General features: G+C 59.7%; 42 protein-coding genes and 1 pseudogene. 23 read left to right on the forward strand and 20 right to left on the reverse strand.

Translation table 11 applies throughout. The features are described 5' to 3' along the window. Positions 1 to 222 precede the first annotated feature (222 nt). The 5 genes from D8U60_RS04740 to D8U60_RS04760 all read right to left on the reverse strand — a co-directional run bounded on the left by D8U60_RS04740 (position 223) and on the right by D8U60_RS04760 (position 2745). A complete protein-coding gene (locus D8U60_RS04740; RefSeq protein ID WP_110646373.1) occupies positions 223 to 561 on the reverse strand; it encodes a HopJ type III effector protein in 339 nt (112 codons plus the stop codon). Further along, complete coding sequence (locus D8U60_RS04745) at positions 554 to 850, reverse strand: DUF1244 domain-containing protein (protein ID WP_056782977.1); 297 nt, start codon at positions 848 to 850, stop codon at positions 554 to 556. Before D8U60_RS04745 ends, D8U60_RS04740 begins: the two co-directional genes overlap by 8 nt. Positions 851 to 962: 112 nt before the next feature. Then, positions 963 to 1334, reverse strand: coding sequence for a dihydroneopterin triphosphate 2'-epimerase (folX, locus tag D8U60_RS04750; RefSeq protein WP_016771653.1), 372 nt, complete (start codon positions 1332 to 1334; stop codon positions 963 to 965). A 72-nt stretch (positions 1335 to 1406) separates the two neighbouring features. Beyond that, the gene (gene folM, locus D8U60_RS04755) at positions 1407 to 2117 is read right to left on the reverse strand and encodes a dihydromonapterin reductase (protein WP_130899588.1); all 711 of its coding nucleotides are present in this window, start codon (positions 2115 to 2117) and stop codon (positions 1407 to 1409) included. A 58-nt stretch (positions 2118 to 2175) separates the two neighbouring features. Next, the gene (locus D8U60_RS04760; RefSeq protein ID WP_122610816.1) at positions 2176 to 2745 is read right to left on the reverse strand and encodes an antibiotic biosynthesis monooxygenase; all 570 of its coding nucleotides are present in this window, start codon (positions 2743 to 2745) and stop codon (positions 2176 to 2178) included. Positions 2746 to 2956: 211 nt separating this feature from the next. On the opposite strand from D8U60_RS04760, the gene D8U60_RS04765 reads away from it, so the two are divergent. After that, entirely contained in the window at positions 2957 to 3916 is a 960-nt protein-coding gene (locus D8U60_RS04765) for a MerR family transcriptional regulator (RefSeq protein WP_122610867.1), read from the forward strand. 3 nt (positions 3917 to 3919) lie between these two features. Here the strand turns inward: D8U60_RS04765 and D8U60_RS04770 are convergent, their stop codons facing one another. Together D8U60_RS04770 and D8U60_RS04775 are read right to left on the reverse strand one after the other, a co-directional pair. Then, positions 3920 to 4525, reverse strand: coding sequence for a hypothetical protein (locus D8U60_RS04770; protein ID WP_024011639.1), 606 nt, complete (start codon positions 4523 to 4525; stop codon positions 3920 to 3922). 54 nt (positions 4526 to 4579) lie between these two features. Further along, positions 4580 to 5056: a PAS domain-containing protein gene (locus D8U60_RS04775; RefSeq protein WP_024011640.1), complete on the reverse strand. Its 477-nt coding sequence runs from the start codon at positions 5054 to 5056 to the stop codon at positions 4580 to 4582. Positions 5057 to 5210: 154 nt separating this feature from the next. Between D8U60_RS04775 and D8U60_RS04780 the strand changes: the two genes are divergently transcribed. The 4 genes from D8U60_RS04780 to D8U60_RS04795 all read left to right on the forward strand — a co-directional run bounded on the left by D8U60_RS04780 (position 5211) and on the right by D8U60_RS04795 (position 8591). Then, positions 5211 to 5666: a flavodoxin gene (locus D8U60_RS04780; protein WP_130899589.1), complete on the forward strand. Its 456-nt coding sequence runs from the start codon at positions 5211 to 5213 to the stop codon at positions 5664 to 5666. Between the two features lie 175 nt (positions 5667 to 5841). Beyond that, on the forward strand, positions 5842 to 6624 hold the full coding sequence (locus D8U60_RS04785) for a class II aldolase/adducin family protein (RefSeq protein ID WP_130899590.1): 783 nt from the start codon (positions 5842 to 5844) through the stop codon (positions 6622 to 6624). Continuing rightward, a complete protein-coding gene (locus D8U60_RS04790) occupies positions 6624 to 7526 on the forward strand; it encodes an alpha/beta hydrolase (protein ID WP_130899591.1) in 903 nt (300 codons plus the stop codon). The genes D8U60_RS04785 and D8U60_RS04790 overlap by 1 nt, the downstream gene beginning before the upstream one ends. Positions 7527 to 7679: 153 nt before the next feature. Beyond that, positions 7680 to 8591 (forward strand): SDR family oxidoreductase, encoded by a 912-nt coding sequence (locus D8U60_RS04795; protein ID WP_122610812.1) that lies wholly within the window; start codon positions 7680 to 7682, stop codon positions 8589 to 8591. A 43-nt stretch (positions 8592 to 8634) separates the two neighbouring features. Here D8U60_RS04795 and D8U60_RS04800 read toward each other — a convergent pair whose 3' ends face one another. Beyond that, entirely contained in the window at positions 8635 to 8895 is a 261-nt protein-coding gene (locus D8U60_RS04800; protein WP_122699983.1) for a hypothetical protein, read from the reverse strand. Next, positions 8895 to 10976 carry an S-type pyocin domain-containing protein gene (locus D8U60_RS04805; protein WP_130899592.1) on the reverse strand — a complete coding sequence of 694 codons (2082 nt, stop codon included), beginning with the start codon at positions 10974 to 10976 and terminating at the stop codon, positions 8895 to 8897. The genes D8U60_RS04800 and D8U60_RS04805 overlap by 1 nt, the downstream gene beginning before the upstream one ends. 710 nt (positions 10977 to 11686) lie before the next feature. Here D8U60_RS04805 and D8U60_RS04810 point away from each other — a divergent pair. The 4 genes from D8U60_RS04810 (at position 11687) to D8U60_RS04825 (ending at position 21181) form a co-directional block, all read left to right on the forward strand. Further along, entirely contained in the window at positions 11687 to 13480 is a 1794-nt protein-coding gene (locus tag D8U60_RS04810; protein WP_038860649.1) for a DUF1302 domain-containing protein, read from the forward strand. A gap of 23 nt (positions 13481 to 13503) precedes the next feature. Beyond that, positions 13504 to 14871, forward strand: a complete 1368-nt coding sequence (locus tag D8U60_RS04815) for a DUF1329 domain-containing protein (RefSeq protein WP_016771641.1) — start codon at positions 13504 to 13506, stop codon at positions 14869 to 14871. 138 nt (positions 14872 to 15009) lie between these two features. Further along, entirely contained in the window at positions 15010 to 17565 is a 2556-nt protein-coding gene (locus D8U60_RS04820; RefSeq protein ID WP_130899593.1) for a LuxR C-terminal-related transcriptional regulator, read from the forward strand. A 151-nt stretch (positions 17566 to 17716) separates the two neighbouring features. After that, on the forward strand, positions 17717 to 21181 hold the full coding sequence (locus D8U60_RS04825) for a DUF6543 domain-containing protein (RefSeq protein WP_130899594.1): 3465 nt from the start codon (positions 17717 to 17719) through the stop codon (positions 21179 to 21181). Between the two features lie 27 nt (positions 21182 to 21208). On the opposite strand, the gene D8U60_RS04830 is transcribed toward D8U60_RS04825, so the two are convergent. Further along, the gene (locus tag D8U60_RS04830) at positions 21209 to 21988 is read right to left on the reverse strand and encodes an IclR family transcriptional regulator (RefSeq protein WP_024011648.1); all 780 of its coding nucleotides are present in this window, start codon (positions 21986 to 21988) and stop codon (positions 21209 to 21211) included. 163 nt (positions 21989 to 22151) lie between these two features. Here D8U60_RS04830 and hmgA point away from each other — a divergent pair, with 163 nt between their 5' ends. The 3 genes from hmgA to maiA are packed head-to-tail and all read left to right on the forward strand — an operon-like array spanning position 22152 to position 25415. Further along, complete coding sequence (gene hmgA, locus D8U60_RS04835; protein ID WP_130899595.1) at positions 22152 to 23456, forward strand: homogentisate 1,2-dioxygenase; 1305 nt, start codon at positions 22152 to 22154, stop codon at positions 23454 to 23456. A 3-nt stretch (positions 23457 to 23459) separates the two neighbouring features. Continuing rightward, on the forward strand, positions 23460 to 24764 hold the full coding sequence (gene fahA, locus D8U60_RS04840; protein ID WP_130899596.1) for a fumarylacetoacetase: 1305 nt from the start codon (positions 23460 to 23462) through the stop codon (positions 24762 to 24764). Positions 24765 to 24776: 12 nt separating this feature from the next. Beyond that, complete coding sequence (gene maiA, locus D8U60_RS04845) at positions 24777 to 25415, forward strand: maleylacetoacetate isomerase (protein WP_130899597.1); 639 nt, start codon at positions 24777 to 24779, stop codon at positions 25413 to 25415. A 153-nt stretch (positions 25416 to 25568) separates the two neighbouring features. Here the strand turns inward: maiA and D8U60_RS04855 are convergent, their stop codons facing one another. Continuing rightward, positions 25569 to 26372, reverse strand: coding sequence for a transglutaminase family protein (locus tag D8U60_RS04855; protein ID WP_024011653.1), 804 nt, complete (start codon positions 26370 to 26372; stop codon positions 25569 to 25571). A 184-nt stretch (positions 26373 to 26556) separates the two neighbouring features. On the opposite strand from D8U60_RS04855, the gene D8U60_RS04860 reads away from it, so the two are divergent. Further along, complete coding sequence (locus tag D8U60_RS04860) at positions 26557 to 27576, forward strand: Glu/Leu/Phe/Val dehydrogenase dimerization domain-containing protein (protein ID WP_016771635.1); 1020 nt, start codon at positions 26557 to 26559, stop codon at positions 27574 to 27576. 184 nt (positions 27577 to 27760) lie between these two features. Here the strand turns inward: D8U60_RS04860 and D8U60_RS04865 are convergent. Then, positions 27761 to 28000, reverse strand: a pseudogene (locus D8U60_RS04865) (YebG family protein); the annotation flags it as partial. 346 nt (positions 28001 to 28346) lie between these two features. Between D8U60_RS04865 and D8U60_RS04870 the strand changes: the two are divergent. Continuing rightward, positions 28347 to 28847 carry a phosphate-starvation-inducible PsiE family protein gene (locus D8U60_RS04870; RefSeq protein WP_016771633.1) on the forward strand — a complete coding sequence of 167 codons (501 nt, stop codon included), beginning with the start codon at positions 28347 to 28349 and terminating at the stop codon, positions 28845 to 28847. On the opposite strand, the gene D8U60_RS04875 is transcribed toward D8U60_RS04870, so the two are convergent. Both D8U60_RS04875 and D8U60_RS04880 read right to left on the reverse strand, forming a co-directional pair. Continuing rightward, positions 28844 to 29161 (reverse strand): DUF3509 domain-containing protein, encoded by a 318-nt coding sequence (locus D8U60_RS04875; RefSeq protein ID WP_016771632.1) that lies wholly within the window; start codon positions 29159 to 29161, stop codon positions 28844 to 28846. The two genes, D8U60_RS04870 and D8U60_RS04875, sit on opposite strands and share 4 nt — an antisense overlap. Before the next feature lie 263 nt (positions 29162 to 29424). Continuing rightward, the gene (locus D8U60_RS04880) at positions 29425 to 30801 is read right to left on the reverse strand and encodes an L-serine ammonia-lyase (RefSeq protein ID WP_130899600.1); all 1377 of its coding nucleotides are present in this window, start codon (positions 30799 to 30801) and stop codon (positions 29425 to 29427) included. A 135-nt stretch (positions 30802 to 30936) separates the two neighbouring features. Here D8U60_RS04880 and D8U60_RS04885 point away from each other — a divergent pair, with 135 nt between their 5' ends. Both D8U60_RS04885 and D8U60_RS04890 read left to right on the forward strand, forming a co-directional pair. Continuing rightward, positions 30937 to 31884, forward strand: a complete 948-nt coding sequence (locus tag D8U60_RS04885; protein ID WP_016771630.1) for a LysR substrate-binding domain-containing protein — start codon at positions 30937 to 30939, stop codon at positions 31882 to 31884. A 200-nt stretch (positions 31885 to 32084) separates the two neighbouring features. Then, a complete protein-coding gene (locus D8U60_RS04890; RefSeq protein WP_016771629.1) occupies positions 32085 to 32492 on the forward strand; it encodes an HPF/RaiA family ribosome-associated protein in 408 nt (135 codons plus the stop codon). 280 nt (positions 32493 to 32772) lie between these two features. Here D8U60_RS04890 and fecA read toward each other — a convergent pair whose 3' ends face one another. The 3 genes from fecA to D8U60_RS04905 all read right to left on the reverse strand — a co-directional run bounded on the left by fecA (position 32773) and on the right by D8U60_RS04905 (position 36744). Continuing rightward, positions 32773 to 35106: a TonB-dependent Fe(3+) dicitrate receptor FecA gene (gene fecA / locus D8U60_RS04895; protein ID WP_130899601.1), complete on the reverse strand. Its 2334-nt coding sequence runs from the start codon at positions 35104 to 35106 to the stop codon at positions 32773 to 32775. Between the two features lie 178 nt (positions 35107 to 35284). Continuing rightward, positions 35285 to 36217, reverse strand: coding sequence for a DUF4880 domain-containing protein (locus D8U60_RS04900; RefSeq protein WP_130899602.1), 933 nt, complete (start codon positions 36215 to 36217; stop codon positions 35285 to 35287). After that, a complete protein-coding gene (locus D8U60_RS04905; RefSeq protein WP_130899603.1) occupies positions 36214 to 36744 on the reverse strand; it encodes a sigma-70 family RNA polymerase sigma factor in 531 nt (176 codons plus the stop codon). The genes D8U60_RS04900 and D8U60_RS04905 overlap by 4 nt, the downstream gene beginning before the upstream one ends. Before the next feature lie 146 nt (positions 36745 to 36890). Here D8U60_RS04905 and D8U60_RS04910 point away from each other — a divergent pair, with 146 nt between their 5' ends. The 6 genes from D8U60_RS04910 to D8U60_RS04935 all read left to right on the forward strand — a co-directional run bounded on the left by D8U60_RS04910 (position 36891) and on the right by D8U60_RS04935 (position 43281). Continuing rightward, complete coding sequence (locus D8U60_RS04910) at positions 36891 to 37196, forward strand: DUF3649 domain-containing protein (protein ID WP_130899604.1); 306 nt, start codon at positions 36891 to 36893, stop codon at positions 37194 to 37196. Then, positions 37193 to 38776, forward strand: coding sequence for a PepSY-associated TM helix domain-containing protein (locus D8U60_RS04915; protein WP_130899605.1), 1584 nt, complete (start codon positions 37193 to 37195; stop codon positions 38774 to 38776). Before D8U60_RS04910 ends, D8U60_RS04915 begins: the two co-directional genes overlap by 4 nt. Further along, the gene (locus D8U60_RS04920) at positions 38776 to 39102 is read left to right on the forward strand and encodes a DUF3325 domain-containing protein (protein ID WP_130899606.1); all 327 of its coding nucleotides are present in this window, start codon (positions 38776 to 38778) and stop codon (positions 39100 to 39102) included. Before D8U60_RS04915 ends, D8U60_RS04920 begins: the two co-directional genes overlap by 1 nt. A gap of 1 nt (position 39103) precedes the next feature. Continuing rightward, a complete protein-coding gene (locus D8U60_RS04925; RefSeq protein WP_122610799.1) occupies positions 39104 to 39670 on the forward strand; it encodes an RNA polymerase sigma factor in 567 nt (188 codons plus the stop codon). Continuing rightward, on the forward strand, positions 39667 to 40656 hold the full coding sequence (locus tag D8U60_RS04930) for a FecR family protein (RefSeq protein ID WP_130899607.1): 990 nt from the start codon (positions 39667 to 39669) through the stop codon (positions 40654 to 40656). The genes D8U60_RS04925 and D8U60_RS04930 overlap by 4 nt, the downstream gene beginning before the upstream one ends. 195 nt (positions 40657 to 40851) lie before the next feature. Then, entirely contained in the window at positions 40852 to 43281 is a 2430-nt protein-coding gene (locus tag D8U60_RS04935; RefSeq protein ID WP_130899608.1) for a TonB-dependent receptor, read from the forward strand. 93 nt (positions 43282 to 43374) lie between these two features. Here D8U60_RS04935 and D8U60_RS04940 read toward each other — a convergent pair whose 3' ends face one another. Then, complete coding sequence (locus D8U60_RS04940) at positions 43375 to 44250, reverse strand: AraC family transcriptional regulator (protein WP_130899609.1); 876 nt, start codon at positions 44248 to 44250, stop codon at positions 43375 to 43377. Between the two features lie 140 nt (positions 44251 to 44390). Between D8U60_RS04940 and D8U60_RS04945 the strand changes: the two genes are divergently transcribed. Next, positions 44391 to 45293, forward strand: a complete 903-nt coding sequence (locus tag D8U60_RS04945) for a DMT family transporter (protein WP_122700000.1) — start codon at positions 44391 to 44393, stop codon at positions 45291 to 45293. Positions 45294 to 45311: 18 nt separating this feature from the next. On the opposite strand, the gene D8U60_RS04950 is transcribed toward D8U60_RS04945, so the two are convergent. Both D8U60_RS04950 and D8U60_RS04955 read right to left on the reverse strand, forming a co-directional pair. After that, the gene (locus D8U60_RS04950; RefSeq protein WP_123443463.1) at positions 45312 to 45821 is read right to left on the reverse strand and encodes a DUF2165 domain-containing protein; all 510 of its coding nucleotides are present in this window, start codon (positions 45819 to 45821) and stop codon (positions 45312 to 45314) included. 140 nt (positions 45822 to 45961) lie between these two features. Continuing rightward, positions 45962 to 46936: a D-glycerate dehydrogenase gene (locus D8U60_RS04955; RefSeq protein WP_130899610.1), complete on the reverse strand. Its 975-nt coding sequence runs from the start codon at positions 46934 to 46936 to the stop codon at positions 45962 to 45964. Positions 46937 to 47192: the final 256 nt, after the last annotated feature.

The raw sequence follows: 47192 nt of genomic DNA on the forward strand, positions 1-47192 counted from the left end.
GAACAAGTCGGGGCGTTTGCTGGAACCACCATCAGTGCGTTTTCACACAGTCTGAGAGACTGGCCGGTTTTTTTGTGCACGCTCTTCCTGCTCCAACGCAATTCGATCGTTCCCACGCTCTGCGTGGGAATGCAGCCCGAGACGCTCTGCGTCCCAAAGCGGACGCAGAGCGTCCAATGAGGCATTCCCACGCGGAGCGTGGGAACGATCCGAATCCCGTTGTTAGCGGCGGGTCAGTGGTTGTGCGGTGAATTTCACCCCGGCCAGGCCGTGCTTGATCAACGCGCGGATATTGCCGTGATCGCTGCCCTCAGGCGTCGCCAGCACCGAACGGTAATGCTCGCCGAACGCCAGCAGCGCTTCTTCATCGCTCAGACCTTCCAGCAGTGCCAGACCCAGGGTCTTGCAGGAGCCTTCGTTCTGCCCTTCAGCGTTTTCCACGCCGCCGTTGTTGAATGCTTGCGGCTGGTAGTCGTAACCGGCGGCGATGAACGCCAGGGTGTCGGCGAAAGCATGCTCGCCACTCTTGAGGCTGGCGCGCAGGGTGTTCAAATCAGTCATTGGGTTTTCCTTTGGCAAACGCTGCTTGCTGCTCGGCGCTGGCTTCTTGCTGGTATTGGGCTTTCCACTCGGCGTAGGGCATGCCGTACACCACTTCGCGGGCGTCATCGAGGCTGACCTCGATCTGGCGTTGGTCGGCTTCGGCCTTGTACCACTTCGACAGGCAGTTGCGGCAGAACCCGGCGAGGTTCATCAGGTCGATGTTCTGCACGTCCTTGCGGCTGTCGAGGTGGGCGACCAGTCGGCGAAAGGCGGCGGCTTCGAGTTCCAGGCGTTGTTGATCAGTCATGGGGGTCTCTTCGAGACAGCTTCAAGCGGCAAGCTGCAAGCTGCAAGATGGATCGGGGTCGGCTGTTAGCTTACCGTTTGAAGCTTGAAGCTTGAAGCTTGAAGCTTGAAGCTCAGCGGCTCGCCGCGAGCGTAATCGATACCGACTCGGCGAAGCGCAGGGCGTGCGGTTTGTCGACTTCGACTTCGGCGTACAGCACCGATGCATTGGTCATCACCAGGTCGAGCAATTCCTGGGTCAGGCGTTCGAGCAGCGCGAAGCGGTTACCTTCGACGTGGGCGATGATCGCTTTGGTGATGGTGCGGTAATTCAGCGCGTGGTCGATGTCGTTGTCACGCACCGCCTCCTGCGCTGCGTACAGGATGGTCAGGTTGATCAGCACATCCTGCTTGTTGAGGATTTCGTCCTCGTTGATGCCGATAAAGGTGCGCAGACGCAGATCCTTGACCCGGATGCGCGCCATTCCCGGTTGAAGTTGTGGCATTGATTTGCTCCGTCCAGTCTATTGCAGGCGTTCTGGTGGATCTTACTCGACTCGCGGCCGAAGCGGGACGGCCTATTTGACGTGCCGTCCACCGTTGACGGTGAGGGTCGTGCCGGTGACATAGGGATTGTCGAGCAGATAGCGCAGGCTCTGATAGATCACCTCGCTGCCCGGCTCGATACCCAGCGCGGACTTGGCCAACGCCTTGGTGCGGTACGCCGCGTCATCGTCGGGGTTGAACAATAACAGCGCCGGGGCGATGCCGTTGACCTTGATGGCCGGCGCAAAGCGCGCGGCAAACGACAGGGTCAGACTGTCGAGCCCGGCCTTGCTGGCGCAATAACCGATGTGCTTGCTGCTGCCTTTGCGGGTGACATCGTCGCTGATGTGGATGATGTCGGCAGGTGTCGAGCGCTGCAGCAACTCGGTGCAGTGCAGGTTGATCAGGTAAGGCGCGAGCATGTGAATGTTGAACATGCGATTGAAGGCCTGTGCTTCGCTGCCCTGGGTTTCCGCCAGCCATTCGGAGGCGTTGTGCACGACGGCGCGCAAGCTGTCGGTGTGGGCTTTCAGCGCGTCGATGAAGGCAAGAATCCCGGCCTCGCTGGAAAAGTCCGCGAACAGCGCTGTCGCGCCAAGATCGCGAAGGGCCTGCACGCCCGGTCGCTCGGTGCGGTAAGTGAAAATCAGCGGGTGGCCGTCCTCGATCAAGCGCTGCGCGCAGTGCAAGCCGACACGCTGGCCGGCGCCGGTGATGAGGATCGGGGCTGCGGAATCTGGCATGGGCGGCTCGCATCGCGGTTGAAGCGAAAACTATAACAGGCTCGCCGCCCGCTGCAGATCAGCGATTCTGCGCCGACGCTGCGCCAGCCAATGGCCGCGTCGGCGTGCTGTTCAACCAGTTCGCCAGCAGGCGCGTCGACAACGGGATGAAGAAATACACCATCAGCGGCGTCAGGCACGCCGTGCCGATCAATATCCGCGGCAACAGGCTCAACTCAGCCAGCAGCGGGCCGAGGATAAAGTTGAAAATCAGCGACACCGGGAAAAACGCCAGCCAGATCGCCACGGCCTGTTTCCAGCGCGGTGGGCGTTGCCCGGCAGCACCAAACCAGCCTTCAATGCCGCTGACCCGGTGCTCTTTAGGATGTTCGAACAAATCGCTGCCGCGGTTCAGCCAGGCGGTACGCGACGCCGAATATTCCCAAGCATGCAGCGTCTGCTCATCGACAAAGCGAAAGATGATCTGGAATTCGTTGTCACCGGGCGGTGGCGCAAGGACGCCGGAGCCCAAGTAGCCGGGGAAGTCGGTGGCCAGTTGCTCGCCTTCGCGCAACCATGCAATGAGGTCGTGATAGCGGCCATCAGCGACGCGACGCGCTACCATGAGCGTGACGGGGGAAGTAGACATTTTGTATCTCCGTATTTCGAGTGCGTCGTTCCGGGTAAGAGCTTCGCCTGACGCAGGCCGGGGTAGAGGCCTGCGCTTTACTACAAGCAAGGATTATTCCTGATTTTGTCGATTAAACCAGCCTCAATCGTCGTAGATCACTACTTGAAGGTTTCCAGTCCATCATGTTTAAAATGGGATCCAATAAACCGACATGGAAGTTGAACGCCAGATGCCTGTAATCACGGACACTCGCCCGGCCTCAACAGCACCCGGCACGCTCGAGCGCGAAGAGCTTTTCCCTATCCGCGAAGTGGCGCGCCTGACGGGCGTCAACCCGGTGACCCTGCGGGCTTGGGAGCGTCGCTACGGATTGATCCAGCCGACGCGCACCGAAAGCGGGCATCGTTTGTATTCCATGAACGATATCGAGCGCGTGCGCAGCATCGTCGACTGGATCGATCGCGGCGTGGCCGTGAGCAAGGTCGGCAAGATCCTGGCGAAAACAGAGCCTTTGAAGGTGCTGGCAAACTTTATCCCCGATGACCATGTGCAGGCCGATTACAAGCAATGGCAGGAGCAGGTTCAGCAGGCGGTCAGTGCGTTCGACGATCAGCAGCTGGATCGCGTCTACGGGCAGATTTTCTCGTCGTACGCGCTGCCGGTGGTGTTTGAAGCCATTCTGATGCCGTTGTGGCGTCAACTGCTGCAGCGCCAGGACGCTTTCGGGCAAACCAGCGAATGGTTGTTTCTCGACGGATTTCTCAGGGCGCGCGTGCTGCAGCGCATCGTCATGCTGCGGGGGGCTCAACCGCGCCGGGTGGTCGTCAGTGCGCTTGCGGGGCAATGCAGAGAGCTTGAGTTGCTGGTCGCGGCGCTGTTTCTCAGTGGCAACGATTCTGGCGTGCGGGTGCTCACCACGGGCCAGCCTTTCGATGAATTGACGCTGGTCTGCGAAAAGGTCAAGCCTGACGCACTTGTGCTGTTTTCCAATCATGCCCCCGGTCCAGAGCTGCCCCGGCGCCTGAATCGTCTGGCACTGAGTCTGGATTGCCAATTGATGTTGGCCGGCGATGCCTCGGAACTGGCCGAAGAGAGTCTGGCCGGTTCATCGGTGGCATGCCTGGGAAATGAGGGCGCGACAATGCGTCAACGCATGAAGCAATTCATGGCAGGCAAACTGGATACCTGAAACTCAGGCGTGCAGGGCGGGGTGAGTCAAACGATGCTGTTGCAGAATGAACTGGCGCAAGCGCTCGGTTTCGTCGGCATCGGTCTGGCTCAGTTCGTAAGCGAAGAAACCTTGCTCGGTTTCACGCTCGAAATGGCCGCGCAACGAGATGCGCTCATAACCGGAAGGGCTGAACCACAGGGCGAAATGTTTCGGTGGTTTGGTCTTGTTGCGCACTTCCAGCAACACACCTTTGTGCGACACCTCGTGCACCCACAGCGTGCCGGGCTGGCCTTTGGCGTTTTCCAATGCCACCGGCTCTTCCAATACCAGGCGCCACGGCCGCACCATCGGGCCGTCTTCATAGATGCTCGGCACACCGAGACGCAGATGCAGCGCGTGGAACTCGTCTTCCACCAGATGCAGCGGAAAAGTCATCTGTTGATTTTCGAAGTTGGCCTGGATCGTCACCTGCTCGTGAGCAGCCAGACGTGTCAGCAGGTCACGGATCTGCGAACCACCATTAACCAGCAGACTCGACGTTGCATCCCGCACGTTAAGTTGCGGGTTGTGCTGCATGGTCTGGATGAAATCCAGCTCGTCCTGGGTGAGGAGGGCGTCGCGCTGCATGGCTAACTCGAAGTGAATAGTTACAAAGTCATTGGTGATTGTAGTTAATGACCATCAGTTCGCGGTTTTGTTTGCGCCGTTCGTCGCTTTGAGTGCCGCCAGCTCGCTTTGCAGCGCCGCCACTTGAGCTTCCAGCTGCGCAACCCGCTGCTGCGCCTTGACCTGAACCGTCACATCTTTCTGCACACCGATGAAATAGGTCTGCCCGTCATCGGCATTTTTTATCGTCGACAATGACAATTCGTTCCAGAACGGCGTGCCATCCTTGCGATAGTTGCGCAGGATTTCCCGGCAGGAACCGCCTTCACGCAATGTCTCGCGAATCAGTTGCAGACTTGGTTGATCACGGTCTCCAGCCTGCAAAAAACGACAGTCCTGGTAGAGGATTTCCTCACTGCTATAACCGGTCATGCGCTCGAAGGCAGGGTTGACGTAAATAAGGATGTTGTCCTGCTCGCCTTCCTTTTCAGCGACCACGATTCCGTCATTCGACGCATTGATCACCATTTGCAGCAGGCTGGCGTTGATCATCCGAGAATCCCTTCCGTTATGTCAGTGGCAGGCATTCTAGAAGAAAGCCGCGGACTGTCTATAGGCCATCCGCTTGCATTGAGAGCCAATCGCAACTTCGCGGCATGGGCTGTTACTATCGCGGCTCTTTTTTTTCAGTTCCAGGATCAGATTGATGAAAGTCGCCATCCTCTCCGGTTCGGTCTACGGCACCGCCGAAGAAGTCGCCCGCCACGCCCAGAACCTGCTGAAAGCCGCCGGCTTTGAAACCTTCTACAACTCGCGCGTCGCGTTGGCCGATATCCAGGCGTTCGGTCCCGAGGCCCTTCTCGCTGTGACTTCGACCACTGGCATGGGCGAGCTGCCGGACAACCTGCAACCGTTGTATTCGACCCTGCGCGATCAGTTGCCTGCTTCGTTGCGCGGCCTGCCCGGCGCGGTGATCGCCCTCGGTGATGCCAGCTACGGCGACACCTTCTGCGGCGGTGGCGAGCATATGCGCGAACTGTTTGCCGAACTGGGAGTAAACGAGGTTCAGGAAATGCTGCGCATCGACGCCAGCGAAAGCGTCACGCCGGAAACCGATGCCGAGCCGTGGCTGGCGCAGTTGATTGAAGCGCTCAAGGGCTGATTGCGGGCAGTAATCGCTGCACCTTTTAAGCGTTGTTGCGTTGAAACGGGTCAAGGCTGTTTACCCGGCTGACTCGTTCAGTCATCAAGCTGGCTGCCAATGCAACTACGCGATGCCCTGCGCCTGACTAGACTGCTGACACGAGCAGAACAAGAAGAACGCAGAGGTGCATACAGTGAGCGTAGCCCCCGTCCAATCGTCGCCGAACGTCAAAGATCAGGTCAGCGCTGCCGAGTGGCAGACCCGTGTCGATCTTGCCGCCTGTTATCGCTTGGTCGCGCTGCACGGCTGGGACGATCTGATCTTCACGCATATCTCGGCCAAGGTGCCCGGCACCGAAGATTTCCTGATCAATCCGTTTGGCCTGATGTTCCACGAGATTACCGCTTCGAGCCTGGTGAAAGTCGATCAGGCCGGCAACAAACTCATGGACAGCCCCTACGAAATCAACCCCGCCGGCTACACCATTCACAGCGCCGTCCACGAAGTTCGCCACGATGTGGTTTGCGTGCTGCATACGCACACTGCGTCAGGCGTTGCAGTGTCGGCGCAAAGGCAGGGGGTGCTGCCGATCAGTCAACAGTCACTGTTTGTGTTGTCGAGCCTGGCCTATCACGCCTACGAGGGCGTGGCCCTGAACCATGAAGAAAAGGCGCGCCTGCAAGCCGACCTCGGCGACAACAATTTCCTCATGCTGCACAACCACGGTCTGCTCACCTGTGGTAGCACCATTGCCGATACGTTTCTGATGATGTTCACCTTCCAGCGAGCCTGCGACATTCAGGTCATGGCGCAGACTGGAGGTGCCGAACTGATCGCCATCGAACCGCAGATTCTCGCCGGCGCAAAGGCAATGATTGCCGGCGTCACCAAGAGCACGCAGGGCATGGGCGGCGCGCTGGCGTGGCCGGCGCTGCTGCGCAAACTCGACCTGCAGGATCCGGGGTATAAATTCTAATGCCGCTCGCCGAGATTCCTCTGAGTGTCTGGCGCAAGCGCAGCCGGACTTTTGTCTTTCGTGGCCAGTCGATCCGCTACTGGACAGTCGGGCAGGGTGAACCGTTGCTGTTGATTCACGGTTTCCCCACTGCCAGTTGGGATTGGCATTACCTGTGGCAGCCACTGGCGCAGCGTTATCAGGTGATCGCCTGCGACATGCTCGGTTTCGGCGATTCGGCAAAACCGCGTAATCACACCTACAGCCTGCTGGAACAGGCCGATCTGCAACAGGCACTGCTCGCCCATCTGCAGGTTGAACAAGCGGTGCACATCCTCGCTCACGACTACGGCGACAGCGTCGCTCAGGAACTGCTCGCACGGCACTATGAACAGCGCATCGAAGTTGCCAGTTGCGTATTCCTTAATGGCGGTCTGTTTCCGGAAACCCATCGTCCGCTGCTGATGCAGAAACTGCTGCTCAGCCCGATTGGCTGGCTGCTCGGCCGCGCCTTCAGCCGTGAGGCGTTGGTCAAAGGTTTCCGGCAGATCTTCGGCCCGCAGACCCAGCCATCTGAAAGCGAACTGGATGATTACTGGAGTCTGGTCGAAAGCAACCATGGCCCGCGCATCCTGCACAAATTGATCACTTACATTCCTGAGCGCCGGGTGCAGCGCGAGCGCTGGGTGGCGGCCATGCAGCAGGGTGACATTCCCCTGCGGGTGATCGACGGCGCATTTGACCCGATCTCCGGCATGCACATGGTCGAGCGATATCGTGAACTGATCCCTGATGCAGACACCGTGCTCTTACCTGGCATCGGCCACTATCCGCAAACCGAGGCGCCGGCGCTGGTGCTCAAGCACTATCTGGCGTTTCGCGATCGTCTGGTATTGCCACCACGCAAAGTGGCGTACTCCTGATTCTCGCCGAGAGCACAGGCTCTCGGCGACCGGACACTCGATCATCCCTCAGCCTTATCGCGCACCATTCAGCCGCAGCCGTGTTCGTTGTGACCCAAAGCGTCGTGCCTGACACTCGGGTTCATTACCTCTTGGCCTGCTGGAGTTGCCGCGATGAATGAACCTGTGCGTTTTGAAGATAAAGTCGTGATAGTGACCGGCGCCGGTGGCGGCCTCGGGCGTGCCCATGCGCTGTTGTTCGCCAGACAGGGCGCCAGGGTGCTGGTCAACGATCTCGGTGGCTCGACACAGGGCGAGGGCGCCAACGCTTCGGCTGCCGACCGCGTAGTGGCGGAAATCCGCGAGGCCGGCGGTATTGCCGAAGCCAACCACGACTCGGTGACTGACGGCGACAAACTGGTACAGAACGCCCTCGATGCCTTCGGCCGCGTCGACGTCGTGGTGAACAACGCCGGGATCCTGCGCGACAAGTCATTTCACAAGATGGACGACGCCGACTGGGATCTGGTCTATCGCGTCCACGTCGAAGGCGCCTACAAGGTTACCCGTGCTGCCTGGCCGCATCTGCGCGAGCAAAACTACGGTCGCGTGATTTTCACTGCGTCGACTTCTGGCATTTACGGCAATTTCGGTCAGTCCAACTACGGCATGGCCAAACTCGGGCTGTACGGGTTGACCCGAACGCTGGCGATCGAAGGGCGCAAGAACAACATTCTGGTCAACGCCATCGCCCCGACCGGCGGCACGCGCATGACCGAAGGCCTGATCCCGCCGCAAGTATTCGAGCAACTGAAGCCGGAACTGGTCAGCCCGCTGGTGGTGTATCTGGCCAGCGAGCAATGCCAGGAAACGTCCGGCCTGTTCGAGGTCGGCGGCGGCTGGATGGGCAAGGTGCGCTGGGAACGCAGCCTCGGTGCCGGCTTCGATCCGCGCGAGGGGTTCTCGCCGGAAGACGTCGCGGCGCACTGGCAGCAGATTTGTGATTTCGAAGGGGCGGCGCATCCGAAGGACAATATTGAAGCGTTGAAGGAAATGATGGCGAATTTGCAGAAGTATTCGATTTGAAGTTAACGGAGCCACCAACCCTCGCGGCGGGTGGCTCCAGTTTTCAAATGTATCTTTTTTCTGTCATGAACTTGGGCGGCTTCCAGTTAGGTCCTTTGATAGCTAGGCCCTTTTCTCCCTCCAGCAAAACTCCTGCAGCGAAGAGCCGAGCGTACGATGCTTCCAGGGTCCCATACTCGTCGATCAGGTCTCGATTGTGGCGTCTGATCATCATGTCCAGATGTGGCGTTGCCTGAAGTAACGCGAACACCGTAACTATGTCATCCAGAGGTTCATTTTTAACAATCATCTCGACGGTACTCATTACCACATCTCCTTCAGCAATTTCTGGTAATCACGTTCTTCCTGCTCCATTGCTGCAGCCAGTGCTTCGGGCGTGTAGAGAAGTGCGGGATCGTCTTTCAACTGGAAATCTTCCAACGTTGCCGTATGCACGTTATTCCAGATCGGTGACCCGATCTCTGGCATCTCGGTATCACCAAAGCCTAAAGCTCTGAATCTTTCGAACTCCCTTATCTCGTGAGCGTAGAAACGTTTGTCAGTGTCGGAAGCTTCGAGTTCTCCACGAGCGATTCGCTCCAGGCGATCAAGCATCACGTCATTGGCAGCTGATTGCGGAAACTTTGAAATGTGTAACTTCACGATGTCCGTTCCTTCCGATGAAACAGCGGCTGTTGCCCACTGCAAATCTGATATTTCATCTCCAATCTCGTCAGGGTTGAAACTACGCCCGCTGTGCTTCCCCTCTTCGGTCGCCCCTTCATAAGGACTACTGAACACCACATAAAGCGGCTCAATCCCCGAATCATCCGGAAACACGATGATGAATCGATCCCAGCCTTCAATCAGGATCGGGTTCAGATCCAGCCGCCCTTCAACCGCAACAACGGAAGCGCCGGAATAGGCGGGCGAACCGGTATCCACTATTGGCAAAGCGGTCGATTGGTCGCCCGGCGAGATTGCCGGCGTCCAGGTCAGGAAGTCGGTAGGCGAGTCCGATAGTGCGACCTCGTATACGTCGTTGAGCAAATCGTATGCGGCATTGAGGACCAGCACACTTGAGCGAATATGGAAGTCATCACTCGTAGCGATGAACACTTGCGTGCCAGCCCCGAGTCGCCTGACGCCTAGCCCGACCTGCATCTCCAAAGTGCCCTGCCGGTCTGCGATTTCACGCAGCGTCTCGGCCGGCTCGGACGACAACTCGGCCAGTGGAACGCTCATGGCGAAGCGTTCGCCGTTGCCCAGAGGTGACGGCATCAATAGCGCTGCGAACCCCATCAGTACTGGACTGCCGAACAGCGCCGTGCCCGTCGCTGTCAGGGTCGCTTTTGCCGTACGTAGTGCATTGAGTATTCCCGCCGAGATAGCCGGGCTGAGCGGGACGGCTGTCGAAACGAAAGAAACGGCCGGGCCGTTGCTGGCCATTGCTCCAGAGGACGGAAAGACATGCTTCCTGTCCTCCTGTAACCGAGCCTGTTCTGCCGCATGGGCCAGCGCCGTTGCTTCAGCTTTGGCTTGTGCCTCGGCCTGGGCGATTTTCAACGCAGCCAGCCGCTCTTTCTCCCGAGCTTCAACCTCAGCATTCAGGCGCGCGGTCTCAGCCGCCAATCGAGCCTGTTCGGCATCCCGACGCTGTTGCTCCGCCAACGCGGCCAGACGCGCCTGTTCGCGTGCGCGAATTTCTTCCTGCTCCCGGCGCACCGCTTCGGCAATGTCACGCTGGCGCTGTTGCTCAGCGGCAATGTGGGCACGTTCTGCAGCTTGGCGTTGCGCCTCTGCCGCTGCCGCCTGGGCCTGATCCTGGGCTTGTACGGTGGCCAGCCAATTGAGTACGCCAGCCTGTTGCTGGTTGAGCAGCGCCAATGTCTGGCCCAGCAGCCGCGCTTCGTGGGCGGCCCGAAAGGACTCGCTCCACAACGCTCTGCTGCGGACCGCTGCGCCATGCGCGCGCCGATTGGCCGATGCCTGATTCAGGTAATCCTTGAAGGTTTTTCCCAGTGGATCGCTGCCATAAAAGCGGTTGGCGATGGCGGTCTGCCGTTGAAACTCGGCGCTCTTGCGTTGAATTAACGTGTTCCTGACGCCCACTTCGCGGGCCAGTGCTGCGGCAGGTGGCAGAGGATTGGTCGGTCCTTCCAGCCTGGTCGCCGCCAGTTCGACCTCAATGGTTTGGGTAATCGAGGCGGTTCTTGCGTTGAATTTCTGTTCCACGGCGACTTGCGTTTCATGCATCAATTCACGCGTCTGCGCATTGGCGCCGGCAGGGCCGAACATGCCACTGTAGGAGTAATTCATGTCGCGTTCTTTGAACGGTTCGAAGCCATCAGCACCGAACTCCCTGATATGTACTGGATCCAGTTCCAACGGTGGAGGCTTTGGCATATTCATGTCCTTTTGAATGTGCGTTTTCACTCGCTCGAAAAGTGCGCACGGGTGGCGATGACATCCGTGTCACCAGCGAATGGTTGAGGTGTTTCAAGTTACCTCAGAGTGGCGGTAATCAAATCCGAGAAGCCCGTCAGTAACAGGGCGTTATGTCGAAAGGGTTTTCGCTGGTTTATATCGATGCAGAGGGTATTCGTCCGAGCTTCGAAGAAATGTCTGACACGCCGATCGCAAGCTTTGCCGAACCGCTATCCAGCCTTTTTAAACGCCCATAAAAAAGGCCGCTGCAAACGCAGCGGCCAAGGTAAGACGTTGGATCAAGGAGCTACAAATCAACGTCAGTGAACAGCGGGGCGGTAAACCGAAAACATCGATTTATCCAGAATCTGTAGCCAGTCGCTCGCGATTCAGCGTAGCGGGCTTCGCGCTTTGCGGCGTGTGCCGGGAAAGCGCGCTCAGAATAAGGTCTCAAGCCTGTAGGAAAAATACCGATTCCAGACATGCACTGTTACGGGGCGCGCAACAGTGGGGTGCCCATGAATGGCGCTGATGATGCGCCATCCAGCCAGCCCATGAACCTCTCAAGGCCCCACCGCGCAAGGCCATTCATCCTTTCGAGCGACAACGCAAATACCTCCTTGGTGCGCTTATCGACCGCAGCGACCGGCAGTAGGGTGGGGCCTTCTGTCACTCACCGGGGAAGACGCATGACAAAAACAACAATGCGCGCCATCTTCACACCGCAGGCGCTGGCCGCTGCGGTGGCTCTGGGTTGCGGCGCCCAGGCGCACGCGGTCGCCTTCAACATCGGCGAAATCGAAGGCACCTTCGACTCGTCACTTTCGGTCGGCGCAAGCTGGGGCCTGCGCGATGCCGACAGTTCGCTGGTCGGCACGGTCAATGGCGGCAGCGGACAATCGTCCACCGGTGATGACGGGCGGCTGAATTTCAAGAAGGGCGAAACCTTCTCGAAAATCTTCAAGGGTATCCACGACCTCGAACTGAAGTACGGCGATACCGGCGTGTTCGTGCGGGGCAAATACTGGTACGACTTCGAACTCAAGGACGAAGACCGCGAGTTCAAACAGATCAGCGACAGCGGCCGCAAGGAAGGCGCCAAGTCTTCCGGCGCGCAGATCCTCGATGCCTTCGTCTATCACAACTATGCCATCGCCGATCTGCCGGGCACCGTGCGGGCCGGCAAGCAGGTGGTGAGCTGGGGCGAAAGTACCTTCATCGGCAACTCGATCAACAGCATCAACCCGGTCGACGTCTCGGCATTCCGCCGTCCCGGTGCCGAGATCAAGGAAGGCCTGATTCCGGTGAACATGCTGTTCGGTTCGCAGAGCCTGACCGACAAACTTTCGGTCGAAGGCTTCTACCAACTGGAGTGGGACCAGACCGTTCTCGACAACTGCGGCACCTTCTTTGGCGTCGACGTCGCGGCGGACGGTTGCAACAACGGCTACACCGTCGGCAGCCCAGCGGTGGCGCCACTGGTGCCGCTGACCACCGCGTTCGGCCAAGGCATTCAGGTCACCCGCGAGGGCGTGGTGATCCCCCGTGGCGGTGATCGCGATGCGCGCGATTCCGGGCAGTGGGGCACGGCGCTGCGCTGGCTCGGCGAAGACACCGAGTACGGCCTCTACTTCATGAACTACCACAGCCGTACGCCGACGGTCGGCACCACCACGGCGGGGCTGTCGACACTGGCGGCATTGCCAGGCATGGTCGGCATTGCCAACGGCCTCGCGCCTGGCAGCGGTGCGGGGCTGGCGCAAAGCGTGATGCTCGGGCGCGGTCAGTACTACCTCGAATACCCGGAAGACATTCGCCTGTACGGCGCGAGTTTTTCCACCACGCTGCCCACCGGCACCGCGTGGACCGGTGAGGTCAGCTATCGGCCGAACGCGCCGGTGCAGGTCAACACCAACGACCTGACCCTGGCGCTGGTCAACCCGATTGCCGGCGGCACCGCATCGCCACTCGCTACTTCGCCGGGTGCGGACAACAAAGGCTACCGGCGCAAGGAAGTCACGCAGATCCAGAGCACCCTCACGCACTTCTTCGATCAGGTGCTCGGCGCCGAACGCCTGACCGTAGTCGGTGAAGCGGCGGTGGTGCATGTCGGTGGTCTGGAGTCCCGCAGTGAGCTGCGTTACGGCCGTGATTCGGTGTACGGCCAGTATGGTTTCGGCGGCGATACCGACGGCTTCGTCACCTCGACTTCGTGGGGCTATCGCGCCCGGGCGATTCTCGATTACGCCAACGTCATCGGCGGGATCAACCTCAAGCCCAACCTGTCGTGGTCCCATGACGTCGCCGGTTACGGCCCCAACGGTCTGTTCAACGAAGGTGCGAAAGCCATCAGCTTCGGCGTCGATGCCGACTACCGCAACACCTACACCGCAAGCCTGAGTTACACCGACTTTTTCGGTGGCGACTACAACGTCCTCGAAGACCGTGACTTCGTGGCCTTGAGCTTCGGCGTGAACTTCTGATCTGCCCGAGAAGGATGACTGCAATGCGCAAAACGATTCTGCAATGTGGCGTGCTGGCCTTGAGTCTGCTGGCCGCCAACGTGATGGCGGCGGTGTCGCCGGATGAGGCGAACAAACTCGGCACCAGCCTGACCCCGCTCGGCGCCGAGAAGGCCGGCAATGCCGACGGATCGATTCCGGCCTGGACCGGCGGCATCCCGAAAAACGCCGGTGCGGTGGACAGCAAGGGCTTCCTCGCCGACCCGTTTGCCAACGAAAAACCGTTGTTCACCATCACCGCCGCGAACGTCGAGCAATACAAAAGCAAGCTCTCCGATGGCCAGGTGGCGATGTTCAAACGCTACCCGGAAACCTACAAGATCCCGGTCTACCCGACCCACCGCACCGTGGGGGCGCCAGCGGAAATCTACGAGTCGGCCAAGCGCAGCGCGCTCAACGTCAACGCGATCAACGATGGCAACGGCCTGGCCAATTTCACCGGCAATCGCTACTACGCCTTCCCGATTCCGAAGAACGGCGTCGAGGTGTTGTGGAACCACATCACCCGCTACCACGGTGGCAATCTGCGGCGGATCATCACCCAGGTCACGCCGCAGACCAACGGCAGCTACACGCCGATCCGCTTCGAAGAAGAGATCGCCGTGCCGCAATTGATGAAAGACATCGACCCGGATAAAGCCGCCAATGTGCTGACCTTCTTCAAGCAATCGGTGACCGCCCCGGCGCGGTTGGCCGGTAACGTGCTGCTGGTGCATGAAACTCTCGATCAGGTGAAGGAACCGCGTCTGGCGTGGATCTATAACGCCGGTCAACGCCGCGTACGTCGCGCACCGCAAGTGGCCTATGACGGCCCGGGTACAGCGGCCGATGGCCTGAGGACTTCGGACAACTTCGACATGTTCTCCGGCGCGCCGGATCGCTATGACTGGAAACTTGTCGGCAAGAAGGAAATGTACATTCCCTACAACAGCTACAAGCTCGACTCGCCGAAGCTCAAGTACGACGACATCGTCAAGGCCGGGCACATCAATCAGGACCTGACCCGTTACGAACTGCACCGCGTCTGGGAAGTGATCGGCACGGTGAAACCGAACGAGCGGCACATCTACGCCAAGCGCCACATGTACATCGACGAGGACAGCTGGCAAGTGGCACTGGCCGATCACTACGACGGTCGCGGGCAACTGTGGCGCGTCGCCGAAGGTCACGCGCAGTACTACTACGATCATCAGGCCCAGGCTTACACGCTGGAAGCGCTCTACGACATCATTGCCGGCCGCTACATTGCGTTGGGCATGAAGAACGAAGAAAAGCACAGCTTCGAATTCGGCTTTGAAGCCAAGGCCGCCGATTACACCCCGTCGGCTCTGCGCGCCGAGGGCGTACGGTAACGGGTCTGCTGTACCGCTGGACAAAAGGCGACCGCACGGTCGCCTTTTTTATGGCCATCAATCAGCGTGCTGAATACTTGTCAACAAGGGCGCGGGAGAGGGCTAGGGTGAGCGCACAACGATAAGAAGGCTCACCCGATGACCGCCATGACCCCGTGCCTGGATCGACCCGGATTTTTGCCCAGGCTTTCTTCGCATCATCAACCTCGCAGCCGTTTGAGCGCACCTTTGCTGGCATCCAGCGCGCGGGTGAAGCTGTTGTGCGCGCCCGCGGGCAGTGGCAAAACCGCACTGCTCACCGAATGTCTTCTTCAGGTGCGTGCAGAGTGCGAGGCCATCTGGCTGCCGCTGGCGGGCGCGGCGCTCAGCAGCGAAGAATTTTGCCAGCGTCTGACGCGGGCGCTCGGGCTGGTCGAAGGCCTTGACGATACGCAACTGATGGCGGAGCTGGCTCATTGGTCGAGGCCGACGTCGCTGTTCATCGACGATTACAGTCGTCTGCCGGATCCGGCTGTGGATGCGCTGCTGGATCGCCTGCTGGCGGTCAGCAGCCCGGCGCTCACCTGGTGGGTCAGCACTCGGCGCCGGCCGCAGTGCAACTGGCCGCGGCTGTTGCTCGATGACGAACTCTACGAATTCGAAAGCGCCAGCCTGGCGCTGACTCACGATGAAGTGGTATCGGTGTTGCACCATTTGCCGCCAGACCAGGCCGAGCGTGTCGCTGCCCGTATCATCCAGCGTACCGGCGGCTGGTGCGCGGGGGCGCGCATGGCGCTCCTGCAAAAGTGCGATTGGTCGCAAAACCTGCAGCCGCAGCAGCGTGTCGACACTCTGCTCGATTATCTGCAGCACGAACTCTTCAGCAACCTGACCCCGGAGCAGGACGAGGCATGGCGTGTGCTGGCTCATCTGCCACGGTTCAACGCGCCGTTATGCGAGCATTTGTTCGGCCCTGGCGAGGGCGCTCAGTTGCTGCGTGATCTGCAAGTGCTGGGCTGCTTCATCGAGCCTTGGCAAGCGTCCGCTGACTGGCTCCAGGTGTTCCGCCCGCTGTCGCGAATCATCCAGGAGTCGCATTGGCCGTGCGCGCGTTCCTGGCACCGGCGCGCCTGTCAGTGGTTCAGCGCGACGCAGGATTGGCGAGCGGCGTTCGAACAAGCGTTGTTGGCCGAGGAATACGAAACTGCCGTCAGCCTGTTGCAGCATTTCAGCTTCGAAGACTTGTTCGAAGACCAGACGGTCGTCCTGCTGTTGCGTTTGCACGAGCAGCAAAGCCAGCAGCTGACCCTGATGACACCCCAGCTGATCGTGCTGGTCACGGGCGCCTTATTGTTTGCCGGCCGGTTCGAACAGGCCGGGCAATGCCTGGCTCATCTCGGCCGCTTCATGCCGCAACCGACAGCGCAACTGGAGCAGCAGCTGCTGGCCCGCTGGCAGGCGCAACAGGGATGGCTGTTTCACCTGCAAGGGCAAATGGAGCCGGCACGCGCCTGCTTTCAGGAGGCGTTGTCCGCACTGGCTGACGATGCCTGGCAGGCCCGTGTGATGTGCTTGTCGGGACTGACCCAGCAGGCGTTGCTGTGCGGTGAGCTCGATCAGGCCCATGCCCTCAACCGCGAGGCGCTGTGCCTGGCGCGGGCTCACGGCTCGTTGCTGTTCGAAGGCTTGCTTGAGCTTGACCATGCGCAATGGCTCGAGCAGCGAGGCGCGCCTTTGCGTGCGGAAAGCCTGCTGGTGGAGATCGAGCACTTGCTGCGTCAGCGCAGCATGGTGCCCACGCCGCTGCTCGGCCGCATCGCCCTGCGACGCGGACGACTGGCGCTGTGCATGGGCCTTGAAGAGCAGGCTGCGCAGTTGTTCAGCCAGGGTCTTGAAGATTGCCTGCGCAGTGCAGACAAACGAGTCTTGTACGGCTACCTCGGGCAGGCGCAACTGGCCGGCAATCGCGGCGATTATGCCTGCGCTTTCGAGCGCCTGCGCGACGCCGAAAGGGTCATGCAGCAGCGGCAGATTCCCGATACGGTCTATCGCGGTGTTGTGTTGCAGGTCAGCAGCCAGTTCTGGTTGCAGCAGGGCCGACCGCATCTTGTCCAAGAAGCGTTGAGCCGACTGTTACGGCATTACCGGGGACCTTCTGCATTGCAGGCGCCACCCGCGACGTTCGAACTGATTATTCGCATCGAATACCTGCTGGCCTGCGCGAATGCGCAATCGATCCCTGACGAAACCGCTCTGCCCACCATTGAACGATTGCTGAAACGCGCTCAGGCCAAAGGCATGTTGGCGGCGGAAACGGAGTTGCTGCTGGCCTTCGCCCAGTTGGCCGAATTGCACGGTGACACGGTGGCGGCGCAGCAAGCTTTCCAGCGAGCCGCAATGCTGGCGGAGCGCTGCCGGTTGCAGCAAGCCATGCGCGAGTGGGAATTACGCCGAGGCAGCGCCGGCACGGCGTCTGGCAAGCAGATTCCTGTCTGGCTGAGCGATAACGCTGATCATGCCCCGGGCCTCAGTCGACGCGAGCGCGAAGTGCTGACATTGATTGCTCAGGGTGCTTCGAATCAGCAGGTTGCCGAACAACTGTTTATTTCATTGCATACAGTAAAAACCCATGCGCGACGTATTAACGGAAAGTTGGGTGTGGAGCGTAGAACTCAAGCGGTGGCAAAAGCAAAGTTGATGGGGATACTGATTTAGGTTGAGAAGTTTTGCAGTACAAAAGATTGCATGTGTTTGTTGGCATGTTTTGTAAATTGTTCGCCCTTCAAGTTGCCTGGAAAAGAAACTACCTTGCAACTATCTACAGCGGCTGTGTTCGCAGCTCTGGATAGTCAAGTAAGGAAAAGATGTGGTCAAGTTATATAAAAGTCTGATGCGTGGTTCTTTGGGTGAGCAAGTTACCTGGCCTGAAGAGTGGGAAAAGGCAATCCAGGCAAAGGAAGATCTATTCAAGATCGTCGACGCCATGCCGAGGGTGCTGGATATTCTTCGCAGCATGCTTGGCAGTGAATTGAAGCGTTTGGGCAAGACAATCGATATTGACAAGGTTTATATCAATACGGACTCGGCTTTTCCCGATAATGGAAGTCGTCCTTCTGGCACTCTTTGGGAAGTGACTGTTCATTGTCTTGATAATAATGTCAGCCCCGCTTACATAATGGGCGGTGATGGGGTTTATTCTCTGCCGGACACCCGGAATGAGCAGTTCAAGGTCAGTGCTCTCAATGTCCTTATTGTCGAGGATCTGATTGCTGCGGTGACCACCGGGTTGCAAAAGACATTGCAAACCGAGATCGCAAAGTTCTGGGCGGCGCCAGCCTGGTCCATGCGACCGGACACGGCACCGTTGTCCAATAAGCAGACTTTCATCGAAGCCTGCGCCGTGGTCACCAGTGCAGAGCTTTCGCTGTCGGTCATGGCCAACAATTTTGACGCCTGGTTGGGCGAGCGATTCGCTCATCTGCTTGAAGCAGATGGCGGTCGCGCAGCGTTTGAAGTCAGGCTGCAACCTGAACAGGATTACCTGCTGTCGCTTCAGCCTTGTTTCGTTCTGGACAACGCCGAGCGTGCGGGTGCAGAAATGCCGCTGGTGAATGAGTCAACCTCTTATCTCCTGCATACGCCGGAAAACGGCTTTGAATTTTTTGAAAAAAATATCGATCTGCATAGCAAACTTCAGCAGCGACTGTCCCTGGGTGGAGACCAGATCAGGTATCTGAAAGCCGCGCAAAGTCCTCATGCATTTTGTGCCGAGGCTCACCTCAAAGGTCAGCTTGAAAGTGTTTCACTCTTGATCGGCGGCCAGGAACAACTGGCAAAACCGCTGACGTCCATGCTGCAGGACAATCAAGGCCTGCATGTGCTGCGTTACGGCATCGAAACCCGCTTCTATCTGCTTTGGGCTGCATTGAAACGCACCGATTGGCCGCTATGGCTGCATGCCGCTGGTAGCGATATGCAACAGCGCTATAGCGAGCTTGAAGAGTCGCGGGATCAATACCAGGCTGTCTACTCAAACACCTTCAATGCATGTTTTTCATTCAAGGATTATGTAGTGCGCACATTCACCGAATGGGCGGACAGAGTACTTGGTGAACAACTGGATCCGGAATCGATAAGTGTCCATAGCTCGTACAGTCTGCAAATTGCCGGGCGTACTATCGAACAGGAAGAAACCCGGACGCTGACGGAGTTTATTGTTTTCGGGCTGCACGACACTGGTTATAAAGCGGCTCTGACTATCATCGGCGCTCCCGCCGGAAGTCGGCTGACGGCAGTAGCGCTTGAACAGTGGCTGGAAAATCGTAACCTGCGACTGGAATTTACCGGCAGTCTTGCATACTCGCCCTCGGTGGCTTACCAGGAGGCTTATCGCAACTATCTCTGCAGTCAGATGGAGTTCGCGGCTTTTGTTGCTCGTCACTCCGGGAAACTGGATTCCACTGATGCCAATATCATCGCGCGGGCCATGGCCAATGATCCTGCGGTGACTATTCAGGGGTTGAAAATCAGACTGCAAGCGCCAGCGCTGAAAGACGTTCTGATGATTTCGGCCAAAGAATACGTGCCGTCGCTGATGCTGGTCAAAACAGCTGGAGGACAATTCGAACTGCAGAAATTTCCCGATATCTACGCCGCGAACCGCTGGCTGGAGTCGGCATTGTCGGCGGATCGTGAATACGCCGCATTGATGATCCATCCCGACTACCTGCAAGAGGCGGGTGAGTTGCTTGGCAGCGCTGGCACTCAACTGAGCTACCGCTACACGATTGATAGCCGGCCGGTCGATTTTTATCTGAACGCCAAAGCACCGTTGGCGGACTACGCGAATGTCGCCTACCGCGCCGAAGTTGCCCTGCACAAGGCCATTGCACCGGCCGGTTATCGGGCGCTTGGCTTCGAGGGCCGCAAGCGCTATTCGCGTCTGAGCACCGAATTCAAGGCACTGTCCATGGTTGATGCGCGAGACAATGGTTTTCCGACATTCGAGCAATTCACTTATGACTCGGTGAAAGCTCAGATCGAAGACATTTTGCGTTCGCGTGGCAGTTACGTTTCGGTCAATCCCGACCAGATCATTGTGCAAACCGAAGACTTTCGTAAGAGCGTTACCGACGTTTTGCTTGAAGGACTCGCTTTTGAAGCGGCGCATCCGGCCTACGAAACGAAATTCAGCCCGAAATACTATTTGGTCAACGGCCATCCCATCGTTGAAAAACTGGATATCCGCGACCTTTCCTCGCTGTCGAAAACATTCCGTCCCGGCGACAGATATACCGCGATGCTGAAAGAGCAATATCAGAACAAGGCGCATCCTGATTACTCATTCAAACGCGCTGTACACGCCCGGAAAATCCGCTGTGAGATGTACCGTAATGCATTTGCCGACTTTACCAACGGCAGATTAACCACTGAATCTTTCTCTGCTGTCCAACGGGTTATCGACAATCTGAAAGAAGGGGGCGGCTATCCATCAATCGTCAATAGCGTCTCCGAAGGCGACATCGGGCTGTATAAATTCAACATCGGCACGCTGGGTCTGACAGCTGCCGGGGACCGTACAGTGGGTGGCGTTTATATTTTTCGACTGAAGTTATCGTCAGGTTTCTTCGACTTGCTCTATACGCCTGACGCGCCGGATCAAGTCAGCTTCCGGCCGATCGCCGAGTTCATTCCTTCGATTCGTTTTCGAAAAGGCCCGTTCAGGACCTACTACAGCGAGCGGATACTGCTGATTGACCAGAAAGTGATCAATGATTACTTCGATAATCTGGTCGCAACGGTTGATACCCGACCGGTCATTCGCACGCAGCAGCGTTCGTTACTGCCCGATCTGTTCACTTTCCACGACGAGCGCGTGCGCCGTGTATTGAGTGACATCGACGAACGGACCACCAGTCTCAATGAAATAATTGCCGCCCTGGTTTATGAAAACCTGTTGAAGGCCGCGAACATCGTCAGCCTGGTGGTGCCACCCGTAGGCACTGTGGTGGTGGCTGTGCAGGTGATGAAAAGCATCTACGACGCGTCGCAGTCGCACCGACGGGGTGATTATTCGGCCGCGCTGGGGCATGTGCAGGATGTATTGAGCGGACTGCTGACATTGGGTCAGGCTGCAGCGGCGGGGGCGCCGGTTAAAGAACTTACCCGTGCGCAACGCTCGTTTCTAAGTCTGTTTGAAGACGCCCGCACGGTCGCGGAACTCGTAACGTATTACACCGGCCATGAAGACCCCGCCGATCAGCTGATCGGTTTCTTCAAGTCACTGATGCAAGAGGGTGACAGCGCATTGAGCAAGACCACGGTGCGTTGAGTCGTTTCGAGCGCACATAAGCATTACTTAACTTTCGTAACCCATGCGCCAACTCACGGCCCGCGTCGCAGCCAACAACCGCTGCGCCGCCGGGCCGTTTTCGTCGGCGTGGAACAGCGAGGTCGGGCCGACGATGGTCAGCACCGCAGCGATCTGCCCGACCGCGTTGAATACTGGCGCAGAAAGCGCATCCACACCCGGCATCAACAAACCATGCACGTGATGCAGACCGCGTTCGCGGATCTGTTCACACAGCGCTGCATAGGCTGTCTCATCCTTGAGCGGATGCTCCGCGACAGCGATTTCCTGCTCGCGCAATTCATCGGTTTCCCGGTGCGGCAGGTAAGCGCTGAACACCAGCCCGGTGGACGAGCTGAGCAGCGGCAGCACCGAACCCAATTGCGTCACCACCGTCACCGCGCGCACCGCCGGTTCGATATGCACCACGGTTGCGCCCTGATTGCCCCACACCGCGAGAAAGCAGGTTTCGTTGAGTTCGTCGCGCAACTCGGACAGCGGCAGGGCGGCGACCTTCAGCACGTCCATGCTGTTGAGTGCGGCCAGGCCCACCCGCAGCGCTTCGCGACCGAGGCCGTAATGGTTGGTGGCGGCGTTCTGTTCGGCAAATCCCGAAGCAATCAACGCCTGCAGATAGCGATGCACCTTGCTCGCCGGCATCTGCACGTGTTCGGCCAGACGCGACAGCGAAGTCGACGGTGACAACTCGGCCAAAGCCTTGAGGATGTCGGTGCCGACCTCGGCGGAGCGGACTTTCTGTTTGCCGTTGCTGTCGCTGGTTTTTTCCATGGGGCTGGCGGTTCCGGTTCGAATGGGCGTCTTTATAGCTTGACGCTGGATAGCGAGCAAATTACGTTATGCGTAATCAGATTACGATAATAACAACCCCGGCGTGCCGAGACCTCTGAGCCAGAGCGATGGGCCATTGCCGACTCCCTGTTCAGGAGGCTCCATGAACCTCGATTCAACCGCGCAGGACCTGGTTTACCAGTCCGGCTTCGGCAACGAATTCAGCACCGAAGCGTTGCCCGGCGCGCTGCCCGTTGGCCAGAATTCCCCGCAAAAAGCCCCGTACGGCCTGTATACCGAACTGTTCTCCGGCACCGCGTTCACCATGCCGCGCTGTGAAGCGCGCCGCACCTGGATGTACCGGATTCAGCCATCGGCCAACCACCCGGCGTTCGTCAAACTGGAACGGCAACTGGCCGGCGGACCGTTGGGTGAAGTGACGCCCAATCGCCTGCGCTGGAATCCACTGGAGCTGCCGACCGAACCGACGGATTTCATCGATGGCCTGGTCAGCATGGCGGCCAACGCCGGCGCCGAGAAACCGTCCGGCATCAGCATTTATAACTACACCGCCAACCGTTCGATGGAGCGGGTGTTCTTCAACGCTGACGGTGAAATGCTGCTGGTGCCGCAACTCGGTCGCCTGCGTATCGCCACCGAACTGGGCGTACTCGAAGCGGCGCCGCTGGAAATCGTCGTGCTGCCGCGTGGCCTGAAATTTCGCGTCGAACTGCTCGATCCACAGGCACGCGGCTACCTCGCCGAGAACCATGGCGCGCCGCTGCGCCTGCCGGATCTGGGGCCGATCGGCAGCAACGGTCTGGCCAATCCCCGGGATTTCCTCACTCCGGTCGCTGCCTACGAAAACCTGCAGCAACCGACTACTCTGGTGCAGAAATTCCTTGGCCAGTTGTGGGCCACCGAACTCAATCATTCGCCGCTCAATGTGGTCGCCTGGCACGGTAACAACGTGCCGTACAAATACGACCTGCGCCGTTTCAACACCATTGGCACGGTGAGTTTCGATCATCCGGATCCTTCGATCTTCACCGTACTGACCTCGCCGACCAGCGTGCACGGTCTGGCCAACCTCGATTTCGTGATCTTCCCGCCGCGCTGGATGGTCGCCGAAAAGACCTTCCGGCCGCCGTGGTTCCATCGCAACCTGATGAACGAATTCATGGGCCTGATCCAGGGCGAATACGACGCCAAGGCTGAAGGCTTCGTGCCCGGCGGCGCTTCGTTGCACAGCTGCATGAGCGCCCACGGCCCCGACGGCGAGACCTGCACCAGGGCGATCAACGCCGAGCTTGCACCTGCAAAAATCGATAACACCATGGCCTTCATGTTCGAGACCAGCCAGGTGCTGCGCCCAAGCCGTTTCGCCCTCGACTGCCCTCAATTGCAATCCAGTTATGACGCTTGCTGGGCCTCGCTGCCCGCCACGTTCGACCCGACCCGGAGATAACCCATGACACAGAATTCCATCACCCGCAGCTGGGTCGCTTCGGCCAACGGTCACAGTGATTTTCCGTTACAGAATCTGCCGCTGGGCGTGTTCAGTCTCAACGATTGCAGTCCGCGCGCGGGCGTGGCGATCGGCGAGCACATTTTCGATTTGCAGGTGGCGCTTGAGGCCGGGCTGTTCGACGGCGTCGCACGCAGTGCGGTGGAAGCCATGCACGGCGGGCAGTTGAACGCGTTCTTCGAACTTGGCCGTGAGGCGCGGGTTGCCCTGCGCGAACGGCTGATCGAACTGTTCAGTGAAGGCAGCACGCTGCGTGGCAGCATCGAAGCGCAAGGCGCGAAAGTCTTGCCACTGGCTGCCGATTGCCAGATGCACCTGCCGGCGCGAATCAGCGATTACACCGACTTCTACGTCGGCATAGAGCATGCGCAGAACGTCGGCAAACTGTTCCGTCCGGATAACCCGCTGCTGCCGAACTACAAGCACGTGCCGATCGGTTATCACGGTCGCGCTTCCACGGTGCGAGCGTCCGGCACCGACGTGCGTCGGCCGAAAGGCCAGACGCTGCCGGCCGGCCAGACCGAACCGGTCTTCGGCCCGTGTGCGCGGCTGGATTACGAACTGGAGCTGGGCATCTGGATCGGCCAGGGCAATGAGATGGGCGAGCCGATTGCCATCGGTGACGCTGCCGAGCACATCGCCGGTTTCTGCCTGCTCAACGACTGGTCGGCACGGGATATCCAGGCCTGGGAATACCAGCCACTCGGGCCGTTTCTGTCGAAGAGTTTCATCACCAGTGTTTCGCCCTGGGTGGTGACGGCCGAAGCGCTTGAGCCGTTCCGCACGGCACAACCGGCGCGCCCCGACGGTGATCCGCAGCCGCTGCCGTATCTGCTCGACAAGCGTGATCAGGACGGCGGCGCCTTCGACATCGAACTGGAAGTGCTGCTGCGTACCGAAGCCATGCGCGAGCAGAACCTGCCCGCCCATCGCCTGACCCTGAGCAACACCCGCTACATGTACTGGACCGTGGCGCAAATGGTCGCGCACCACAGCGTCAACGGCTGCCAGTTGCAGGCCGGTGACCTGTTCGGTTCGGGCACCTTGTCCGGCCCGGAAAACGGCCAGTTCGGTAGCCTTTTGGAAATCACTGAGGGCGGTAAGAAACCGATCGAACTGGCTTCCGGCGAAGTGCGCAAGTTCCTTGAGGACGGTGACGAAATCATCCTGCGTGCCCGCTGTGCCCGCGAAGGTTTTGCCTCGATCGGCTTCGGCGAATGTCGCGGCACCGTGATCGCTGCACGCTGACAGGAGCGGCTTATGGATCTCTATGGCTATTACCGTTCCACTTCATCGTACCGGGTGCGAATCGCGCTGGCGTTGAAGGGACTTGATTACCAGGCGCTGCCGGTCAACCTGATCGCACCGTCGGGTGGTGAACATCGGCAAGCGGCGTATCTGGCGCTCAATCCCCAGGGCCGGGTGCCAACCTTGCGCACCGATGACGGTGCGCTGCTGATTCAATCGCCGGCGATCATCGAGTATCTGGAGGAGCGTTATCCACAGGTGCCGCTGCTGCCGGATGATCTGCTGACGCGCGCGCAGGTGCGCGGTGTCGCGGCGGTGATCGGCTGCGATGTGCATCCACTGCACAACGTCAGCGTGCTCAATCGCCTGCGCCAGGCGGGGCAGAATGAGGCGCAAGTGGTGGAGTGGATCAGCCATTGGATCAGCCAAGGGCTGGCAACGGTGGAGCAGTTGATCGGCGACAGCGGTTTCTGTTTTGGCGAATGGCCGTGTATGGCGGATGTGTATCTGATTCCGCAGTTGTATGCCGCAGAACGCTTCAATGTTTCGCTGGAGGCTTACCCGAAAATCCGCCGCGTTGCTGCGCTCGCTTTGGAACATCCAGCGTTCATCAAGGCCCATCCCGCCAACCAACCAGATACCCCTAAATGATCGTTCCCACGCTCTGCGTGGGAATGCATCTCGTGACGCTCTGCGTCACATTGGACGCAGAGCGTCCGGGGCGGCATTCCCACGCGGAGCGTGGGAACGATCAACACAGGTTTGTGTGGGCCTCAAGGATGGGGGCAAACCTGCAAAAAGCGGTCAATGCACGACGGAGTTGGGCGGCAGATGGCCGAGGCGTTCGGTCAGGCGCAGGCGCTGGATCGGGTCTTCGCTGAGCAATAACGCATGCTCCAGATCGAAGCGCTCAGCGTTCGGGCAATCCAGCCGTTGATACAGACTGGCCCGGGCCATGTAATCAGAGGCCTTCGCATCACCCAGTTCGAGCACTCGTTCTGCGTCGATCAGCGCGGCGATGTGATCGTCGTGGGTCAGATGCAATTGGCGCAGGTTGCGTGACAGACGCTGCAGCATCTGCACTGGCGTGGCCGTCAGCAGATGCTCGGCGCTGAGCTGCATGTTCGGCCCGTATTGGCGTTGCAACAGTTCGCGACAGTCGTTGGGATACAAGCGTCGACCGCCGCAAGGGTCGAGCAAGTGGTCGGCGCCGGGTACCCGCAACAGGAAATGCCCGGGGAAGTTGACCCCGACCAAAGGAATCTCGAGGCCATGCGCCAGTTCCAGTGCGATCAACGCCAATGCCAGCGGCTGACCGCGCTGGGTGTGCAACACGCGGTGCAGCAGCGCCGCCTGCGGGCGCAGCGGCAGGAAATCATCCTGTGCGAAACCGAGATCGACCATGCGCCGCAACAGCGGTTGCGCCAGTTCGCTGACCGGCAGCATCGGCAGCCCATAGCTGACGCGTAGTTGCAGATCCTTGAAGGTGCGCAACCATGCCTCGGGCTCGAGGGTTTTGTCGTGCTCGGCACTTATCCACAGCGCAGCTTCCAGCAGCGCCGGCGGTGAACGATGCAGGCATTCGAAAAAGCGTTGGCGCGCACTCATCTGAATCTCCCTCCAATGCCTCGTTTTAGCCCCGTCCGGGTTGTTCGTCCAGTGCCGGGCGCGTTGAGCGCGAGTTATAGCGGCGCAACATTGTCCGCTCGGCGGCTCATGCCGGTGCGCGCCAGCAATTTTCAGGGGCAAGCCTATACTGGCGTTCTACAAGAAGTGATTCGGGAGCCTGTCGATGTTCGCTCTCATGCAAAGCACTCGCCTGGAATCGCTGCACTTGAGCGTGGACCCGGTCACCGGGTTGAAGGCGGTCATTGCCATTCATGACAGTCGCCTGGGGCCAGCCCTGGGCGGCTGCCGTTATCTTGCCTATCCCAACGACGAATCTGCGGTCGAGGACGCCATTCGCCTGGCGCAAAACATGAGCTACAAAGCGGCGCTCGCCGGCCTTGCGCAGGGCGGCGGGGTGGCGGTGATCGTGCGCCCGGCCCATGTCGAGAATCGCGCCGCGTTGTTCGAGGCTTTCGGCCGTTGCATCGAGCAGCTCGACGGTCGCTACATCACCGCCATCGACAGCGGCACTTCAGTGGCGGACATGGACTGCATTGCCCAGCAGACGCGGCATGTCACCAGCACCACCTCGGCAGGCGACCCGGCACCGCACGCGGCCATGGGCGTGTTCACCGGCATTCGCGCCACGGCGATGGCGCGTCTGGGCAGCGACAACCTCGAAGGTTTGCGCATCGCGATTCAGGGGCTTGGCAACGTCGGTTATGCACTGGCCGAGCAACTGCACGCGGCCGGCGCCGAGTTGCTGGTCAGTGACATCGACCACGGCAAGGTGCAACTGGCGATGGAGCAACTCAATGCCCATCCGATTGCCAACGACGCATTGCTCAGCACGCCGTGCGACATTCTCGCGCCTTGTGGGTTGGGCGGTGTGCTCAACAGTCACTCGGTGTCGCAACTGCGCTGTTCCGCTGTGGCCGGTTCGGCGAACAATCAACTTTCCCATCTGGATGTGGCGGATCAACTGGAACGGCGTGGGATTCTTTACGCGCCGGATTATGTGATCAATGCCGGCGGGCTTATTTACGTTTCGCTTAAACATCGTGGCGAGGAGTTGCCGACGATTACGGCTCATCTGTCGAAAATCAGTTCGCGGCTCACGGAGGTCTTCGCTCACGCGCAGGCGGAAAAACGTTCGCCGGCGCGGGTGGCGGATGAGTTGGCCGAAAAGGTTTTGTATCGCTGAAAGCAAAAGATCGCAGCCTTCGGCAGCTCCTGCACTCGTAATGCAGTAGCTGCCGAAGGCTCGGGCCGCGATCGGACGATCTTTCTGATTACTTCGGCGCTTTCGCTGCTTTGGCGGGCTTCGCCGGCGCCTCGTCAGGTTCTGCCGCTTCAGCTTTTTCGACAGGCTCGGCCGGCGCATTGATCAGCTCCGACAGCGCATCGGGCTGGTTCTTGAATGCCCGGGCGAACACATCACGATTCTTCGCCATGTAGATCCCGGCTTCTTCCACTTGCTGTTCGGTCAGGGACGGAACGGCTTTTTGCAGCACATCGGCCAGATATTCGGCCAGTTCGAGCATTTTGTCATGACGATCAGCTTCGGCTTTATCCATGAACAAGCGCTCCAGATCTCGGCTGCTGCGGTATACCACTTCGACGGCCATTCACCACCTCACATGCCTTCACGTTAAGTTGTCTTGACGACTACTGTATCCATATACAGCGAAAAGGATAAGCGAATCCCTGCGCCATGGGTAGTGGCTTTTCAATGTAGACCGGATTTGGCGTTTGTCAGTGAGCCGTGTCGCTGCTGTTCGCGAGCAGGCTCGCTACCACGGGGATTGTGCAAAGCCGCGAGCCTGCGACCAAACGCCACGGCGCGGGATTTGCAGCGGATCGCCATGATGCGTGGCCCTGAACCTGCATGAAAACCGTTGCAACAAGGCGCGCGCGCAAAACCGTCACGTGCGATACGCATCATCCGCCCGAAACGGGCTAAGGAAACTCATCGTGAAAATAAACTGGGCCGAGAAACTGCGGCGTAACGTGCATCAACTGGCCGAGTCTCTGGGCAACCTGTTCGTTGAAACCTTTCACTACCTGGCGCTATTCGCTATCGGTGCGGTGACGGCGTGGGCGGCGGTGATGGAGTTTCTCGGGATGCTCGAAGTCGGGCACATCAAGATCGATGACATTCTGTTGCTGTTCATCTATCTGGAACTGGGCGCGATGGTCGGGATTTATTTCAAGACCAACCACATGCCGGTGCGCTTCCTGATCTACGTGGCGATCACTGCACTGACGCGCCTGCTGATCTCCAACGTCTCGCACCACAACCCGCCGGACATGGGCATCATCTACCTGTGCGGCGGCATTCTGCTGCTGGCGTTTGCGATCCTGGTGGTGCGTTACGCCTCGTCGCAGTTCCCTTCGGTGAAGATCGAGAACCCGCAGCGCAAGATCGGTACGGGCTCCAGCGAACATCCTGAAGTGGAGAAGGGCGAGCTTTAAAGGCCCGCCGCCTGGCCGGGCTGGCCTTTGACCCGTGGCGGTGGCGGGGTCAGCCCGGCGCCGCTGGTCATGGCTTCGAGAATCGACATGGCGCTGTGACCCTGTTCGATGGCGATGCCGAACTGGATGCTTTGCACCAGCCTCTTCAAACGCTCGGGATCATTGCGCTGTTCGGCACTGATCATGCGTTTGGCCACGATGCGGCCGGCGTTGGACAGGGTCAGCATGATGCTGCCGTCCAGGCCCTGAATGCTCAGATTGATCTGATAGTCCGGCGCGAAGGCATCGGTAATGATTTGAAATGGGTTGTCCATGATGCGTCACCGCCTGATTGAACGTGCAGTTGTTGACCGGCCATGATCCGATTTGGTTCGCAACACCAGACCACTGGCATCTCGTTCGCTGAGGTTTGCAATGTCCGTTTGCCTCAAGGGTGATGTAGCAAGGGGCATGCCGGAAAAATTGTCGAACAATAAACACGGCGAAAAAAACGGCGAGCCTCGGGGCTCGCCGTTTTTTGTGGCGCGTTTTCAGGGCAGGAATGAGCTGATGATCGCTGACAGTGCAGTCAGGCCGATCAGCACTCCACCCAGTTCACCGCCAGCCCGCCGCGCGAGGTTTCCTTGTATTTGTCGTGCATGTCGGCCCCGGTGTCGCGCATGGTGCGGATCACCCGGTCGAGGGAAATAAAGTGATTGCCGTCGCCGCGCAGGGCCATTTGCGTGGCGTTGATCGCCTTCACCGCCGCGATGGCATTGCGCTCGATGCACGGCACTTGCACCAGGCCACCGACCGGATCGCAGGTCAGGCCGAGGTTGTGTTCCAGGCCGATTTCGGCAGCGTTCTCCAGTTGCTCCGGTGTCGCACCAAGGACGTCGGCCAGGCCGGCGGCGGCCATTGCGCAAGCCGAACCGACTTCGCCCTGACAGCCGACCTCGGCACCGGAGATGGAGGCGTTTTTCTTGCACAAAATCCCGACAGCGGCTGCGCCGAGAAAGAACGCGACGACGTCATCATCAGACGCATCCGGATTGAATTTCATGTAGTAGTGCAGAACCGCCGGAATGATCCCGGCGGCACCATTGGTCGGCGCGGTGACCATGCGCCCGCCGGCTGCGTTTTCTTCGTTGACGGCGAGGGCGAACAGGTTGACCCATTCCATTGCCGACAGGGTCGAGCTGATCACATTCGGTTTGCCGATTTCCAACAGGCTGCGATGCAGTTTTGCCGCGCGACGCGGTACTTTCAGACCGCCGGGCAGGATGCCTTCGTGGCGCAAACCTTGTTCGACGCACTCGCGCATTACTGACCAGATGTGCAACAGGCCCTGACGGATTTCGGCGTCGCTGCGCCAGGCGCGCTCGTTGGCCATCATCAGTTCGGACACGCGCAGATTGTGTTGTTTGCACAGGGCGAGCAGTTCGGCGGCGCTGGAAAAATCGTAGGGCAACACCACGTCGCTGATTGGCGCCACGCCAGATTCGGCTTCAGCCGCTTCGACGATGAAGCCGCCGCCCACCGAGTAATAGGTTTGCGCGAACAGCTCGGCGCTCTCGCCAAAGGCGCTCAGCGACATGGCGTTGGGGTGGTAGGGCAGGCTCTCGTCGAGCAGCAGCAGATCGCTCTGCCAGTCAAACGCAATCGAGCGTTGACCGGCGAGGGACAGTTGTCCGGTTTCGCGCAGTTGCTGGATGCGTGGATCGATGGTCGAAGGATCGATGCTGTCCGGCCACTCGCCCATCAGGCCCATGACCGTTGCGCGGTCAGTGGCGTGGCCAACGCCGGTGGCCGAGAGCGAACCGTACAGGCGGATCTGCACGCGTCGCACATCATTGAGCAGATGCTGATCGACCAGAGCCTGGGCAAAGGTCGCCGCTGCACGCATCGGACCGACGGTATGGGAACTGGACGGGCCGATACCCACTTTGAATAGATCGAAAACACTGATAGCCATGCTAAACCCTTACAAGCAATGGAGTAGGAATCGCTGCCATTTTTTGTCGGACAAGCGCAATGTCGGCGATACTGCCTGCCTCGGTTCGAGGTGACCAACGAAACCTCCTAAGACAGCCTTTAGCAGGACTAAACAATGAGTCGTCAATTGCATGCCCAGACCTATGTCTGGCTGCAGGTGTTTGCCTGTGCCGCGCGGCACCTGTCGTTCACCCGTTGTGCCGAAGAGCTGCACATCACCCCGGGCGCGGTCAGCCAGCAGATTCGTCAATTGGAAGAGCGCCTGGGCTTTCGCCTGTTTCATCGGCGCGCGCGCGGCGTTGAGTTGAGTGCACAGGGGCAGCGGCTGGCGATTACCGTCAATGAAGCCTATGGCAGCATCGATGCGGAATTGCGCCGGCTGGACGCCGGGATGATCAGCGGGACTCTGCGGTTGCGCTCGATCCCGTCGTTTCTCGGCAAGTGGCTGACTCCGCGCCTGCCGCGCTTGCAGCAACGCTTTCCGGATATCCAGTTGCGCCTGGTGGCCGAGGACAGCAGCGTGCCATTGCATGAGGGCGATTTCGATCTGGCCATCGACCTTAACGATGGCAGTTACCCAGGATTGTTATCCACAGCCTTGCTCGACGAGCAGATATTTCCGGTGTGCGCGCCGAGCCTGCTCCGCGGGCGACCGCCGTTGCACGGGCCGGCGGATCTGGTGCATTTCCCGTTGCTGCACGACATCACCGCCTGGCGTGGCAGTTACGAGTACGCGGAATGGGAGTTCTATTTGAATGCGATCGGCTTCGAAGGCGCCGATGTGCGACGCGGCCACACCTTCAATCGCAATCACCTGACCATCGAAGCGGCGATCGCTGGCATGGGCGTGGCGATTGCCCGGCGCACGTTGCTCAACGATGAGCTGGAGCGCGGCACTTTGATCGTGCCGTTCGGCTTGTCGGTGCCCAACCATAAACGCTATGTGCTGCTGTATGCACCGGGGGCGTTGAGCCATCCGGGCGTGCGCGCTGTGCATGACTGGCTGGTGGAGGAGGCGGGGATTTTTCGCAGTTTGCACCCGCTGAACGAGCAGCAGATGTGAGCAGATTTTTCTGCGGAGCGGGTCGAACCAACTCCCGACATTAACAGCGCCTCGCTCGGTTGTCCGGCTTTTTTTGCGAATGAATATTTTTCTTTTTTCAGGGGTTGAAATGTTCGCCGCTCGGGCCGATTGTTGTAACCAGGAGGTCAGGAAATTTACTTCAAGGCCTCCAGCGAGCTAGCTGAAATAAGGGATGAACTATGCAAATCCAAGTCAACAGCGATAACCATATTCAAAGCAGTAAGCGACTGGAGGAGTGGGTACGTACAACTATTGAGAGCACGCTCGACCGTTATGAAGAAGACCTGACCCGTGTCGAAGTCCACCTGAGCGACGAGAACGGCGAGAAACCAGGTCCCCATGACTTGCGCTGCCAACTGGAAGCGCGGCCAAAAGGCCACCAACCGATTTCCGTGACCCACAAAGCCGATTCGCTGGAACAGGCGATCGACGGTGCCGCCGAGAAACTCGAGCACAAACTGGATCATCTGTTCGGCAAACTGCGAGGTAAACCACGCGCCGCTGTAGTGCCATTTACCGGCAAGGCCAACGACAAGCTGTTGGCGGAAGAATTCGACGAGAACGAACAGGCAGCGATCAACAGTTGATGCGCTGATTTCACAAGTGACTAAGGAGAACGGGCCTGCTGATGCAGGCCCGTTTTTTTGTTTGTGGTGTTGGTGATTGCTCGCAGGGTTTAAGACCGTAGCCCCTCACCCCAGCCCTCTCCCGAGGGAGAGGGAGAGGGAGCCGATTCCGGTTGTTTTCAGGTCCAGCGTTCGGCTCGATATTGCAGGTGAGCGCAAATCGTAAATACACCTCGGTCAGTCCCCTCTCCCTCTGGGAGAGGGTTAGGGTGAGGGGCTTTTGATCTTCAATGGATTGCGGTCAGAACGCCACCGAAGTCTGCACATAAACCGTACGCGGCTCACCCACGTACTTGCCCTTGTTGTTGTCATCGAACGAGCGTGTGAAGTACTGCGTGTTGAAGATGTTCTTCACGCCCACCGCCACATTCAAATCCGACAGTTGCGGTCCGAAGTCATACCCGGCGCGGCTGCTGAACAGCATGTAGCCGGGGATCTTGCCGGTGCTGCCATCGGCGCTTTCCTTCGAAGTGTTGGCGTTGTCGGCGAACTGGTCGCTCTGGAAGCTGCTGTCCAGGTTCAGCTTCCATGGCCCTTCGGTATAACCGACGCCAATCGTGCCTTTGTGCTTGGAGGAAAACGGCACGCGGTTGCCTTTGTTCGGCCCGTCTTCGCGAATGGTCGCATCGACATAGGCATAACTGGCGTAGACATCGAAACCGGCCAGCGCCGGGCTCAAGTCATCCAGCGCGTAATTGACGCTGGTCTCGATGCCCTGATGGCGGGTTTCGCCGCGAGCGATCACCGAGTCGTTGGTCTGGTTGCTTTCGTACTGGTTGTCGAAGTTGATCAGGAATGCGCCGATTTCCGCGCGCAGGGCACCGTTGTCATAGCGCGTGCCGAGTTCCCAGGTGCGGGCCTTTTCCGGTTTCACTTCGCCGCTGCTCACGCGATTGGGCATCTGGCTGTATTGCACGCTGCCGAACGAGCCTTCGGTGTTGGCATATAGGTTCCAGCTGTCGGTGAGGTGATAAAGCACGTTCAGCGCCGGCAGCGCGGTGTTGTAGTCGCCCTTGTATTTGACGTTGGTCAGGTTGTTGGTCTGTTGCGACTCGATCATCTCGTAGCGCACGCCCGGGGTGATGGTCCATTTGCCGATGTCGATGCGGTCATCGACGAAGAATGCGTTGGCCTCGGTACCACCGCGAGTGTCGCGGTCGTTGCGGCTGCTGGTGGTCGGGTATTCGTTGGCGCTGACCGGCGTGCGATAACGCAGTTCGTGGCCGGCCTCGTTGATGTAGCGGTAGCCGACGCCGACTTCATGGCTGCTCGGACCGAGATCGAAGCCCTGGGCGAAACGGGTTTCCAGACCACGTACCCAATACTCGCGGGGCGACAACGAAAGGAATGTGCCCTGATCCAGATAACCGCTGCGCAGGGTTTTGGTGAAGAAGGTGTTGGCGGTGAATTCGCGGCGATCTTCCTGGTAGCGGTAGCCGAAGTTGAACATCGTGCGGCGCCCCCAGAACTGGTCTTTCGGCCGCGTCGATTGATACGGATCGGCATCGTAATCGGCGGCGTTGAGACCGCCGGGCATGTCGGCCTTGCCTTCGTAATACTGGGCCATGGCGTTGAAGCTGTTGGCCTCGTCGAGCTGATATTTGCCCTTGAGGATCAGGTCGTCGATCTCGGTATCGCTGTGTTCGCGCCAGTCACCGCCACGGGTGCCGGAGTACAACAGCGCACCACCGAGGCCGTTGGCGTTGGTGCCGCCGGCCAGCAGATTGGCGCTGGTCTTGAAACCGTCGTGGCTCGACGATGGGCTGGTTTCAGTCTGGAAACCACCCTTGATCGTTGGCTCGTCGGGAATCGCCCGGGTCACGAAGTTGACCACGCCGCCGACGTTCTGCGGGCCGTAACGCACCGCGCCGCCGCCACGCACCACGTCCACCGCATCCATGTTGCCCATGCTGATCGGCGCGAACGACAACTGCGGCTGACCATACGGCGCGAACGGCACCGGGATGCCATCCATCAATACTGTCGAGCGCGCGGCCAGGCGTGGATTCAAACCACGAATGCCGAAGTTCAGCGCCATGTCGTGGCTGCCGGTGCCGTTGTTCTCCGGCGCATTCACACCGGGGATGCGGTTGAGCACATCGCGGGCCTGGGTCGCGCCTTGGCGTTCGAATTCGTCGCGGCGGATCACATCACGCGCCCCAGGGTGTTCGAAGACATTGATCTGCGCCGCATCGCCGAGCCAGTCGCCGACTACGGTCGAGGTGCCCAGCTCCAGCGCCGCGTCAGCCAGCGGTTGCAGGCTGAAGGCATTGTCGCCTTCGGCGCGGGCTTGCAGGCCGGTGCCTTCGAGCAGGGCATCGAGGCCTTGTTGCGTCGTGTAATTGCCCTCCAGACCCCGGCTCTGCACACCGCTGGTGACTTGCGAGCCAAAGGAAATCAGCACGCCGGCTTCCCGGCCAAACTGGTTCAGCGCGGTTTCCAGCGACGTCGGGGCGATGTGATAAACCTTGGTCTCGGCGCCCAGCGCAGCGGGCAGGGCGGTGAAACTCAGGCTGGCGCCGAGCAGAAGATTGCGCAGGCTGCGGGCCAGTGGCGTAAGACGGGTGGGCTGCATGTGGATGATCCTGAGAAGGTGGAATCAAGGGGGCTTTCCTTCTCTGTCACGCCAGATCTGAAAAACGGCTCATTTATTTTTTCAGAATCAAAAGATCGCAGCCTTCGGCAGCTCCTACAGAAAAAATGCATTCCAAATGTAGGAGCCGCCGAAGGCTGCGATCTTTTGATCTTGCTTTCTAAACCCGCGCTTCGACGCTCACCCAATAACGGGTAAAACGCCTCACTCTGACCGGCAGACTGATCTGCAACAGGTCGAGAATCCGCTCGCTGTCATCCAGCGGATACGTCCCGGAAATCAGCAGATCGGCAACCTGGCTGTCGCACCTCAACTGCCCGCGCCGATAACGGCCAAGCTCATCAAGAAAGTCGCCCAGACGCATGTGCGCGGCGACCAGCATGCCGTCAGTCCACGCACCGCTGTTGGCGTCCAGGGGTTTGGGTTCGCTGACGGAGCTGGCAGTGAAACTCAACTGCCGCGCGACCGGCAGCAGCAGGGGCGGGCGCTGGCTGGCGATGAGTTCGACTCGTCCTTCGAACAGGGCGATCTGCGTGCGATCAAAAAACTGCCGCACATTAAGGCGCGCACCTTGGCTTTTCAGCACGCCGTGTGCCGTGCGTATCTCGAACGGATTTGCAGCGCTCAACAGCATTTCGCCCTCGAGCAGACGAATCAACCGCTGCGCACCATCAACATCAACCGAGCTGGCGGTATTGAGCTGTAACGAATCGGCACCGCCCAAGCCGATCTTGCGCCGCTGGCCGACCGGCGTGCGGTAATCGGCGAGCAGCGACGGCAACGGCGTGTGCTCGCGCAGGCCCCAGGTCGCCGCTGAGCCGGCACCGAGAATCAGCAGCATTTTCAGCGCCTGACGACGGCTGCCAGACTTCGACCCGTTCAACGCGGCGTGGGCCAACGGCGACGAAACGCCGCGCAAACGCTGGTTGACCCGTTGCATGTGTTCCCACGCCCGGCGGTGTTCGCTGTGTGCATCCAGCCATTGTTGCCAGGCCTGTTGCTGGCGCGGGGTCAGCGTGCCCTGCTGCATTTCCAGCAGCCAGTGCACCGCCTGTTCGGCGACTTGCGCGGAGAAATCTGGCACCCGATTCACAGGGCGAAATAGCAGCGCATGGCCGCTTTGTTCAAATGGCGTTTGACCGTGGCCACCGAAATACCCAGTTCTGCGGCGATCTGTGGATAAGTCAGACCATCGACCTGCGCGAGCAGAAAGGCGCGTTTGACCTGGCGCGGCAAGCCGTCGAGCAGTTCATCGAGTTCGACCAGTGTCTGCAGGATGATCGCTTTGTGCTCTTCCGACGGCGCGACCATCTCAGGCATCTGCGCCAGTGTCTCGAGGTAGGCGCGTTCCACATCCTGGCGCCGGTAATGATTGAACAGCACGCGCTTGGCCAGCGTAGTGAGAAAGGCGCGCGGTTCGATGATCATCGGTGGTTCGCGGGCGGTCAGCACCTTGATGAACGTGTCCTGAGCCAGATCCGCCGCGCTGTCGGGGCAGCCGAGCTTGCGCCGCAACCAGCCAGTGAGCCAGCTGTGATGAGCATGGTAGAGCGATTCCACGGGATGGGCGGGCGGCAACGAAATGACTCCGGACGCAAAACTTGCGTAGAGAACGTGCATTAGAGAACAAGAACGGTTCGCATTGTAGAGGCTGACGACAGTGTCCGGCAATCAGATGCTTTTGCGTATGAGAATATTTATCATTAATATTGCTCGCCTGTAGATTCGGCTTGTCGGCCGAACGTTTTTCGTTTCAGGGTCGAAACATGAAAGGCAAACTCGCCACCCTTCCCATGTCCTATCGTCTGGCCGTCACTTCGCGAGTGCTGGCGGCGATTTTCGGCGGCTATCTGGTCGCGGCGCTGGCCAGCGTCACCCTGACGTTGTGGCTGCCGCTGAACCGCGCCGAAGCGGTGGTCACTGGCATGACCGTGTCCTTTCTGGTCTATCTGGCCGCAGTGCTCTGGTGCTTTGCCTGCCGCAGCGCGTGGTCGGCGTGGGTCGGCCTGTTGGTGCCGAGCGTGATTCTCGCCACCGTTTCCGGTGCCGCGCGCGGTCTGGGGCTGGCATGAAAGAGGGCTTCCGGCAGGCGATGGCATGGCTGCACACCTGGGCCGGGCTGGTGTTCGGCTGGTTGCTGTTCGCGATTTTTCTCACCGGCACGCTCGCTTATTTCAAAGATGAAATCAGCCACTGGATGCAGCCGGAGATCGCTGCACATTCGCTTGATAGCGAAGCGAGCCTGGCGCTGGCGCAAGATTATCTGCAACAACACGCCGCCGGCGCCTCGCGCTGGCTGATCGATTTGCCCGATGCCCGCGACCCCGGCCTGACGGTGCGCTGGCAGCAGGCGCCGGGCAAACCCGGCGAGCGCGGCCGCTTCGAATCCCGAACCCTCGATGCTCAAACCGGAGTCGAAGTACAGGGCCGCGAAAGCATGGGCGGCGAGTTCTTTTACCGTTTCCACTTCCAGTTGCAGATGCCTTACCCGTGGGGGCGCTGGCTGGCGACCATCGCCGCAATGGTGATGTTCGTTGCGTTGATCAGCGGCATCATCACCCACAAGAAAATCTTCAAGGACTTCTTCACCTTCCGCCCGCGCAAGGGCCAGCGTTCCTGGCTCGACGGGCATAACGCCGTGGGTGTGCTGGTGCTGCCGTTTCACTTGATGATCACTTACAGCAGCCTGGTGATTTTCATGTCGATGGTTATGCCGGCGAGCATCGTTGCCTCTTACGGCAGCGACGTGCGCAAGTTCTACGACGAAGTCTTTCCCGCCTCGAAGACGCCCGAGCGCGCCGATGTCGCCGCACCGCTGAGCGCCATGGCGCCGCTACTGGCCAAGGCCAGCGAGCAATGGGCGGGCGGCCATACCGCGCGGCTGTCGGTGAGCAATCCGGGCGATGCCAGCGCCACGGTGGTGCTGTCCCGCGCGGGCGATCGGGTGGTGCACGATTTCGGCCGGGCGGTGACCTTCAGCGGTGTCACCGGGCAGCTTCTGAGCAGTACCCCCGATCAACCCATGGCGATGGCGGTGGGTGGCGCGTTTTACGGTTTGCACATGGGCCATTTCGCCGGGCCTCTGTTGCGCTGGCTATATTTCATCTGCGGACTGGCTGGCACGGCGATGATCGGCACCGGGCTGGTGATCTGGCTCGGTAAGCGGCAGCTCAAGCACGTAAAAAGCGCGGCGCTGCCGTTCGAACTGCGCCTGGTCGAGGTGCTGAATATCGCCAGCATGGCCGGCCTGGTATCGGCGGTGGCGGTGTTCTTTCTGGCCAATCGACTGCTGCCGGTGAGTCTGGCAGGGCGGGCCGATTGGGAAGTGAATGCGTTCTTCATGGCCTGGGGCCTGAGCGTGGTGCACGCCGTGTTGCGTCCGGGGCGCAAGGCGTGGATCGAACAGCTGACGCTCGGCGCCGCGCTGTTTATCGCGGTGCCGCTGATCAATGCGCTGACCACACCGTGGAATCTTGGCGCGACCCTGATGCAGCGCGACTGGGCACTGGCCGGATTTGATCTGACGTGTCTGGCGACGGGGCTTTTTCTCGGCTGGGCTGCGCGCAAGATGCAGCGTACGGGCGAGCGCGTCAGCGTTCGCAAAGCAAGTCCTTCGCCTCGCTCGATCACAGTCGAACAGGGGGCCAACTGATGCTGCTGGCCCTGTTGCTCACCTATGCCGGCTTCACCGCGTTGTGCCTGTCGATGCCACGTCATCACGCCGAATTGCTCGACGCCAAACCGTCGACGCGACGCCGTCAGGGTCTGGCGCTGGCGGGATGGCTGTTGCTGGCGCTTTCGCTGTGGGCAGCGGTCGCAGCCAGTGGCTGGAGTTTCGGTCTGGTCGACTGGTTCGCGGTGCTGATGCTCAGCGCTTTGGCATTGGTGCTGTTGCTGCCGTATCGCCCGCGTCTGGCCATGGCCCTGGCCGGGTTGAGCCTGTTGGCCAGCCCGGTCGCCGCCTGGGCGCAGTGCTGAAGTGCTGATCGGTCTGCCGCCGGAATCGCGTGACGATGAAGCGCGTGGCGCGCGTGCGCATTTTCTCCAGGTGTTTCTGTCCCAGCGTGCGCAAATGGAGGCGCTGGTGAACCGGCGCGTCGGTTGTCGGGCGACGGCGGCGGATCTGGTCCAGGATCTGTTTTTGCGCTTCTGGCGTCGGCCGCTGGTGCAGGTCGAAGAGCTCAGCACCTATCTGCTGCGCTGCGCCGGCAACATCGCCATCGATCATTTGCGCAGTGAAGGCACGCGCACGCGGGTCAACGAAGGCTGGCAGCCGGACGAACCCGACAGCCATGGCAGCGAACCCCAGGCCGCCCTCGAAGCCGACAACGATCTGCGCCATGTCGAAGCCGCGTTGCGCGCCTTGCCCGAGCGCACGCGGCAGATCTTTCTGCTCAATCGCATTCACGGACGCAAGTACGCCGAGATCGCCAAGGCCATGGGCCTGTCCCAAAGTGCCGTGGAAAAACATATGATGCGCGCCCTCGAGGCCTGCAAGGCCAGCCTGCGCGATCCCGCGCCACGTCTGCCAGGGAAAGCACCGTGAAGCCATCAAACCCGATCACGCCGACACCGGCCCAGGAACAGGCCGCGCTGGCCTGGCTGAGCCTGTTGCACGACCGCCCGACCACTGGCGATCAACTGACCTTCAGCCAATGGCTGCGCGCCGATCCGGCCCATGCCGAAGCGTATGCGCAGGCGCAGGTGATCTGGGAACTCAGCGAAAGCCCCGCGCGCACGCTGGCCGATGAAGATGCGCTCGCGCTGCAAGGTTATCTGCGGGCGATGGATGCCCCGCGTCGTTCGCCGATGTTGCGTTGGTCGGGCGCGCTGGCGATGGCCGCGTGTCTGCTGTTGATGGTCAGCCTCGGCACGGGGTGGCAGGCGCAGCGCTGGCTCGACGATCTGCGCGCCGATCATGTCTCGGCACCAGGGGAAATTCGCACGGTGACACTGGCCGATCAGTCGCAAGTGACGCTGGATGCCGACAGCGCGATTGCTGTGGATTTCAGTCATGGCCAGCGCCGCGTGAAATTGATCAGAGGCGCTGCTTTCTTCAGCGTCACTCACACCGGCGATCCGTTTGTGGTGGCGGCGGAGCAGGGCGAGGCGCGGGTGCTCGGCACGCAGTTCGAAGTGCGCCGGCAACCTCATGGCGCGCAAGTGACGGTGTTGTCCGGACGTGTCGCGGTGACGGCGGATGAGCATGGCCAACAACAGATTCTCACGGCCGGCCAGCAAGTTGCTTATGCCGACGGCACTGCGGAAAAACTGCATGCCGTGGACAGTGAAGCGCAACTGGGCTGGCGTCAGGGTTGGCTGACTTACTACAAGACCACGCTGGCCGATGTCGTCGAGGATCTGCGCCGCTATTACCCGGGACGGATTGTGCTGCTCAACGATGAGCTGGCGGCGCGCAAGGTCAGCGGCAGCTTTCCGAGCAAGGACCCGCAGGCGGTGCTCAATTCGTTGCAGGGAGTGTTGGGGTTTGAGCAGCATCGGGTGTTGGGGCAGCTGATTATTCTGCGCTGAGGCAGCAAAAGATCGCAGCCTTCGGCAGCTCCTACATTGGAATGCGTTCCCCTGTAGGAGCTGCCGAAGGCTGCGATCTTTTGATCTTCAAAATTATTTTCGATTTATGGTGAGGTAACCCCGAGCCCCATCCGTGTAGTGACTGAAACTGCGAGCCATTCGCATCCGTTGCGGTTCTACACAGGTCATTGAGCAATGAAGTCCAGGGCAAAATCCGGTTCGGTCAAACAGTGGTTGGGCATGTCGGCGTTGAGTTTATCCGCGTTGGCATTGCTGCCGATGAGTATCGCGCTGGCGGCAGAAGCGGTGGGCAGTCAGGCGCAACAGCAATTCAATTTTGCCCTGGCTGCCAAACCGTTGCCGCAGGCCCTGAGCGACTTCAGCCGTGTGACCGGGCAGAGCGTGGTCTACACCGACGAAGCGCCGTACGGCCTCAATGCTCCGGCAGTCAACGGCCAGATGAGCGCCGAGCAGGCCCTGCAACGCCTGCTCGGCAACTCCGGCCTGAGCTTTCGCCGCACCGACAGTCACACGTTGGCGCTGGAGCCGATGCCGACCGCAGGCGCGCTCATTCTCGGCGCCACCACCATCACGTCCACGCGCGACGAATCGATGAGTTATCAGCCACCGGAAACCAGTTCTGTGATGCGCTCATCGGCGTCGCTGCAAGAAATTCCGCAGACGGTCAATGTCATCCCGGCGCAGGTCATTCGCGATCAGGCGCCGCGCAATCTCGACGACGCGCTGGCCAATGTCAGCGGCATCACCCAGGGCAACACCTTGGGCAGTACCCAGGACTCGGTGATGACTCGAGGCTTCGGCGACAACCGCAACGGCTCGATCATGCGCGACGGCATGCCGCTGGTGCAGGGCCGTGGCATGAACGCCACCGTGGATCGCGTCGAAGTGCTCAAGGGCCCGGCCTCGTTGCTCTATGGGATTCAGGATCCGGGTGGTGTGGTCAACCTGGTCAGCAAGAAGCCGGAACTGACCCAGTACAACGCCGTGACCGTACGCGGTTCGAGCTACGGTGACGGCAAGAATGGCAGCGGTGGGGCCTTCGACAGCACCGGGGCGCTGGGCGATTCCGGCTTCGCCTATCGCATGGTCGTCGATCATGAAGACGAAGATTACTGGCGCAACTTTGGCACCCATCGCGAGACGCTGATCGCACCGTCGCTGGCCTGGTACGGCGAGCGCACCAAGCTGTTGTTCGCCTACGAGCACCGCGAATTTCTCACCCCCTTCGACCGTGGCACCTTGATCGATCCGCGCACCAATCATCCGCTGGATATCTCGCGCAAGCAGCGTCTCGATGAGCCGTTCAACGACATGGAAGGGCGCTCGGACCTCTACCATTTCGAAGCCGACCACGAACTCAACGACGACTGGAAAGCTCACTTCGGCTACAGCTGGAACCGTGAAACCTATGACGCCAGCCAAGTCCGCGTGACGGCGATCGACACCAACAAAGGCACACTGACCCGCAGCATGGACGGCACGCAAAACGCGATCAGCACCGATCGGTTCACCACCGCCAGCCTCGAAGGCAAAGTGAATGTGCTGGGCATGCAGCATGACTTGGTGTTCGGCGTCGATGACGAGTACCGCAAGATCTACCGCGAGGATCTGATCCGGCAGAAAAGCCTGAGCACCTTCAGCTATCTCAACCCTGTGTATGGCCGCGAAGTGATGGGCACTACGGTGAGTGCGCCCGACAGTGCGCAGACCGATAAGCTGCGCAGCGATTCGCTGTTCCTGCAGGATTCGATTCACCTCAACGAGCAGTGGATTCTGGTCGCTGGCGGACGTTTTCAGGAGTACGACCAGTACGCCGGCAAAGGCGTGCCGTTCAAGGCCAATACCGACAGCAATGGGCAGAAGTGGGTGCCGCGCGCAGGGCTGGTGTATCGCTACACCGACGCGCTGTCGTTCTACGGCAGCTACACCGAATCGTTCAAACCCAACTCGACCATCGCCCCGCTGAGCGGCAGCAGTACCGTGCTCGACGGTAGCATCGCGCCGGAGGAAGCCAAGTCGTGGGAGCTGGGTGCGCGGCTGGATATGCCCGGCAGCATCACCGGCAATATCGCGTTGTTCGACATCAAGAAACGCAACGTACTGGTGGCCAATTCCGAAGGCCCGACAACGATTTACAGTGCGGCAGGCGAGGTGCGTTCACGCGGGTTGGAAGTTGACCTGAGTGGGCAGCTCAGCGAGCACTGGAACCTCATCGGCAGCTATGCCTACACCGATGCCGAAGTCACCGAAGACCCGGAATACAAAGGCAAGCGTCTGCAAAACGTAGCGAAGAATTCCGGCTCGCTGTCGGCGGTGTATGACTTCGGCAATGTGTTTGGTGGTGATCAATTGCGTGTCGGTGCCGGTGCGCGCTACGTCGGCGAGCGTGCCGGCAACGCGGTGAATGATTTTGACCTGCCGAGCTACACCGTGGCGGATGCGTTTGCCACTTACGACACCACGGTTGAGGGGCAGAAGGTCAAGTTTCAGTTGAACGTGAAGAACCTGTTTGATCGCACTTATTACACCTCTTCGGCGAGCCGCTTCTTTGTGTCGATGGGGGATTCGCGGCAGGTTTCCTTGTCGAGCACCCTGGAGTTTTGAGTCAACGTCAAAAGATCGCAGCCTTCGGCAGCTCCTACATTTGGAATGCGTTTCCCCTGTAGGAGCTGCCGAAGGCTGCGATCTTTTGACCTTCTAACGCAAAAAAGCCTGCCGATACTCGCCCGGCGTCCCACCCAAAGCCTGCCTGAACCGATTAGTGAAATGGCTGGCACTGGCAAACCCGCACGCCAGTGCAATCTCTCCCAAGGGCAGCGCCGTGCCGCGCAACAATTCCCGCGCTCGGCTCAAGCGTCGCGCCAGCACGTACTGGTGCGGCGGTAGCCCGAAGCTGACGCGGAACATCCGCGCAAAGTGATATTCCGACAGCGCACACAGCCCGGCCAGTTGCCCGAGGCTGATCGGCTCGGCCAACTGGTTGTCGATGAACTCCACCAGTTGTCGGCGCTGGTGCGGTGCCAGTCCGCCCTTCAAGCGCAAGCCCTGTCGCGCACCGACCTGGCTGAGCAAGGTGTGGCTGATCAATTCATGGGCGAGACTGCTGGTCAGCAAGCGCTCGGCCGGCTCTTGCCAGTTCAGATTCAGCAATTGCCGGAAGCGCTGCGCCTGCTGCGGATCTTCGAGAAAGGTCTGCTCGCGTAATTGCATCTCGCGCGGTTCGCGATCGAGCAAAGTGACGCAACCGAGGGCGAACTGTTCGGCGCTGAAATACAGGTGCGCCAGACGGATATCGCCATTGATCACCCAGCCCGATTCATGATCGGCCGGCAGGATGCACAGCTTGTCCGGCCCGCCCTTGCGGCCCGGTTGGCCACGACGGAATGTGCCGGTGCCGCCGGCGACGTAGCACGACAGCGTGTGATGACTTGGCGCTTCGTATTCCTGGGCATCGTGGTGGTTGGTCCACAAGGCCGCAGACATGCCGTCACCGAGCTCGGCGCTGTGCACAAGGCGTGCATTCGGCGAGCGGTTGAGGGCTTGAAAGACTTGCAGGGTATCGATAGCGGCCATGTTCGGTTCTCTCCAACGCCTTGCATCCTACTCCGTAGACGCCGCCCTGCCAGCCTGCCGCCAGACAAAAGCGCAAGATTGTGCAAGCGTCGAAGGCTGCCCGAGGCAGACACTCAAGGCCTGTTTAAGGAGTGTGTGCCATGAACCTGTCGTTGTACCTGCTGACCGTGCTGATCTGGGGCACCACCTGGATTGCCTTGAAATGGCAATTGGGCGTGGTCGAAATCCCGGTGTCGATTGTCTATCGCTTCGGCCTCGCCGCGTTGGTGTTGTTTGCGTTGTTGCTGCTCAGCCGACGCCTGCAACCGATGAACCGCCGTGGGCATTTGATTTGTGTGGCTCAAGGGTTATGTCTGTTCTGTGTGAACTTCATGTGCTTTCTGACCGCCAGCCAGTGGATTCCAAGCGGTCTGGTGGCGGTGGTGTTTTCTACAGCAACGTTGTGGAACGCCTTGAATGCGCGGGTGTTCTTCGGCCAGCGCATTGCCCGCAATGTGTTGCTCGGCGGTGCGTTGGGGCTGTCAGGTCTGGGGCTGTTGTTCTGGCCGGAACTGGCCGGGCATCAAGCCAGCCCGCAAACCCTGCTCGGCCTTGGATTGGCGTTATGCGGCACCTTGTGTTTTTCCGCCGGCAATATGCTCTCGAGTCTGCAACAGAAAGCGGGATTGCGACCGCTGACCACCAACGCCTGGGGCATGGCCTACGGCGCGGCGATGCTGACGGTGTGGTGTCTGATCAAGGGCATACCCTTCGACATGGATTGGTCGCCGCGATATGTCGGTGCGCTGTTGTATCTAGTGATTCCCGGCTCGGTGATCGGCTTCACTGCATATCTCACGCTGGTCGGGCGCATGGGCCCGGAGCGAGCGGCTTATTGCACGGTGCTGTTTCCGGTGGTTGCGTTGAATGTGTCGGCGTTTGCCGAAGGTTATCAATGGACCGCACCGGCGCTGGTCGGGCTGGTGTTGGTGATGCTGGGCAACGTGCTGGTGTTTCGTAAACCGAAAGTGCTGTTGTCTGCGGGTCAAGGGAAGTTGGCTTGATAAAACGAGCGCTGATACTCAGCGCTCAACTTTCAAAGTGATGTAGATCATCACCGGGAAGATGAAGTCGACAATATGCCTTGCCCAGTCCTTGGCATTCCAGGATTGCGAAGTGTCCATGTCGAACCATTCGACACCTACAGTTTGCAGGCACACGTAATAAATGAAGATGGCGACCAATATGCCCATGATTGAAAACTTCTTGGCTTCATGGAATACCGCTGGCGATGCATCGATGTAGCGATACAACTGGTAAGTGCCGATCAGGCAGAGCACGGTGTAGGTGACTTCCATGGTGATGATGAACCAGTAGATCCGGTGATGGATCATCGGCGAATCGATCGCGCGGTACATGATGTTTTCACTGGCGTTGGTGGTGTCCATGCTCAGGATATGTGCAACGTAAGTGTAGTTGGACTCGTAGTCGGTGAAGTTATGAATCATCACCAGCAAGCCGAAGAAACTTATATAAGCCATCAAGATGACTTTGCTGTAACGAATGAGTTTGTCGGTGGTCAGGGTGTTCACGGGATCAGCTCTCCATAGCAAATAATCAATGAGTTGATAAGTTGCGAGAGCTTATATGGCAGTTACCTGGTCCGGCGTTTTTGTTCGGTTGCAAGTTATGTAAGGTGAGGGCCAGCGCAATGTTGCGCTGGCCCTTTTTTTCAACCGCGCCAGACCTGCGGGTTGACCAGATCCTGCGGCCGTTCGCCGAGCAGGGCGCTGCGCAGGTTGGCCAGGGCGCGGTTGGCCATGGCTTCGCGGGTCTCGGTGGTGGCCGAGCCGATGTGCGGCAGGGTCACGGCGTTTTTCAACTGGAACAGCGGCGATTCGGCCAGCGGTTCTTTTTCATAGACGTCCAGCCCGGCGCCACGGATGCGGTTGTTTTGCAGGGCTTCGATCAGTGCCGGTTCGTCGACCACCGGGCCGCGCGAGATGTTGACCAGGATCGCACTCGGCTTCATCAGCGCCAGTTCGCGATGGCTGATCAGGTGGCGGGTCTTGTCGCTCAGTGGCACCACCAGGCAAACGAAATCGGCTTCGGCCAGCAGCTCATCGAGGCTGCGGAACTGTGCGCCGAGTTCTTGTTCCAGTTCGGTCTTGCGGCTGTTGCCGCTGTAGATGATCGGCATGTTGAAGCCGAAGCGACCACGGCGGGCGACGGCGGCGCCAATGTTGCCCATGCCGACGATGCCGAGGGTCTTGCCGTGCACATCAGTGCCGAACAGCGGGGCGCCGACGCTGGCCTGCCATTGCCCGGCCTTGGTCCAGGCGTCGAGTTCGGCGACGCGGCGGGCGCTGCTCATGATCAGGGCGAAAGCGAGGTCGGCGGTGCTTTCGGTGAGCACGTCGGGGGTGTTGGTGAGCATGATCCCGCGTTCGTTGAAGTAGTCGAGGTCGTAGTTGTCGTAGCCGACCGAGACGCTCGAGACCACTTCGAGTCTGGTTGCGCTTTCCAGTTGTGCGCGGCCGAGTTTGCGGCCGACGCCGATGAGGCCGTGGGCGTGGGGCAGGGCTTCGTTGAACTGGGCGTTGATGTCACCGGTCTTGGGGTTGGGGACGATGACGTCGAATTCTTCTTGCAGGCGTTCGATCATGGGCGGGGTGATGCGGCTGAAGGCCAGGACTGTTTTTTTCATTGGGCTTGGGCTCGTCGGGGCTTGATTGCAAGCACGCTAACATTTTCTCGCTCGGGTTGTCTTGGCGGCCTCTGGGCCGACCAGGTTCTTGGGGTTTTGGGTGAATATCCGTTTCTTCGGGTGTTGCTGATTACGGTTCCGCCCTTACGGCGGGTCACCTTTTTCAAACGCCAAAAAGGTAACCCAAAACGCTTGCTCCTACGTTCGGCCCTCGCAGGCTCGGGTCCCTTCGCTCCGGGACTGATCCGGGCGCAGC

Origin of the sequence: Pseudomonas sp. Sample_11, assembly GCF_004307505.1 — a bacterium.
Classification (GTDB): Bacteria; Pseudomonadota; Gammaproteobacteria; order Pseudomonadales; family Pseudomonadaceae; genus Aquipseudomonas; species Aquipseudomonas atacamensis.

Coding starts and splice junctions, on each gene's coding strand:
- D8U60_RS04765 (WP_122610867.1), top strand. CDS start 2,957: ATGCCTGTAATCACGGACACTCGCCCGGCCTCAACAGCACCCGGCACG.
- D8U60_RS04855 (WP_024011653.1), bottom strand. CDS start 26,372: ATGAGTGCGCGCCAACGCTTTTTCGAATGCCTGCATCGTTCACCGCCG.
- D8U60_RS04905 (WP_130899603.1), bottom strand. CDS start 36,744: ATGCACGTTCTCTACGCAAGTTTTGCGTCCGGAGTCATTTCGTTGCCG.
- D8U60_RS04815 (WP_016771641.1), top strand. CDS start 13,504: ATGCGCAAAACGATTCTGCAATGTGGCGTGCTGGCCTTGAGTCTGCTG.
- D8U60_RS04775 (WP_024011640.1), bottom strand. CDS start 5,056: ATGATCAACGCCAGCCTGCTGCAAATGGTGATCAATGCGTCGAATGAC.
- fecA (WP_130899601.1), bottom strand. CDS start 35,106: ATGCAGCCCACCCGTCTTACGCCACTGGCCCGCAGCCTGCGCAATCTT.
- D8U60_RS04915 (WP_130899605.1), top strand. CDS start 37,193: ATGAAAGAGGGCTTCCGGCAGGCGATGGCATGGCTGCACACCTGGGCC.
- D8U60_RS04780 (WP_130899589.1), top strand. CDS start 5,211: ATGAAAGTCGCCATCCTCTCCGGTTCGGTCTACGGCACCGCCGAAGAA.
- D8U60_RS04770 (WP_024011639.1), bottom strand. CDS start 4,525: ATGCAGCGCGACGCCCTCCTCACCCAGGACGAGCTGGATTTCATCCAG.
- D8U60_RS04805 (WP_130899592.1), bottom strand. CDS start 10,976: ATGCCAAAGCCTCCACCGTTGGAACTGGATCCAGTACATATCAGGGAG.
- D8U60_RS04955 (WP_130899610.1), bottom strand. CDS start 46,936: ATGAAAAAAACAGTCCTGGCCTTCAGCCGCATCACCCCGCCCATGATC.
- D8U60_RS04940 (WP_130899609.1), bottom strand. CDS start 44,250: ATGGCCGCTATCGATACCCTGCAAGTCTTTCAAGCCCTCAACCGCTCG.
- fahA (WP_130899596.1), top strand. CDS start 23,460: ATGACACAGAATTCCATCACCCGCAGCTGGGTCGCTTCGGCCAACGGT.
- D8U60_RS04800 (WP_122699983.1), bottom strand. CDS start 8,895: ATGAGTACCGTCGAGATGATTGTTAAAAATGAACCTCTGGATGACATA.
- D8U60_RS04820 (WP_130899593.1), top strand. CDS start 15,010: ATGACCGCCATGACCCCGTGCCTGGATCGACCCGGATTTTTGCCCAGG.
- D8U60_RS04760 (WP_122610816.1), bottom strand. CDS start 2,745: ATGTCTACTTCCCCCGTCACGCTCATGGTAGCGCGTCGCGTCGCTGAT.
- D8U60_RS04745 (WP_056782977.1), bottom strand. CDS start 850: ATGACTGATCAACAACGCCTGGAACTCGAAGCCGCCGCCTTTCGCCGA.
- D8U60_RS04875 (WP_016771632.1), bottom strand. CDS start 29,161: ATGGACAACCCATTTCAAATCATTACCGATGCCTTCGCGCCGGACTAT.
- folX (WP_016771653.1), bottom strand. CDS start 1,334: ATGCCACAACTTCAACCGGGAATGGCGCGCATCCGGGTCAAGGATCTG.
- D8U60_RS04795 (WP_122610812.1), top strand. CDS start 7,680: ATGAATGAACCTGTGCGTTTTGAAGATAAAGTCGTGATAGTGACCGGC.
- D8U60_RS04830 (WP_024011648.1), bottom strand. CDS start 21,988: ATGGAAAAAACCAGCGACAGCAACGGCAAACAGAAAGTCCGCTCCGCC.
- hmgA (WP_130899595.1), top strand. CDS start 22,152: ATGAACCTCGATTCAACCGCGCAGGACCTGGTTTACCAGTCCGGCTTC.
- folM (WP_130899588.1), bottom strand. CDS start 2,117: ATGCCAGATTCCGCAGCCCCGATCCTCATCACCGGCGCCGGCCAGCGT.
- D8U60_RS04810 (WP_038860649.1), top strand. CDS start 11,687: ATGACAAAAACAACAATGCGCGCCATCTTCACACCGCAGGCGCTGGCC.
- D8U60_RS04790 (WP_130899591.1), top strand. CDS start 6,624: ATGCCGCTCGCCGAGATTCCTCTGAGTGTCTGGCGCAAGCGCAGCCGG.
- D8U60_RS04945 (WP_122700000.1), top strand. CDS start 44,391: ATGAACCTGTCGTTGTACCTGCTGACCGTGCTGATCTGGGGCACCACC.
- D8U60_RS04890 (WP_016771629.1), top strand. CDS start 32,085: ATGCAAATCCAAGTCAACAGCGATAACCATATTCAAAGCAGTAAGCGA.
- D8U60_RS04935 (WP_130899608.1), top strand. CDS start 40,852: ATGAAGTCCAGGGCAAAATCCGGTTCGGTCAAACAGTGGTTGGGCATG.
- D8U60_RS04920 (WP_130899606.1), top strand. CDS start 38,776: ATGCTGCTGGCCCTGTTGCTCACCTATGCCGGCTTCACCGCGTTGTGC.
- D8U60_RS04885 (WP_016771630.1), top strand. CDS start 30,937: ATGAGTCGTCAATTGCATGCCCAGACCTATGTCTGGCTGCAGGTGTTT.
- D8U60_RS04880 (WP_130899600.1), bottom strand. CDS start 30,801: ATGGCTATCAGTGTTTTCGATCTATTCAAAGTGGGTATCGGCCCGTCC.
- D8U60_RS04860 (WP_016771635.1), top strand. CDS start 26,557: ATGTTCGCTCTCATGCAAAGCACTCGCCTGGAATCGCTGCACTTGAGC.
- maiA (WP_130899597.1), top strand. CDS start 24,777: ATGGATCTCTATGGCTATTACCGTTCCACTTCATCGTACCGGGTGCGA.
- D8U60_RS04740 (WP_110646373.1), bottom strand. CDS start 561: ATGACTGATTTGAACACCCTGCGCGCCAGCCTCAAGAGTGGCGAGCAT.
- D8U60_RS04910 (WP_130899604.1), top strand. CDS start 36,891: ATGAAAGGCAAACTCGCCACCCTTCCCATGTCCTATCGTCTGGCCGTC.